53 protein-coding genes and 1 tRNA gene (2 of these 54 cut by a window edge) are annotated in these 57671 nt (G+C 62.2%); 36 read left to right on the top strand and 18 right to left on the bottom strand.

All coding sequences use genetic code 11. The features are described from left to right. From BW975_RS15050 to BW975_RS15085, 8 genes are all read left to right on the top strand, one after another. A protein-coding gene (locus BW975_RS15050; RefSeq protein ID WP_244512579.1) for an FkbM family methyltransferase crosses the window boundary here: on the top strand, positions 1–677 show its 3' portion. 106 nt of this gene lie to the left of the window's left edge; 677 of the gene's 783 nt are visible here — the last part of the coding sequence; its start codon lies beyond the left edge, outside the window; the stop codon is at positions 675–677. Beyond that, entirely contained in the window at positions 674–1273 is a 600-nt protein-coding gene (locus BW975_RS15055) for a hypothetical protein (protein WP_076535125.1), read from the top strand. Before BW975_RS15050 ends, BW975_RS15055 begins: the two co-directional genes overlap by 4 nt. 36 nt (positions 1274–1309) lie before the next feature. After that, positions 1310–2065 carry a Fe-S cluster assembly ATPase SufC gene (gene sufC / locus BW975_RS15060; protein WP_076535126.1) on the top strand — a complete coding sequence of 252 codons (756 nt, stop codon included), beginning with the start codon at positions 1310–1312 and terminating at the stop codon, positions 2063–2065. After that, a complete protein-coding gene (locus BW975_RS15065; RefSeq protein ID WP_076535127.1) occupies positions 2065–3351 on the top strand; it encodes a SufB/SufD family protein in 1287 nt (428 codons plus the stop codon). The genes sufC and BW975_RS15065 overlap by 1 nt, the downstream gene beginning before the upstream one ends. Continuing rightward, positions 3351–3836, top strand: coding sequence for a YIP1 family protein (locus BW975_RS15070; RefSeq protein ID WP_076535280.1), 486 nt, complete (start codon positions 3351–3353; stop codon positions 3834–3836). Before BW975_RS15065 ends, BW975_RS15070 begins: the two co-directional genes overlap by 1 nt. Further along, the gene (locus BW975_RS15075; RefSeq protein ID WP_170846587.1) at positions 3833–4429 is read left to right on the top strand and encodes a Yip1 family protein; all 597 of its coding nucleotides are present in this window, start codon (positions 3833–3835) and stop codon (positions 4427–4429) included. Before BW975_RS15070 ends, BW975_RS15075 begins: the two co-directional genes overlap by 4 nt. Beyond that, complete coding sequence (locus BW975_RS15080) at positions 4429–5649, top strand: cysteine desulfurase (RefSeq protein ID WP_076535129.1); 1221 nt, start codon at positions 4429–4431, stop codon at positions 5647–5649. The genes BW975_RS15075 and BW975_RS15080 overlap by 1 nt, the downstream gene beginning before the upstream one ends. 78 nt (positions 5650–5727) lie before the next feature. Beyond that, positions 5728–5804: transfer RNA gene (locus BW975_RS15085), tRNA-Arg, on the top strand. Positions 5805–5846: 42 nt separating this feature from the next. On the opposite strand, the gene BW975_RS15090 is transcribed toward BW975_RS15085, so the two are convergent. Then, positions 5847–7244, bottom strand: a complete 1398-nt coding sequence (locus BW975_RS15090; protein WP_076535130.1) for a M20/M25/M40 family metallo-hydrolase — start codon at positions 7242–7244, stop codon at positions 5847–5849. Between the two features lie 256 nt (positions 7245–7500). Between BW975_RS15090 and hemA the strand changes: the two genes are divergently transcribed. The 3 genes from hemA to ispG all read left to right on the top strand — a co-directional run bounded on the left by hemA (position 7501) and on the right by ispG (position 11334). Beyond that, entirely contained in the window at positions 7501–8724 is a 1224-nt protein-coding gene (hemA, locus tag BW975_RS15095) for a 5-aminolevulinate synthase (RefSeq protein ID WP_076535281.1), read from the top strand. Between the two features lie 112 nt (positions 8725–8836). Further along, on the top strand, positions 8837–10093 hold the full coding sequence (locus tag BW975_RS15100; RefSeq protein WP_170846586.1) for a helix-turn-helix domain-containing protein: 1257 nt from the start codon (positions 8837–8839) through the stop codon (positions 10091–10093). A 110-nt stretch (positions 10094–10203) separates the two neighbouring features. Next, positions 10204–11334 carry a flavodoxin-dependent (E)-4-hydroxy-3-methylbut-2-enyl-diphosphate synthase gene (ispG, locus tag BW975_RS15105; RefSeq protein ID WP_076535131.1) on the top strand — a complete coding sequence of 377 codons (1131 nt, stop codon included), beginning with the start codon at positions 10204–10206 and terminating at the stop codon, positions 11332–11334. 84 nt (positions 11335–11418) lie between these two features. Here ispG and BW975_RS15110 read toward each other — a convergent pair whose 3' ends face one another. After that, a complete protein-coding gene (locus BW975_RS15110) occupies positions 11419–12267 on the bottom strand; it encodes a DsbA family protein (protein ID WP_083687133.1) in 849 nt (282 codons plus the stop codon). 43 nt (positions 12268–12310) lie between these two features. Further along, on the bottom strand, positions 12311–13645 hold the full coding sequence (locus tag BW975_RS15115) for a M48 family metalloprotease (RefSeq protein WP_076535132.1): 1335 nt from the start codon (positions 13643–13645) through the stop codon (positions 12311–12313). Positions 13646–13837: 192 nt separating this feature from the next. On the opposite strand from BW975_RS15115, the gene BW975_RS15120 reads away from it, so the two are divergent. From BW975_RS15120 to prfB, 3 genes are all read left to right on the top strand, one after another. Beyond that, complete coding sequence (locus BW975_RS15120; protein WP_092746249.1) at positions 13838–15058, top strand: N-acetylmuramoyl-L-alanine amidase; 1221 nt, start codon at positions 13838–13840, stop codon at positions 15056–15058. A gap of 121 nt (positions 15059–15179) precedes the next feature. Beyond that, on the top strand, positions 15180–17696 hold the full coding sequence (locus BW975_RS15125) for a penicillin-binding protein 1A (RefSeq protein WP_076535133.1): 2517 nt from the start codon (positions 15180–15182) through the stop codon (positions 17694–17696). Positions 17697–17805: 109 nt separating this feature from the next. Continuing rightward, positions 17806–18930 carry a peptide chain release factor 2 gene (gene prfB / locus BW975_RS15130; protein ID WP_076535134.1) on the top strand — a complete coding sequence of 375 codons (1125 nt, stop codon included), beginning with the start codon at positions 17806–17808 and terminating at the stop codon, positions 18928–18930. Between the two features lie 67 nt (positions 18931–18997). Here the strand turns inward: prfB and BW975_RS15135 are convergent, their stop codons facing one another. The 4 genes from BW975_RS15135 to BW975_RS15150 all read right to left on the bottom strand — a co-directional run bounded on the left by BW975_RS15135 (position 18998) and on the right by BW975_RS15150 (position 21728). Beyond that, positions 18998–19333 (bottom strand): DUF3140 domain-containing protein, encoded by a 336-nt coding sequence (locus BW975_RS15135; protein ID WP_076535135.1) that lies wholly within the window; start codon positions 19331–19333, stop codon positions 18998–19000. A gap of 79 nt (positions 19334–19412) precedes the next feature. Then, complete coding sequence (locus BW975_RS15140) at positions 19413–19628, bottom strand: hypothetical protein (RefSeq protein WP_076535136.1); 216 nt, start codon at positions 19626–19628, stop codon at positions 19413–19415. Further along, positions 19625–20785, bottom strand: a complete 1161-nt coding sequence (locus tag BW975_RS15145) for an aromatic ring-hydroxylating oxygenase subunit alpha (protein ID WP_418314385.1) — start codon at positions 20783–20785, stop codon at positions 19625–19627. The genes BW975_RS15140 and BW975_RS15145 overlap by 4 nt, the downstream gene beginning before the upstream one ends. A gap of 121 nt (positions 20786–20906) precedes the next feature. Next, on the bottom strand, positions 20907–21728 hold the full coding sequence (locus BW975_RS15150; protein ID WP_076535138.1) for a helix-turn-helix domain-containing protein: 822 nt from the start codon (positions 21726–21728) through the stop codon (positions 20907–20909). Positions 21729–22096: 368 nt separating this feature from the next. Here BW975_RS15150 and BW975_RS15155 point away from each other — a divergent pair, with 368 nt between their 5' ends. Beyond that, positions 22097–22438 carry a hypothetical protein gene (locus BW975_RS15155; protein ID WP_076535139.1) on the top strand — a complete coding sequence of 114 codons (342 nt, stop codon included), beginning with the start codon at positions 22097–22099 and terminating at the stop codon, positions 22436–22438. 68 nt (positions 22439–22506) lie between these two features. Here the strand turns inward: BW975_RS15155 and ilvN are convergent, their stop codons facing one another. From ilvN to speB, 5 genes are all read right to left on the bottom strand, one after another. Continuing rightward, positions 22507–23067, bottom strand: a complete 561-nt coding sequence (ilvN, locus tag BW975_RS15160; RefSeq protein WP_076535140.1) for an acetolactate synthase small subunit — start codon at positions 23065–23067, stop codon at positions 22507–22509. 82 nt (positions 23068–23149) lie between these two features. After that, the gene (locus BW975_RS15165; RefSeq protein WP_076535141.1) at positions 23150–24904 is read right to left on the bottom strand and encodes an acetolactate synthase 3 large subunit; all 1755 of its coding nucleotides are present in this window, start codon (positions 24902–24904) and stop codon (positions 23150–23152) included. A 392-nt stretch (positions 24905–25296) separates the two neighbouring features. Continuing rightward, on the bottom strand, positions 25297–25911 hold the full coding sequence (locus BW975_RS15170) for an HD domain-containing protein (protein WP_244512578.1): 615 nt from the start codon (positions 25909–25911) through the stop codon (positions 25297–25299). 209 nt (positions 25912–26120) lie between these two features. Beyond that, a complete protein-coding gene (locus BW975_RS15175; RefSeq protein WP_076535143.1) occupies positions 26121–27077 on the bottom strand; it encodes an NAD(P)H-binding protein in 957 nt (318 codons plus the stop codon). 105 nt (positions 27078–27182) lie between these two features. Beyond that, complete coding sequence (gene speB, locus BW975_RS15180) at positions 27183–28145, bottom strand: agmatinase (RefSeq protein ID WP_076535144.1); 963 nt, start codon at positions 28143–28145, stop codon at positions 27183–27185. 153 nt (positions 28146–28298) lie between these two features. Here speB and guaB point away from each other — a divergent pair, with 153 nt between their 5' ends. The 3 genes from guaB (at position 28299) to BW975_RS15195 (ending at position 33363) form a co-directional block, all read left to right on the top strand. Beyond that, positions 28299–29747 (top strand): IMP dehydrogenase, encoded by a 1449-nt coding sequence (guaB, locus tag BW975_RS15185; RefSeq protein WP_076535145.1) that lies wholly within the window; start codon positions 28299–28301, stop codon positions 29745–29747. Between the two features lie 48 nt (positions 29748–29795). Continuing rightward, positions 29796–30959 carry an RsmB/NOP family class I SAM-dependent RNA methyltransferase gene (locus BW975_RS15190; protein ID WP_076535146.1) on the top strand — a complete coding sequence of 388 codons (1164 nt, stop codon included), beginning with the start codon at positions 29796–29798 and terminating at the stop codon, positions 30957–30959. Positions 30960–31176: 217 nt separating this feature from the next. After that, on the top strand, positions 31177–33363 hold the full coding sequence (locus tag BW975_RS15195; protein ID WP_083687151.1) for an ATP-binding protein: 2187 nt from the start codon (positions 31177–31179) through the stop codon (positions 33361–33363). A 268-nt stretch (positions 33364–33631) separates the two neighbouring features. On the opposite strand, the gene BW975_RS15200 is transcribed toward BW975_RS15195, so the two are convergent. Further along, the gene (locus BW975_RS15200) at positions 33632–34270 is read right to left on the bottom strand and encodes a sulfotransferase family protein (RefSeq protein WP_076535148.1); all 639 of its coding nucleotides are present in this window, start codon (positions 34268–34270) and stop codon (positions 33632–33634) included. 192 nt (positions 34271–34462) lie between these two features. Here BW975_RS15200 and recA point away from each other — a divergent pair, with 192 nt between their 5' ends. The 4 genes from recA (at position 34463) to BW975_RS15220 (ending at position 40146) form a co-directional block, all read left to right on the top strand. Further along, complete coding sequence (recA, locus tag BW975_RS15205; RefSeq protein ID WP_076535149.1) at positions 34463–35545, top strand: recombinase RecA; 1083 nt, start codon at positions 34463–34465, stop codon at positions 35543–35545. Positions 35546–35685: 140 nt separating this feature from the next. Then, positions 35686–38349, top strand: coding sequence for an alanine--tRNA ligase (gene alaS / locus BW975_RS15210; RefSeq protein ID WP_076535150.1), 2664 nt, complete (start codon positions 35686–35688; stop codon positions 38347–38349). 4 nt (positions 38350–38353) lie between these two features. Then, positions 38354–38641 (top strand): DUF1330 domain-containing protein, encoded by a 288-nt coding sequence (locus tag BW975_RS15215; RefSeq protein ID WP_076535285.1) that lies wholly within the window; start codon positions 38354–38356, stop codon positions 38639–38641. 953 nt (positions 38642–39594) lie between these two features. Beyond that, the gene (locus tag BW975_RS15220; RefSeq protein ID WP_076535151.1) at positions 39595–40146 is read left to right on the top strand and encodes a histidine phosphatase family protein; all 552 of its coding nucleotides are present in this window, start codon (positions 39595–39597) and stop codon (positions 40144–40146) included. A 12-nt stretch (positions 40147–40158) separates the two neighbouring features. Here BW975_RS15220 and typA read toward each other — a convergent pair whose 3' ends face one another. From typA to ssb, 3 genes are all read right to left on the bottom strand, one after another. Beyond that, complete coding sequence (typA, locus tag BW975_RS15225) at positions 40159–41979, bottom strand: translational GTPase TypA (RefSeq protein WP_076535152.1); 1821 nt, start codon at positions 41977–41979, stop codon at positions 40159–40161. A 111-nt stretch (positions 41980–42090) separates the two neighbouring features. Continuing rightward, positions 42091–42849: a GNAT family N-acetyltransferase gene (locus tag BW975_RS15230; RefSeq protein ID WP_170846585.1), complete on the bottom strand. Its 759-nt coding sequence runs from the start codon at positions 42847–42849 to the stop codon at positions 42091–42093. A 213-nt stretch (positions 42850–43062) separates the two neighbouring features. Further along, a complete protein-coding gene (gene ssb, locus BW975_RS15235) occupies positions 43063–43590 on the bottom strand; it encodes a single-stranded DNA-binding protein (protein ID WP_076535154.1) in 528 nt (175 codons plus the stop codon). A 182-nt stretch (positions 43591–43772) separates the two neighbouring features. On the opposite strand from ssb, the gene BW975_RS15240 reads away from it, so the two are divergent. Beyond that, a complete protein-coding gene (locus BW975_RS15240) occupies positions 43773–44369 on the top strand; it encodes a lytic transglycosylase domain-containing protein (RefSeq protein WP_083687136.1) in 597 nt (198 codons plus the stop codon). Positions 44370–44381: 12 nt separating this feature from the next. Here BW975_RS15240 and BW975_RS15245 read toward each other — a convergent pair whose 3' ends face one another. Together BW975_RS15245 and miaA are read right to left on the bottom strand one after the other, a co-directional pair. Next, complete coding sequence (locus BW975_RS15245; protein ID WP_076535155.1) at positions 44382–45170, bottom strand: AraC family transcriptional regulator; 789 nt, start codon at positions 45168–45170, stop codon at positions 44382–44384. Positions 45171–45266: 96 nt separating this feature from the next. Continuing rightward, entirely contained in the window at positions 45267–46163 is an 897-nt protein-coding gene (gene miaA, locus BW975_RS15250; protein WP_076535156.1) for a tRNA (adenosine(37)-N6)-dimethylallyltransferase MiaA, read from the bottom strand. Between the two features lie 169 nt (positions 46164–46332). Here miaA and pyrH point away from each other — a divergent pair, with 169 nt between their 5' ends. From pyrH to lpxB, 13 genes are all read left to right on the top strand, one after another. Next, positions 46333–47064: a UMP kinase gene (gene pyrH / locus BW975_RS15255; protein ID WP_092746239.1), complete on the top strand. Its 732-nt coding sequence runs from the start codon at positions 46333–46335 to the stop codon at positions 47062–47064. A 78-nt stretch (positions 47065–47142) separates the two neighbouring features. Continuing rightward, positions 47143–47706: a ribosome recycling factor gene (gene frr, locus BW975_RS15260; protein ID WP_076535157.1), complete on the top strand. Its 564-nt coding sequence runs from the start codon at positions 47143–47145 to the stop codon at positions 47704–47706. Further along, positions 47706–48479: a polyprenyl diphosphate synthase gene (gene uppS / locus BW975_RS15265; protein ID WP_076535158.1), complete on the top strand. Its 774-nt coding sequence runs from the start codon at positions 47706–47708 to the stop codon at positions 48477–48479. Before frr ends, uppS begins: the two co-directional genes overlap by 1 nt. Then, positions 48476–49270 carry a phosphatidate cytidylyltransferase gene (locus tag BW975_RS15270; protein WP_076535159.1) on the top strand — a complete coding sequence of 265 codons (795 nt, stop codon included), beginning with the start codon at positions 48476–48478 and terminating at the stop codon, positions 49268–49270. The genes uppS and BW975_RS15270 overlap by 4 nt, the downstream gene beginning before the upstream one ends. Further along, positions 49267–50430, top strand: coding sequence for a 1-deoxy-D-xylulose-5-phosphate reductoisomerase (gene dxr / locus BW975_RS15275; protein ID WP_076535160.1), 1164 nt, complete (start codon positions 49267–49269; stop codon positions 50428–50430). The genes BW975_RS15270 and dxr overlap by 4 nt, the downstream gene beginning before the upstream one ends. A 41-nt stretch (positions 50431–50471) precedes the next feature. Next, positions 50472–51818, top strand: a complete 1347-nt coding sequence (rseP, locus tag BW975_RS15280; RefSeq protein WP_076535161.1) for an RIP metalloprotease RseP — start codon at positions 50472–50474, stop codon at positions 51816–51818. 163 nt (positions 51819–51981) lie between these two features. Further along, positions 51982–52104 carry a hypothetical protein gene (locus tag BW975_RS18385; RefSeq protein WP_272482027.1) on the top strand — a complete coding sequence of 41 codons (123 nt, stop codon included), beginning with the start codon at positions 51982–51984 and terminating at the stop codon, positions 52102–52104. A gap of 298 nt (positions 52105–52402) precedes the next feature. Further along, on the top strand, positions 52403–54661 hold the full coding sequence (gene bamA / locus BW975_RS15285; protein ID WP_244512577.1) for an outer membrane protein assembly factor BamA: 2259 nt from the start codon (positions 52403–52405) through the stop codon (positions 54659–54661). A 98-nt stretch (positions 54662–54759) separates the two neighbouring features. After that, positions 54760–55356 carry an OmpH/Skp family outer membrane protein gene (locus BW975_RS15290; RefSeq protein ID WP_076535162.1) on the top strand — a complete coding sequence of 199 codons (597 nt, stop codon included), beginning with the start codon at positions 54760–54762 and terminating at the stop codon, positions 55354–55356. Positions 55357–55455: 99 nt separating this feature from the next. Beyond that, complete coding sequence (gene fabZ / locus BW975_RS15295) at positions 55456–55920, top strand: 3-hydroxyacyl-ACP dehydratase FabZ (RefSeq protein ID WP_076535163.1); 465 nt, start codon at positions 55456–55458, stop codon at positions 55918–55920. Next, the gene (gene lpxA, locus BW975_RS15300; protein ID WP_076535164.1) at positions 55917–56711 is read left to right on the top strand and encodes an acyl-ACP--UDP-N-acetylglucosamine O-acyltransferase; all 795 of its coding nucleotides are present in this window, start codon (positions 55917–55919) and stop codon (positions 56709–56711) included. The genes fabZ and lpxA overlap by 4 nt, the downstream gene beginning before the upstream one ends. A 5-nt stretch (positions 56712–56716) precedes the next feature. After that, entirely contained in the window at positions 56717–57526 is an 810-nt protein-coding gene (locus BW975_RS15305) for an LpxI family protein (RefSeq protein ID WP_076535165.1), read from the top strand. Continuing rightward, positions 57523–57671 carry the 5' portion of a lipid-A-disaccharide synthase gene (gene lpxB, locus BW975_RS15310; protein ID WP_076535166.1) on the top strand. The gene runs 1009 nt beyond the window's last position, so the window shows 149 of its 1158 coding nt (coding positions 1–149); it begins with the start codon at positions 57523–57525; the stop codon falls past the right edge of the window. Before BW975_RS15305 ends, lpxB begins: the two co-directional genes overlap by 4 nt.

Below are 57671 nucleotides of genomic sequence, written 5' to 3' on the forward strand. Positions count from 1 at the left end.
CGTTCGAGGTGCTGCATGTCCCGCGAATGGGGCTGAGCCTGTGCCTTAACATGGCGCGTGATCCAATCCAGAACGCGTGGCGGCGCGGAGAGTTCTTTGAGCTCGAAGAGTTGGATCTGCTTGCTCGCGACATCAAGAGTGGCGCGCATATCGTTGATATTGGTGCGAATGTTGGTAATCATGCGCTGTTTTTTGCGACGCGCATGAAGGCAGCGCGCGTGGTGGTGTTCGAGCCGAACCCGCTTGCGATCGCCCCGTTGATGGCGAATGTCCTGATCAATCAGCTTGAGGGTGTAATCGACATGGGCGGCCTCGGTGTAGGCCTGTCCGATAGGGCTGCGAGTGGGTTTGGCATGAAGCGCCATGATCGAAATCTGGGCGCGTCCAAGATGTTCGAGGGCAAGGGTGCTCTTGAGGTTCATGCGGGCGACGATTTGCTTGAGGGTGAGACGCCGGATCTGATCAAGATCGACGTGGAAGGCATGGAAATGAAAGTGCTTTCTGGATTGGCCAAGACGATTGGCACGCATCGACCCGCAATTTTGATCGAGGTGGATGAAGAAAACGCCGACGTGTTCGCCACGTGGTGTGATCACAATTCCTACGAGGTGGCCCATTCGGTCCGTCACAGCCGCAGGAACTGCAACCATCTGGTGATGCCCGGAGGTGCGGTATGAGCGAGACGCTGATCCAGCGCCCTGAGCTGACGCTGCCCGATGCGGAGGCTGCCCGTGTCGCGGAAGCCTACGCGGCGGCGGAGGTTATCCTTGAATACGGCAGCGGCGGCTCGACCGTTCTGGCTTCGGAACTGCCCGGAAAGCGGGTGTTTTCGGTCGAGAGCGACAAGGCTTGGGCCGAGATGATGCAGGCGTGGCTGGCGCAGACCCCACCGGCTTCGGGCACGACGGTGGATGTGATCTGGTCGGACGTCGGGCCGACCGGGGAGTGGGGCCGTCCGGTGGATGACACCGGTTGGCGGCACTACCCGGACTATCCCCTGGCCGTCTGGCAACGCGTGGATTTCGTGCAGCCAGATGTGGTGTTGGTGGACGGGCGTTTTAGGCCAGGCTGCGCCATGGCCACGGCCTTTTGCACGGCGCGTCCTGTGACGGTGCTGGTGGACGATTACCGTCGCCGCAAAGGGTATCACGCGATCGAGGAATTTTTGGGCGCGCCTCGTCTTATCGGCCGCATGGCCGAATTCGAGGTCGCGCCGATTGCAGTCCCGGCAGATCGCCTGCTGCCATTAATCAAGATGATGATGCGGCCCTGACCGGGCCGCGAGTGAACAGAGTTGAAAGGAAAAAAGATGCTTGAGATCAAGAACCTGCACGTCGATCTTGAAGAAGAGGATAAGACCATCCTCAAGGGTGTGGACCTGACGGTCGAGGCCGGCAAGGTGCATGCCATCATGGGACCGAACGGCTCGGGGAAATCGACGTTGAGCTATGTGCTGTCGGGCCGCGATGGTTACGAGGTCACCAAAGGATCCGCGACGCTTGAAGGTCAGGATATCTTGGCCATGGAGACCGAGGAGCGCGCGGCCGCGGGTCTCTTCCTTGCGTTCCAGTACCCGGTCGAGATTCCCGGTGTCGGCAACATGACGTTCATGCGCACCGCCCTCAACGCGCAGCGCAAGGCGCGTGGCGAGGAGGAGATGAGCGCAGCGGACTTCCTCAAGCTGATCCGCGAGAAGGCCAAGGAGCTGAAGATCGACGCGGATATGCTGAAGCGTCCGGTCAATGTCGGCTTCTCCGGCGGTGAGAAAAAGCGCAACGAAATCCTGCAGATGGCGCTTCTTGAGCCCAAGTTGTGCATCCTTGACGAGACCGACTCGGGTCTTGACGTGGACGCGATGAAACTGGTTGCCGACGGCGTCAACGCGCTGCGCAGCGAGGGCCGCGGATTTCTTGTGATCACACACTACCAGCGCCTCTTGGACCACATCAAACCGGATGTCGTGCACATCATGTCCGATGGACGCATCATTAAATCGGGTGGCCCCGAATTGGCCCTGGAGGTCGAAAAGAACGGGTACACGGATATTCTGGCGGAGGTGGCGTAATGGCCCTTTCGAAACCCAAGCAAACCGCAACCGAGGCGCGGCTGGAGGCACTGACCTTGCCCCAGCCCGGCGGATGGCTCGATGGCGCGCGGAATGATGCGCTGTCACGTGTCCGCGCGATGGGTTTGCCGCAGCGGCGCGATGAATACTGGAAATTCACCCGTCCTGACACGCTGACGCAGCCCGAGGCGGCGCCCGCTGCGCCATTCCATCCGGACGAGCACGAGATTTTTGGCCAGATCGATCGGGTCAAGATCGTGTTCGTCGATGGTGTTTTTGATGCGGAGGCCAGTAGTGATCTTGCCTTGGAAGGCGTCAAGATCGAGCGCCTCGCAGAGTCCGCCAAGGCCGATATCCATTGGGCCCGCGACCTCTACGGAACGCTCGAGGCGCGCGGCCAGACGCCGGTGGAGCGACCCTTGGCTGCACTCAACACAGCGGCGGCGCAGGACGGTGTGCTGATCCATGTCACAGGTGAGGCCGACAAGCCGATCAACCTGATTTATCGCCACGAATCAAAGGATTCCGACGCGATGCTTCACCATGTGATCAAGCTGGACGCCGGTGCGCGGATGACCCTGCTGGAAAACGGTCCGGCGGCGGCACGCTTCAACGACGTGCTTGAGGTTGAGGTGGGCGATGGCGCCACCTTCCACCATGTGCGTACCCAAGGGCGCGATCATGAGCGCCGGGCTGCGACGCATCTCTTTGCGCGGTTGGGTACCGAAAGCATCTTCAAATCCTTCACCATGACGGCCAATGGCGCGCTGACACGCAATGAGTGCATCATCGAGCTACTGGGCGATGACGCAACTGCGCATGTCGCGGGCGCCTCGATGGGGGATGGCGCGTTTCACGACGACGATACCGTTTTCGTGACCCACGATGCGCTGCGATGCGAAAGCCGGCAGGTCTTCAAGAAAGTATTGCGCAACGGCGCAACCGGGGTTTTTCAAGGCAAGATCCTGGTAAAAGCCGGCGCGCAGAAGACCGACGGCTATCAGATCAGCCAATCGCTTTTGCTCGACGAAGACAGCCAGTTCTTGGCCAAACCCGAACTCGAGATCTATGCCGATGACGTGATCTGCTCGCACGGCTCGACCTCCGGGGCGATTGACGAAGACGCGATGTATTACCTCCGGGCGCGCGGTGTGCCCAAGGCGATCGCAACCGACCTGCTGACACTGGCCTTTCTGGCCGAGGCGGTTGACGAGATCGAGGACGAGACCTTGCAGGAAGAGATCAAGTCGCTGCTCGAAGGATGGCTGGAGCGGCGGCGCGGCTGATGGCAGTCACACGCGACATCGCGGCTACGTATCGCGGCCCTCGGGCCGTGATGCGCCGCCTGCTCGCCATGGGCGAGAATGAGGGGCGGGCGCTCGCGATCCTCATGGCAGGCTGCGTCGTGATGTTTATCGCGCAGTGGCCGCGACTGGCGCGCGAGGCGTATCTGACCGAGCAGGAATTGAACCCGCTATTGGGGGGAGCGTTGCTGGCGTGGGCCTTCATCGCGCCGCTGATCCTTTATGCAATCGCGTTGCTCAGTCATTGGATCGCCAAGGCGTTTCGCGCTCGTGGCACCGGGTTTGGCGCGCGGCTCGCGCTTTTCTGGGCGCTTCTGGCCTCCAGCCCATTGGTGCTGCTGCATGGGTTGGTGGCTGGCTTTATCGGGCCCGGACCGGGCCTGACTGCGGTCGGGGCCATATGGCTTGCAGTGTTTGCCGCCTTTTGGGGGCTTGGATTGCGCGAGGCGGAATGGGGCAAGGCATGAATACGGCATTCGCGGTGGATCTTTTCCGCCAGACATTGAGCGCGCCGCGCGATGCGGCGGCGCGTATTCTGGCGCTAGATCTGCCTCGGGACTGGCTTTGGACCGCGCTCGTCCTTATGGGCGTGCTCAACGGGTTGGTCTATTCGGTCGTGCTGCAGATCGGCGGACCGGGCGAGGGCGGGGCGGCCCCCATGATGCCTGCCGCTCTGCAGTCGCCGCTTGCGTTCACGATGTTTCTGATCGGGGCGCTGGTCTTGACGATTGTCGTGCTGTCTTGGGTAGGGCAGTTGATGGGCGGCAAGGCTGCAGTAAAAGACATTCTGGCGTTGATTGCGTGGCTACAGCTTCTACGTCTCGTCGTGCAGCTGGCACTTATTGTGCTCATGCTGGCTTTGCCGCTTGCCGGGTTGATTCTGGTTCTGGTCGCGTCGGTTTGGGGGCTTGTCATCCTGGTCATCTTCGTGGACGAGGCGCATGAATTCGGCAATGTTTTCAAGGCTGCAGGCGCGGTCATCCTCGGATTTCTCGGGGTGCTGGTGGGCCTGTCGGCTATCTTTGGCGTGCTTGGCGCGCTTGTCGTAGGAGGGGCGTGATGCTCGATGTGAACGAAGTGCGCGCGGATTTCCCGATCCTCAAGCGCGAGGTGAACGGCAAGCCGCTGGTCTATCTGGACAACGGCGCCTCGGCGCAAAAGCCGCAAGTCGTCATCGACGCGATGAACACAGCCTACAGCCATGAATATGCCAATGTTCACAGGGGCTTGCATTACCTCAGTAACCTCGCCACCGAGAAGTACGAGGGCGTGCGCGGCATTATCGCGCGGTTTCTAAATGTGGCGGACGAAAGTCAGATCATCCTCAATTCCGGCACGACCGAGGGGATCAACATGGTCGCCTACGGCTGGGCCATGCCCCGGTTCGAGCCGGGTGACGAGGTGGTGCTGAGCGTGATGGAGCACCACGCCAATATCGTGCCGTGGCATTTCCTGCGCGAGCGGCAGGGCGCGGTGCTGAAATGGGTAGATACGGATATGAACGGCGCGCTGGACGCGCAGAAGGTCATCGACGCGATTGGACCCAAGACGAAGTTGGTTGCAATCTCGCATCTTTCCAATGTTTTGGGGACCAAAGTTGATGTAAAGGCGATCTGCGCCGCCGCCCGTGCCAAAGGTGTCGCGGTCCTGGTGGATGGCAGCCAGGCCGCCGTGCACATGCCCGTCAATGTCGACGATCTGGGCTGTGATTTCTACGCCATCACGGGTCACAAGCTCTATGGCCCCTCAGGCTCGGGCGCGATCTATGTGCGCCGTGAGCGGATGGAGGAAATGCGCCCCTTCATGGGTGGCGGCGACATGATCCGCGAGGTCACCAAGGAGAACGTGGTTTATAACGACGCGCCGATGAAGTTCGAGGCGGGCACGCCCGGCATCGTTCAGACCATCGGGCTTGGCGTTGCGCTGAACTACATGATGGATCTGGGGATGGAGAATATCGCCGCCCATGAAAACCGCATCCGCGATTACGCGGATCAGCGACTGGCCGGGCTGAACTGGCTTCAGGTTCAGGGCCATGCGCCTGACAAGGCGGCGATTTTCAGCTTTACCATGGATGGCGCAGGCCACGCGCACGACATTTCGACCATCTTGGACAAGAAGGGCGTGGCCGTTCGAGCGGGCCAGCATTGCGCGGCGCCGCTTATGGACCACCTTGGCCTCGCTGCGACATGCCGCGCGTCCTTTGGCGTCTATAACACAGAGGCTGAAGTCGACGCGTTGATCGACGCGCTGGAACTGTGCCACGATCTTTTTGCCTGACCAGCCGCGCCTGCAACGGAATTTCCGACGGATTTATCCGTTGCGGGCGCGCGGCGGCGCAGGTATATCCCGCCTCAGGCACCCATAGCTCAGCTGGATAGAGCGCTGCCCTCCGAAGGCAGAGGCCATAGGTTCGAATCCTATTGGGTGCGCCACTTCGCCTTCGTTTCGACGCGTAAGTATCTGGTTTCAGACCACTATTTCGATTTGGTATTCGAGAGCGCGTCGAGGATGCGCGCCCAACTGCGCGTGCCTTTGTGGAAGCTTTCCATGTCGTATTTCTCGTTCGGCGAGTGAATCGCGTCGTCATCCTTACCAAAGCCGATGAGCATCGCCGTCATGCCGAGGATCTCTCCGAAATGGCCGGCGATCGGGATTGACCCGCCGCAGCCGACATAGGCGGCCTCTTCCGGCCACTCATTGCTGAGCGCCGCGCGCGCTGCCTCGAATGCGGGGTCCGAGATGTCCATGATCCCGGCGCGGCTGTTGCCATGCGCGGTGAATTCGGCGCTGCAATCTTCGGGCAAGGCGGCATGCACATGGGCGCGGAAGGCATCGCGGATCTTGTCCGGATCCTGCCCCTCGACCAGGCGAAAGCTGATCTTGGCGCTGGCCTGACTGGGTAGCACGGTTTTGAAACCGTCGCCCGTGTAACCGCCCCAAATGCCATTCACCTCAGCGGTAGGGCGTGACCAGATCATCTCGAGCGGCATGCGTCCGTCTTCGCCCGCAGGGCGCGACAGGCCCACATCGCCAAGAAACTGCGCATGATCAAAGCCGAGCCCCTCCCATTGCGCGCGCACCTCGGGGGCGAGATCGGGAATTCCGTCATAGAAACCGGGCAGGGTGACCCGGCCCGTATCGTCGTGCAAACCGGCCAGCGCGCTGGCCAGAACCCGGATCGGGTTGGCCGCAATGCCGCCGAAAAAGCCGGAATGCAAATCCTTGTCGGGGCCGGTGATTGTGACCTCCTCGCTCACCATGCCGCGCAGCATGGTGACGATGGCCGGCGTTTTCGACTGGAAAAGTCCGGTGTCGCAGATCAGCGCGATATCGGCGCGCAGCTCGTCCGCGTTTTCCTGCATGAACGGCACCAGAGAGGGCGAGCCTGATTCCTCTTCGCCTTCGAAGAAAAACGTGATGCGGCAGGGCAGGGTGCCGTTGACCTCTTTCCAGGCGCGGCAGGCCTCGACGAATGTCATCAGCTGACCCTTGTCATCGGATGTGCCGCGTCCTCGGATCACCTCGCCCTTGGGCGTCTGCTCGATCGCAGGGTCAAAGGGGTCGCGCGTCCAGAGCGGCAAAGGATCGACCGGCTGGACATCATAATGCCCGTAAAACAGCAAATGCGGCGCGCCCTCGGGCGCGTCCTGGCCTGCGTGGCCCACGACCATTGGATGCTTGGGCGTCTTGCGCTTTTCCGCGTCTATTCCAATGCTTTGCAGATCGGAGACCAGCCAGTCGGCGGCATCTTGGCATGCGTCCGCATAGGCTGGATCGGTTGAAATGGAGGGGATGCGCAAAAATTCCAAAAGGCGCCCGGTCGCCTCGGGCATCGCGGCGTCAATACGGGTGAGAACGTCGTTCAGGGACATCTTTGGGGCGCCTCATTTAAGGAAATTTGCGGCGACCCTATCAGCGTGCGCCCGGCTGTCCAGCCGGAGAACGGAAAAGGTGCGTTCATTGATTTGGATCAACGGTGTGCGACGCGTCAATCTGTACCCTGTTGCAACGAAAACGTGGTGGCTATATCACCGTTATATCTCAGGTGCCGCCATGTTGTGCGGCCTGCCTCGGCCCAGGAAAGGTGCCGGGCAAGACCCAGGAAAGGATCCGCACTTGGATCAGCCGATCGACTATACCGCCAAACTGGACGAGGCCTTGGGCCGCCTACACGAGGAGGGGCGTTATCGCACCTTCATCGATATTGAACGGCGGCGCGGGCAGTTTCCGCATGCAGTGTGGACGGCGCCCGACGGGTCCGAGCGCGACATCACCGTCTGGTGCGGCAATGACTATCTGGGTATGGGCCAGCATCCCGAGGTGCTGAGCGCGATGCATGAGGCGATCGACGCGACCGGCGCCGGTTCTGGCGGCACGCGCAATATTTCGGGAACCACCGTCTATCACAAGCGGCTTGAGGCCGAGCTGGCCGACCTTCATGGCAAGGAGGCGGCGCTTCTCTTCACGTCCGCATACATCGCCAATGACGCAACGCTCAGCACGCTGCCCAAGCTGTTTCCCGGTCTCATCATCTACTCCGACGCGCTGAACCACGCCTCGATGATCGAGGGGGTGCGCCGCAATGGCGGGGCCAAGCGGGTGTTCCGTCACAACGACGTTGAGCATCTGCGCGAGCTGATGGCCGCCGATGACCCTGCCGCGCCCAAGCTGGTCGCGTTCGAGAGCGTCTATTCGATGGATGGCGATTTCGGCCCGATCGAGGCGCTGTGCGATGCGGCTGACGAGTTTGGCGCATTGACCTATATCGATGAGGTTCACGCGGTGGGCATGTACGGCCCGCGCGGCGGTGGCGTAAGCGAGCGTGACCGCCTCGCGCACCGGATCGATATCATCAACGGCACGCTGGCCAAGGCGTATGGCGTCATGGGCGGCTATATCGCCGCCTCGGCCAAGATGTGCGACGCGGTGCGCAGCTATGCGCCCGGGTTCATCTTTACCACGTCGCTGTCGCCTGCCGTGGCCGCCGGCGCCGCTGCCAGCGTCGCCTTTCTCAAGCGTGATCAGACCCTGCGCGAGCGGCATCAGACGCAGGCCAAGATCCTTAAACTGCGTCTGAAGGGCATGGGTTTGCCGCTGATCGATCATGGTAGCCATATCGTGCCCGTGATGGTGGGCGATCCCAAACATACCAAGAAACTCAGTGACATGCTGCTTGAGGGCTACGGCATTTACGTGCAGCCGATCAACTTCCCCACGGTGCCGCGCGGGACCGAGCGGTTGCGCTTTACCCCGTCACCGGTGCACGGACCCAAAGAGATCGACAAGCTCGTAACTGCGATGGATGCGCTCTGGAGTCACTGTGCGCTAAATCGTGCCGAGATGAGCGCCTGACCGCCAAAATGGTGCAAAAGGTATTGTGCTGTGCTAGCTTGCCTGAAAACAAAGGTCACGGTCGAATCGGGACATTCGATCCAAGACTTCAGAGCATTGAGGGGCAGTTTGCATGATTTTGCGCAGGTTTTCGCGAAAGAGCGCGATTGAAGAGACCGAGCCGCGTGGCTTCGACTCGTTTGACCTGCGGCTTGGCGACCTCATGCGAGGCGAACGTGCCACCATGGGCAAATCGCTGCTGGACGTCGAGCGCGAGCTGCGCATCAAAGCCAGTTATGTTGCCGCCATTGAAAACGCCAATCCCGACGCCTTTGACACACCCGGCTTCATTCCCGGTTACGTGCGCTCATACGCGCGTTATCTCGGAATGGACCCCGACCGTGCCTTTGCGACCTTCTGCACCGAAAGCGGGTTTTCCATCGCGCATGGCATGTCCGCAGCCGCATCCTCGGTGCGGCGCAGCGACACTCCAATTCCGCGCGCAACGGGCCGGGGTGACGCACGCCTGACAGCGCCGAGCACGCCTTTCATTCCCGCCAGCGAGAGCGTTCTTTCCCGGATCGAGCCGGGGGCCATCGGATCGGTCGCCGTTCTGGTCGCACTGATCGGTGCCATCGGCTACGGTGGGTGGAGTGTTCTGAACGAGGTGCAGCGCGTTCAGGTGACCCCGGTCGAAAACACGCCGGACGTTCTGGCCGATCTGGACCCGCTTGCAGGTGTCCAGACCCGCCGAGCCGAGACAGCCTCGCAGGACGATGTCGCCACCGTTGGGCTTGGCGCGCCCGAAGGTGACACGCTGGATCGCCTCTATCGCCCCGAGGCGCTGGACGTGCCGGTGCTCGTGGCACGCGACGGGCCGATCTCGACTCTTGACCCGATGCAAGGCGGCACGCTGCCTGGCGTCTCTGTAGCCTCCGCCGAGCCGAGCGCCACCGATGTCAGCGCCGAGCCGAATGCGATTGATGCCGCTATCGCGTCCATCATCAGCCCGCAGGTCGTGGCCGATGCCCCCACCGAAGTGCAGATGGTCGCTGTGCGTCCGGCGTGGGTGCGCGTGCGCTCTGCCGATGGCACCGTGATCTTTGAGGGCGTCATGAACGCAGGCGACACCTACGATGTGCCGCAAACCGAGGTGCCGCCAACGCTTCGCGTGGGCGAGTCGGGGGCGATCTATTTCAAGGTTGCAGGCGCACATTATGGGCCTGCCGGCCCGCGCGGCTCGGTCTCGTCGAACATCGCGCTTGCGCCCGGAGATCTGACCGGCACCCTGGACGTGGCCGACCTGGCGCGGGATTCCGATCTGGAGCGTTACGTCGCCGAGTTGGGTAGCGATCTTACCGCACCGGCAGTGCCGCCGGCATCCGAGTAACACCTGCACCCACGCGCTTCGCCAAGACGATTGAAGCTGGCGCCCCGCTGTCCTATCTGGTGAGATGAACGCAGGCCCGGCGGCACTTTCCGCCGGAGGAAGGACCGCACATGTCTCTCTATTCTATCCGTCCGTGGCGCCACATCGAACGGCGCCAGAGCCGTCAGATCCATGTTGGCAGCGTGCCGGTAGGTGGCGGTGCGCCCATTTCCGTGCAGACCATGACAAATACGGCGACCACCGATGTGGCCGGCACAGTGGCTCAGATCCAGGCGGCGGCGGATGCAGGTGCGGATATCGTCCGCGTTTCGGTCCCTGACGAGGCGTCTTCCAAGGCCTTGAAGGATATCGTCCTCGAGAGCCCGGTGCCCATCGTCGCCGACATTCATTTTCACTACAAGCGCGGGATCGAGGCAGCCGAGGCAGGCGCGGCCTGTCTGCGCATCAACCCGGGCAATATCGGCAGCCCCGATCGGGTGCGCGATGTGATTGCGGCGGCACGCGATCACAATTGTTCGATCCGCATTGGCGTCAACGCGGGCAGCCTCGAGCGGCATCTGCTGGAAAAATACGGCGAGCCATGCCCGGATGCGATGGTCGAATCCGGGCTGGAGCATATCCGCATTCTTCAGGACAACGATTTCCACGAATTCAAGATCAGCGTGAAGGCGTCCGATGTCTTCATGGCCGCTGCCGCCTATCAACAGCTGGCCGATGCGACGGACGCGCCCATCCATCTTGGGATCACCGAGGCGGGCGGGCTGATCAGCGGCACGGTCAAATCGGCCATCGGCATGGGCAACCTTCTATGGGCCGGTATCGGTGACACGATCCGAGTCAGCCTGAGCGCGGATCCGGTCGAAGAGGTCAAGATGGGCTTTGAGATCCTGAAATCGCTGGGTCTGCGGCACCGGGGCGTCAACATCATCAGCTGCCCCAGCTGCGCGCGGCAGGGTTTCGACGTGATCAAGACTGTCGAAGCATTGGAGCAGCGGCTGGAACATATCAAGACGCCCATGAGCCTCAGCATCATCGGCTGTGTCGTGAATGGGCCGGGCGAGGCGCTGATGACCGATGTCGGATTCACCGGAGGCGGCGCGGGGTCCGGAATGGTTTATCTGGCCGGCAAGCAGAGCCACAAGCTGAGCAATGAGCAGATGATCGAGCATATCGTCGAGCAGGTGGAAAAGCGCGCCGCCGAGATCGAGGCGGGCGAGGTCGAGGTGGCCGCTGCCGAGTGACGCCGCGCCAGTCCAGCGCCAAAACGCAAAAGCCCCACCCCGGTTGATCCGAGGCGGGGCTTTTGCTTTGTCGTCAAGCGGGCGTTACCCGCGCACGTCTTCGACGATTTCCTGCATGCCTTCCAGCGGGATGTAGCCGCGCAGAATCTGGTCTTGCATCACGAAGGAGGGCGTACCCGAGATCTGGAGGGCTTGGCCGAGAGCACGATTTTCGTCGATGACCTGCGTGACGCTGTCATCATCCATATGCGCGGTGATCGCTTCGGCATCGAGGCCCAGATCGTCGGCCAGACCGGCGAGGGCGGGGACCGCCATGTCGCCCTTGTAGGTCATCATCGCGTCGTGGACCGCCTTGTAAGCGTCACTTCCCAGCTGTTGCAGGGTCGCGATCGCAAAGCGAGAGGCGACCGTGGACTGCTCGCCCAGAATGGGGAATTCCTTGACGATCAAACGGATATTACCATCGGAGGCGATCAGCTCTTCGACCTCGGGAAAGGCGCGTCGGCAATAGCCGCAGCGGTAATCCATGAACTCGACGATGGTGACATCGCCCTCGGGATTGCCGCCGACCCAGGAATTCTCGTCGCTGAACAGTGCGTCTGCGTGCTGCTGGATGAGGTCGGTATCGTTGGCGCTTTGAAGCTCTTGCTGGCGCTGCTCCATCACGGCTGCGGCCTCGAATATGACCTCCGGGTTCTGCAAGAGGTAGGCGCGGACACGTTCGCCAAAGGCGTCATCGTCCATTTCCGTGCTCTGTGCTGCTGCCGGTGCCGTGATCGCGGCCTCCGCGGTCTCGGTCTCGGGTGCGGACGCTTGCGCGCTGCTGATCTCGTCCTCGGCGGGCGCGGGCGCGTCGTCGCCGGTGAACAAGGCGGTCAGGGCGGCACCGACGACGATGACGCCTACTCCGGTTACAATGGCTGTGCGGTTCATCGGATTGCTCTCCGTTGGGATAAGGGATGGGCCGGGCGCATTCCTAGCGCCCTGCGGTCTTGGCGGCAGAAAGCACATCCTGCGCCCGTTGCCAACCACCCGACCCGTTAGGCAGGAGGCCCGAGGCTCGCTGGGCATGTAGCTGCGCATCCTCCATTCGGCCTTGCATCGCATAGCGCTCGGCCGTGACCAGCGAGGCCATGCCGTTCTGTCCGCCGCGCGCGTAGGCGACCGCCAGATCGCGCATCACGCGCGCATCGCGCCCGTCACGTCCGCGTGCCTTTTCCAGCACTTGCAACGCCTTGCCGTATTGGCCTTGCGCGACCAGGGCGCGCCCGTATGAGCCAAGGATGAGCGCATTGTCGGGTGCGAGGTTCACGGCGCGCGCGTAGGCATTGATGGCTGCGTCGAACTGCCGACTTTCCATCAGGATCTGGCCGCGCAGCTCGTGGTAGAAGGGATCGTTGGGGCGCGCGGCTATGGCGCGGTCCATCGCGGCTATGGACTTGCGCAGGTTCGACTGGCGGTGCCATGCGACCGCCTGCTGCATAAGGCCGACATCGGCAAATCCTTCGCGGGCGGCGCGGTTGAGGGTCCATTTCGGGCTGCGTTGAAATGCCGACAGCTTGCCCTTGGCGCGGGCGAACCAATAAAGATCGGCGTTGCTGGCCGGGGTCTTGCCCGCGTAGGCGGCTGTCAAACGCTGGAGCACACGCACCCGGTCGGCCGACATGGGATGCGTGCGCGCATAGGGATCCTGCCGCGCGGCCGAGAGGGCCTCTTGCCCGCGAAAGATGTCCATGACCGCAACGGCGCCGGATGGGTCGCGGCCCGCACGTACCATATAGGCGACGGCGGCGTTATCGGCGCTGCTCTCCTCGGCGCGGGTATGCGAGAAAAGCAGGCGCTGCGCCGTTCCTTGTGCGCCCGCCGCGATTCCCAAAGCTGCGGCGCCGCTGCCCGATACGGCACCCGCCGCCGCGGCCAATGCCATGCCGAGGCCCGCGGCGGTGCGCGCGTTGCGGATGTTCTGCGGGCGGCGTACCAGATGACCATTTGCGATATGGGCCGCTTCATGCGCGATCACCGATTGCAGCATTTGGGGGGTCTCCATCTTGAGCAGAAGGCCCGAATTGATGAAGATCGTGTCGCGGTCCACGACAAAGGCGTTCAACTTGCGCTCGTCGATGATGAGAATATCGGTGCGTGTCGGGTTCAGACCCGCCGCTTGCAGGATGGGCGCGGCCAATTGCCCCAGCGCGTACTCGATGCCCGGATCGCGCAGCAGGGTTACGGCGCGGGCAGGCTGTGCCGCGCAGACGACCGTCACTGTCAGGGCAAACGCCATGAGGGCCGAAAACTGGCGAATTTGGCGCATGTTGTGGCCCTGCCGAATTGTGAAAACCGAGCGTCCTTGAGAGGTGCAGTCTAGAAAGAAACCTTGCCCCGCATCAAGACCTGCCAGCGCCGCTCCGCTGATCGTGATGGGCTGGGCGGCGCGCCGCGCTGGTGCTAGAGTGCCGCCAAACGGCGCGGGCAGAACGGCGCTTCAGGCATGGATCTTGCACAGATGAAAACTTGGATGGGTGCGGCTGCCTTGTGGGTGCTTGGCACCGCGGCGGCAGCACAACAAAGCGATTTCGGCGCATTGGCCCGCCTCGATCCAGAGGCGAGCGCCATTACCGAGCGGCGCGGCGATATCAGCGCTGTTCTGGCGCTGAGCCAGGGCGTGCCGTTCCGCATCTTCAGTCTGGATGCGCCGCCGCGGATCGTTGTCGATTTTCGCGAGGTGGACTGGGCCGGAACGCTCGGACCGGAATTGGTGCAGACGGATCTGGTCACCTCGGCGCGCGTCGGCGGCTTTCGCCCCGGCTGGTCGCGCATGGTGCTGGAGCTGGCCGGCCCATACGCGCTGGCACAGGCGGGGCTGACCAGCGATCCGAACGGCGCCGGGGCCGAGCTGCACCTTTTGCTGGAGGAGACTACGGCGGAGGTCTTCGCCGCAGGCGCGGGCGTGCCCGAGCAGCCGGGCTGGGACTTGCCCGAGCCGGCGGATACGGGCGCGCGGCCCGAGGCGAAGGGGGATGGCGATCTGGTGATCGTGCTCGATCCGGGTCATGGCGGCATCGATCCGGGCGCGGGCGAGGGCGAGACGCTGGAGAAGGACGTGATGCTGGCCTTCGCGCGCGTGCTGAAAGAGGCGCTGCTAAGGCGCGGCGACACCCAAGTGGTGATGACGCGCGAGGATGACAGTTTTGTCTCGCTCGAGCGGCGCGTGGCCATCGCCCATGCCGCCGAGGCCGATCTGTTCCTGTCGCTCCATGCGGATTCGCTGGGCGAGGGGCGCGCGCGCGGCGCCACGATCTACAAGCTGGGCAAGGACGCTAGCGATGCGGCAAGCGCCGCGCTGGCCGAGCGGCATGACCGCGCCGACATGCTGGCGGGGCTCGATCTCAGCGGGACGGATGATGTGGTGGCCGACGTGCTGATGGATCTGGCCCGGATGGAGACACAGCCGCGCGCCGACCTGTTGGCGCGTGCGCTGCTGATCGGGCTGGAGGAGGGCGCGCTGCCGGTCAACTCCAAGCCGATCCGCACGGCCAGCTTTTCCGTCCTGAAATCGCCGGATATTCCGTCTCTTTTGCTGGAGCTGGGCTTTTTGTCGAATGGCCGTGATCTGAATAATCTGACCGATCCTGAATGGCGCGGGCGCATGGCGCAGGCCATCGCGGACGGGATCGGCGCCTGGATGATCGCGGATGCGGCCAATGCCGATCTGGTGCGTCAGTAGGCGCCGCCAGTCATTGCCGGGCGCGATGCGCGGATCGGCGCGCGCACTGGCGCGCTTGTGTTTTGACGTGAGGCGCGGGCGCGCCTATACGGGCAGGAATTACGTCTGAGAAGGGACGCGCGTGCTTCGACATATCCTGACATTCTTCGGCTCGATCTTTAGCCTGATCACCATGGGTATCATGATGATCGCGCTCAGCATTGGCGCGATCTTCTATATCTACGGGCGCGATCTGCCATCGCATGAGAGCCTTGCGAATTACACGCCTCCGACGATCAGCCGCATTTTCTCGGGCGAGGGGCGGATCATCGACGAATTCAGCCGCGAGCGACGCCTTTACACGCCTGCCGAGGAAATCCCTGCGCTGGTGAAAGAGGCGTTCATCTCGGCCGAGGACAAGAATTTCTATACCCATGGTGGCTATGACGCGCGGGGCATCGCCGCCGCCGCCGTCGAGGCAGTTCAGACGCGCGGGCGCACTGTGCGCGGTGCGTCGACCATCCCGCAGCAGGTGGTCAAGAACTTCCTTCTTTCGGGCGACCGCAAGATCGAGCGCAAGATCAAGGAGATCATCCTCGCCACGCGGATCGAAGAGGCGCTCGACAAGGAAAAGATCCTCGAGCTCTATCTCAACGAGATTTTCCTGGGGCAGAACAGTTATGGCGTGGCCGCCGCTGCGCAGACCTATTTCAACAAGTCGCTGGGCGAGCTTGCCCCGCATGAGGCGGCGTTCCTGGCCTCCATGCCCAAGGCGCCTAGCGATTTCCACCCGGTGCGCAACGCGGACCGCCTGCTGGAGCGGCGCAACTTCGTGCTGCGCGAGATGCGCCAGAACGGTTATATCACGCGCGAAGTCTATGACAGCGAGGTCGCACAGCCGCTGCGCAGCGTGCAAAACGGCGATTACGAGCCGTTCTCGGCCAATCTGCCCCCGCGCGACTATTTCACCGACGAGATCCGCCGCCAGCTGAGCCGCGATTTCGGCGAGGGCGAATTTTTTTCCGGCGGCTTTTCGGTGCGTGCCACGATCGACCCCGAGATGCAGGTCGAGGCGGCGCTGGCGCTGCAGAACAAGCTGGAGGAATACGACCGCAATCTGGGCCGTTGGCGCGGGACCGGCAAATCCATCCCGCCCGAGGCGCTGGAGAGCGAAGAGGCGTGGCGCGCCGCTTTGGCCGAGGTTGATGTCGCCCGCGACGTGCAGCTGGACAGCCAATGGTATCCCGCCGTGATTCTCGGGATCGAAGATCAGCAGATGCGCATCGGTATCGAAGGTGTCGAGGCGTCCGAGGCCGAGCCGCAAGTTATCCCCCGCGACGATATCGGCTGGTTGCCCGGCAATTTCCAGGAGACCTTCAAAGTAGGCCAGGTGGTGCATGTGCGCCGCATGACCGACGAGGGGGCATTCGTGCGCTGGACGCTGCGGCAGGTACCGCAGGTTCAGGGCGGTTTTATGGCGATGGACGTCAACACAGGCCGTGTGATCGCCATGCAGGGCGGCTTTTCCTACCAGAATTCGGTATTCAACCGCGCCACGCAAGCCAAGCGTCAGCCCGGCTCCAGCTTCAAACCCTTTGTCTATGCCGCGGCGCTGGACAGTGGTTATAGCCCCGCGACAATCGTGGTCGACGCCCCGATCGAAGTGAACACGCCGCAAGGCCTTTGGCGGCCGCGAAATTCGTCCAACAAGTTCTACGGACCGACGCCCCTGCGCACCGGGATCGAGCAATCTCGGAACCTGATGACCGTTCGCCTCGCGCAGGAGGTGGGTATGGACACCGTCGCCGCTTATGCCGAGCGGTTCGGCGTCTATGACAATATGGGACCGTTCCTGGCCAACGCGCTGGGATCCGAAGAATCGACCGTCTTTCGTATGGTTGCAGCTTACGCGATGTTCGCCAATGGCGGCGAGCGGGTGGAGCCGACTTTGGTGGACCGCGTGCAGGACCGTTATGGTCGGACCGTCTATCGCCACGATCCGCGTGTCTGCGCGGATTGCGATGATCCTACACTCGCGCCGGGCCGCAGTCCGCGCATCGTATCGAACCGCAGCCGCGTGATCGACGCGATCACCGCCTATCAGCTTACCTCGATGATGAAGGGGGTCGTCGATCGGGGCACAGCGGCGGGCAATGTCAATCTGTCCGTGCCCGTGGCGGGCAAGACGGGCACCACCAATGATGCGCGCGACGTCTGGTTCGTGGGCTTTACCAGCAATATCGTCGCGGGCTGCTATATCGGTTATGACCAGCCGCGCAGCCTTGGCCGTGGCGCCTATGGTGCGGGCATGTGTGGGCCGGTCTTTACCCAGTTCATGCGCAAAGCGACCGCGAAATACGGCGGCGGCGAATTCGCAGTGCCGCCGGGCGGCCATTTCATCAAGATCGACCGTTTCACCGGTGCGCGCCTGCCTGACAGCGCCTCTGGACCCAGTGTCGTAGCCGAATATTTCCGCGATGGCGAAGATCCGATCTTCGGTCTGGCCTTCGATGGCGGCTTTGCGATGGGGACCGATCTGGATCTCTATGACGATGGCGAGAGTGAAACGGTGCGCGACGTGACCACCTCGGGCGGCGGCACGGGGCAGGTCGGGCAAAAGGCGACCTTCGGCTCGATGAGTTCGGGCGGCTTGTACTGACGCGCAGCGCTGGAATGCGACTGGCCCGCGCCACCGGCGCAGGTCAGCGCGCCTTGCCCGTGCGGGCGCGCTGCGGTATCAGGCGAAAGATCATGTTGGGAAGGCCCGAATGCGCGCTGAAATTCAGAATATCACTCAGGACATCAATACCTCGCTGGAGCTGCTGCGGCAGCGCCTTGGCTGGGAGACGGCCCAGCACCGGCTGGAGGAATTCAACGCGCGTGTCGAAGATCCTGGCCTGTGGGATGATCCTGCCAAGGCGCAGAAACTGATGCGCGACCGCCAGTCTCTGGTCGATGCGCTGGAAACTCATGACAGCATTCAAAGCGAGTTGTCGGACAATATCGAACTGATCGAGATGGGCGAGGCCGAGGGTGACGCCGATGTTGTCACCGAGGCCGAAACCGCCCTCAAGGCGCTGAAAAAGCGGGCCGCGGCGAAGGAGCTGGAAGCGCTGCTGAACGGCGAGGCGGATGCCAACGACACCTTCCTCGAGATCAACGCGGGTGCGGGCGGCACCGAAAGCTGTGATTGGGCCAACATGCTAGCGCGGATGTATGTCCGCTGGGCCGAAAAGCGCGGCTATACGGTGGAGTTGCAGTCCGAGCAGTCGGGCGACGAGGCGGGGATCAAATCGGCCGCCTACAAGATCAGCGGGCACAATGCCTATGGATGGCTCAAATCGGAATCGGGGGTGCACCGTCTTGTCCGCATCAGCCCCTTCGACAGCGCGGCCAAACGGCACACGTCCTTTTGTTCGGTCTGGGTCTATCCGGTGGTCGATGACGACATCGAGATCGAGGTGAACCCCGCTGATATCCGCATCGACACCTATCGCAGCTCGGGCGCGGGCGGCCAGCACGTCAACACCACTGACTCGGCGGTGCGGATCACGCACCATCCCACAGGGATCGTCGTGACCTCGTCCGAGAAATCTCAGCACCAGAACCGGGATATCGCCATGAAGGCGCTGAAATCGCGGCTTTATCAGCTGGAGCTGGACCGCCGCAATGCAGCCATCAACGAGGCGCATGATGCCAAGGGCGATGCGGGGTGGGGCAACCAGATACGTTCCTACGTTCTGCAGCCCTACCAGATGGTCAAGGATCTGCGGACGCAGGTCGAGACATCCGACACCAAGGGCGTTCTGGACGGCGATCTCGATCAGTTCATGGCCGCGACACTGGCGATGAACGTCAGCGGCAAGAGCCGGGCCGAGGCGCAAGGCGAGTGATGCCAGCGCCCCGGCATTCGTGCGGGAATGTGAGTATTTTTACCAAGATGAAAATAGGACGACGGTGCTATTTCAGCGGATCGTGGCCCCAGTTCATCAGTGAGTAGCGCCAGTCGGAATGCTTCACATCCTCGTCGGGGCCGCCCTGCGCGGTGTGGCGTTTGATGTAGCCCGTGACCTTCGCCATGTGGTCCCACTGATCCTCTGACAGATCGTCCTTGTTGGTGCGCAGTATCTTGACGATGCGCCGGCCCGAGGCGTGTCCAGTGGACTCGCCGCTTTCACTGTCACCGACGGATTTCGACTCTTCCGTCTCGAGGAATTCTTCGAGTTCCTTTGGCGCCATATTGACCAGATTGCGCCATTCGTCCCAGATCTGATCGCGGGATTTGGATGAGGACATGCCGGAGGCTCCTTTGCTGTGGCTTTGCAAAGCAACCCGCCCGGGGACAAATGGGTTTCATCCCATGCGCTGACCGCGCTTATTCTTCGCGCCCGTATCTGGCAAGGCGCCCGTGCAAGTGCCGCGCTTGCGGCGCGCCTGCCTCGAGCGCGAAGACATAGGCATGCGTCAGGAAAAAGCAGGATGCGTCGAGATCGTTGGCGCTATCTGCTGCCTCCGTATAAAGCGCGATCAGCGCGGCGTGATCCGGCCCCTCATGGGCGGCGAGCATCCGGCTGTGCAGATCGCCGCTCATTCCGCCGCCTTGGCCGCGCCGCGATGCGCCTCGACCTTGCCTGCGACCCAGGCGTGGAAGCAATGGGTCGGGCTGTCCATGACGGGTGAGAAGCGACCGCCATCGAAGCTGGTTACGTGTCGGCCCTTCTGCATGCCCTCGACAACGAAGATGTCCTCTTCGAAGACCGTCTTCCAGAGTTGGGAATTGCGCGCCTTTAGCCCCTCGTCGATGCCCGGCTCGGCGTAATAGAGATGGATATGCTCGGCCGTGCGTTCGAGGCTTTTTGGCTCGAGAATGATGGCGAAGGCATGGTCGCGGTGCACCCCAAGGAGCACATTGGGATAGGCCGCAATATATTCGGCCTGCTCGTTCCACTTGGCGCCGACATCGGCGAAATCTGGGAAAGTGTCGCCGTTTTCGTTGGTGAGCTGGCGATAGACCATCGTGCCCTGGCCGGAGAAGGCGCCCGGCTCCTCGATATGGTAGTGATCCTCGAGGCGTGAATAGCTGTTGAGGCCGGGATGAACCCAGGGCAGATGGTAGCTCTCGCAGTAATTTTCGACCGCGAGTTTCCAGTTTGTCTGAACCTCAAGGGTAAAGCGGCTGCCTGCGCCGCCGTGATGCACCGGCAGGTCAAACTCGCGCCAGCGATGGATGATGGGGGCCATCGCTTCTTCGAAATCGGGCGCGTCGCCCGAGACATTGATCCAGACGACGTCGCGCCAGATGTGGCTGCGAACCTCGATGAGGCCTAATTCACTACGCTTGATGGCCGGGTGGGTATTTTGCCCCGGTCCGCCCACATGAGGGGTCGAGACAAGCGCGCCCTTGGTCGAGTAGCACCAAGAGTGATAGGGGCAGCGGATCGCGCCCTCGATCTTGCGGGGCTCTTCGACCAGGATCATGCCGCGATGGCGGCAGATGTTCTGAAAGACGCGTACATCGCCGTCCTTGTCCCGCAGAAGCAAGAGCGGCATCCCGAGAAAGGTGATTGGTACGGCATCGCCCGGATCGGGAACGTCGGCGCCCACCGCGAGGCCGGCCCATTGGGAGTAGAGCAGGGCGTGCTTTTCCTCCTCGAAGACTGCGGGATCGACGTAATGCGCATTCGGCAGGCCATTGGCGGTCTCGACTGGCGCGCGCACGGAACTCAGGTCGGTCACGGTCATGGCAATGCTCTCCGATCTCGGTGGTGTCGTGGCACCAGTATGACGCGGCGCACACGGCGAGACCGCCAATTCGCGACAGCGATTGCCTCAAGGCGACAGCGCCGCCGCAAGGAAATCGGACGCGCCCTCAGCGAAATGGCTGATCGAGGCGCAGGAGACGGGCGTGAAAGGGAGGGAGGTCGTCGAGGCCAACGAGGGATTTCCCGCGCGCGGCGGCAAGGATCGCGGCGGTATTTCCGCCCAGATGCTCGTAGACCATGCGGGCCGCGCGGATGCCGGCGATCTTTTCGCGCACTGTGCGGGTGACATAGCCTTCCCAGAGGTTCGACTGGAACGAGGTTTCTGGCGCCAGGAAGTTGAACGAGCAGGCCAGCGAATTGCGATGCGTGACGAGGATCATGATGCCCTCTTCCTGTCGCAGGACAATGCCACGGAATTCGCGGTCGTGGCGCGCGGTCGAGAGGCCCTGTCGGCGCAGCGCGTCCAGCGGCTCGGACCCGCGCAGGAAGGTGTAGCCGTCTTGTCGGTGAATATAGATCAGGCCGCGCACAAAGAGCGTTTCATCGACAAAACTGCGCCGGACGAAGCGGTAGATACCGCTGGGAAAGAGATCCTCGGGCACCGTTACCGGCTCTTTGCCGAAAAAACCGGCGACTGCGGGGTGATCCAGCAAGTCGAATGAGGCATTGCGCAGGCTATCTGCGGGTTCCAGAAGGATACGCGCGTCGGTGCCAAAGAACTGACAGATCCGGTCGAGCACATCGGGCCGCGGAAAACTCTCGCCGGTCAGATACCTGTTGAATTGGGTGCGGTTGATTCCCAAATCGCGGCACAGTCCGGCGATGGAGGGATAATCAGCGCTGAGTTTGCGCAGGTTTTCTCCGAAAATGGCGCGGATACGGGCCGGGTCGGCGTCGCGATTGGCCTGTGGGCTGTGCAAATCTGCCATCTTGGCTGCCGTATCAGGGCCTACGGCGCGCTGCGCCGTGTACTGATTGGGTTTGGAGGTTTTCGGGTCGGCGAAGGCTCATGGTCGTACACCTTTCCGGTCAATTTCGCATCCGATCATGCCACCTCACCATGTTTGGTACATGTTGTCACGGTATGTGACGCTACTTGGCGTCATATTTTGCGACTCGTGACACAAATGGATCATCTCGTCCGGCGATTCCGCGATAGCCCCCATCGCGCAAAAACGACATTTTGGTTAATGGGACAAATCCCGGACAGAGAAGGCGGATAACGCGGACAGTCCGGGAACGCAAGAACAGCGGCGCCTGGTGCCGCGACTGGGCAGATTATTTGGGGGTGGCTTACATGTACGGTGTCGTTCTTTGGACTGATCAACGGCAAAATCGCGCGGTTATCTGGTGCGAGGATCATGGTGATCTGGCCTTCTATCGCGGCGCTGAAGGTGGTGATGCGGCGATGGCTGCGGGCGATCTGGTCGAGTTCGATCTGCGCGACACTGGCGAGATGCGTCTGGCCGACACGCCGCGCCTGATCACGCAGCGCAGCCATCCGACGCTGTGCACCGAGCTGAAAAAAGCAGGTGCAAAATTGGGCGTCCTGAAGGCCAGCCCACGGCGCGCGGCCAATAGCGATCATGCCGCCAACGTCATTCGGTTTCACGACGCGCGCGTTGCCGCCTACGCCTGAATGTACCCGCCGAAATTGGAAAGGGCGGGCCTGCCAGCCCGCCCTTTTTCTTGTAGGGCCGCGTTTTTCTAGCTGCCGCGGGGCAGGGCAGCGATGCCTGTTCTGGCAAGATCAGAAAGGCCCAACGGGCGCATCAGATCCGCAAAGGCATCGATCTTTTCCGACGTCCCGGTGATTTCAAAGGTAAAGCTGTCGAGGGTCGAATCCACGACGTTGGTCCGGAAAATATCCGCCAGGCGCAGCGCCTCGACACGCTTGTCACCGGTGCAGATCACCTTCATCAACGCCAGCTCCCGCTCGACCGCGCGGCCTTCGACCGTCAGGTCGTTGACGCCGTGGACCGGCACGATCCGGCCCAGCTGCGCCTTGATCTGCTCGATCACCTGGGGCGTTCCGGTGGTGACGATGGTGATGCGGCTCATATGGCCTTCGTGGTCGATTTCGGCCACGGTGAGGCTGTCGATATTATACCCCCGGCCCGAGAAAAGCCCGATGACCCGCGCCAGCACGCCGGCCTCGTTATCGACCAGAACGGCCAGGGTATGGCGCTCTTCCACATCCGAAAAGTTGGGACGCAGGTTGTAGGCCGAATGCTTGTTCGAGCCTTTCTTGATCTTGAGTGCGGACATTTACTGTCTCCTTCGTGCCGGGCCGGCGCCGAATACGTCCAGACCCGAAAATGTTTTGTATTGAAGAGCCTGCGGGCCGCCCTTAAACCATCACCGCGCCTTTGGAGCCAATGGCGTCCTTGGTGGACGCCTCACCCAGCAGCATCTTGTTATGCGGCTCGCCCGAGGGGATCATCGGGAAGCAGTTCTCATGCTTTTCCACGAGGCAATCGAAGATCACCGGGCCGTCATACTTGATCATCTCGTTGATCGCGTCATCGAGATCGGCCGGATCCTCGCAGCGGATGCCCTTGGCGCCGAAGGCCTCGGCCAGCTTGACGAAATCGGGCAGGGCCTCGGACCAGCTGTGCGAATAGCGCTCGCCATGCAGAAGCTCTTGCCACTGACGCACCATGCCGAGGCGTTCGTTGTTGAGGATGAACTGCTTGACCGGCAGGCGAAACTGGATGGCGGTCCCCATCTCCTGCATGTTCATCAGCCAGCTGGCCTCACCCGCGACGTTGATGACCAGCGCATCGCGGTGGGCCATCTGAACGCCGATCGACGCGGGAAAACCGTAGCCCATCGTGCCAAGGCCGCCCGATGTCATCCAACGGTTCGGATCCTCGAAGCCGAGATATTGCGCCGCCCACATCTGGTGCTGGCCCACCTCGGTGGTGATGTAGCGATCATGTCCCTTTGTCAGCGCTTCGAGGCGCGCGAGGGCGTGCTGCGGCTTGATCACTTTGCCCGCTTGCTTGAAGCTGAGGCAATCGACCTTGCGCCATTCATCAATGCGCGCGTTCCACTTGCCGATCGCTTCGGCATTGACCTTGCGGCCACGCGATTTCCAGACATTCAGCAGGTCCTCGAGCACATGGGCAATGTCGCCCACAATCGGAATATCGGTCTTGATCACCTTGTTGATCGACGAGGGATCGATGTCGATATGCGCCTTCTTCGAGCCAGGAGAGAACGCGTCGAGCCGTCCGGTGATCCGGTCGTCGAAGCGCGCGCCGATATTGATCATCAGATCGCAATCGTGCATCGCCATGTTCGCCTCGTAAAGGCCGTGCATGCCCAGCATCCCGAGCCATCCTTTGCCTGACGCCGGATAGGCGCCAAGGCCCATGAGCGTCGAGGTGATCGGAATGCCCGTCGCCTCCACCAGCTCGCGCAAGAGCTGGCTGGCCGCCGGGCCGGAATTGATCACGCCGCCGCCGGTGTAGAAGACCGGGCGCTTGGCCGTCTCCATCGCGGCCACCAGCTCGGTAATGGCATCGAGATCGCCTTTGACCTGCGGCTGGTAGTGCGACGTACGCACTTTTTGCGGGCCGACATAGTCGGCGCTGGCGAATTGCACATCCTTGGGAATGTCCACCAGCACCGGGCCGGGGCGGCCCTTGGTCGCCACGTGGAACGCCTCGTGGATCGTTGCCGACAGCTTGGCGGTGTCCTTGACCAGCCAGTTATGCTTGGTGCAGGGGCGGGTTATGCCCACGGTATCCGCTTCCTGGAAGGCGTCCGAGCCGATCATGAAGGTTGGCACCTGGCCCGTGAGGACGACGATGGGGATGCTGTCAAGCAGCGCATCGGTGAGGCCGGTCACGGCATTCGTGGCCCCCGGCCCGGAGGTCACAAGAACCACGCCGGGTTTGCCACTGGAGCGGGCATAGCCTTCGGCCGCGTGCACGGCGCCCTGTTCGTGGCGCACCAGAATATGCTGGATGCCTTCTTGCTGGAATACTTCGTCATAGATCGGCAGAACGGCGCCACCGGGATAGCCAAAGACGACTTCAACGCCCTGATCCTTGAGGGCTTGAACCACCATTTTCGCTCCGGTCATCTGACGTGTCATCGCTTTGCTCCGTTCATGACATCAATCCGCTTGCGCGCATAAAAAAGCCCCCGTTGATCGGGGGCGCATGGGGTCTGGTCTGGGTGTCCGTTTACCGGCCCATGCGCAATTTCCGTGTGATTACTACTAGAGGCGCCAATGGACCACTCCCTTTTGCGTGCCAGCGGACATTATGACCGGGTTCGAGGGGCGTCAAGCGCCATGGGCGGATAAAATGTCGCGGTAGTACACTTTTCTTTCCATTTGTTGCGCAAAACGGATCGAATTTGATTGGATGCAGGGCTGATGAGCCTGAAAGGCATAATGTCGCTCTGCCCATGACGCGACCAAAAGGCGTGGGATGCGCTGGATACCTGCCGCGAGCGGGCAGGCATTCGGCCAAAGCGCGCACCCTATTGGCGGCTTGGCAACCCCAAGACGACACCTGGGCGTATGACCGATGGATCATACGCCTTGCGTGCGAAGACGTCGCAAACATCTGCGGCGAAGCTGTCCAGCGGGTCCATTGGGTAGTCAGGATCGAAGCTGGATTGATCCCAACGCTCGCAGAAATCCGCACAGCTTTGATAGCAAGGATGATGCCGGAACTTCTGCCGCTCTTCGGGGTCCCATCCGTAATGATGGGCGTAATAGGCCATCTGAAAAATCCCATGATGCTCGACCACCCAAGCCACCTCTTCGCGCACGTAGGGGCGGAGGATTTCTGCGGCCATCCGGTCATGGTTCTGCGGGGCCAGCCGGTCGCCGATGTCATGCAAGAGCGCCGCAACCACCCAATCGCGATCCGCGCCGTCCTGCCGTGCGCGCGTGGCCGCTTGCAAGCCATGCTCGAGCCGGGTGATCTGGTACCCGGCCAGCGTTTCGTCCGCCTGCGCTGCAAGCTCCTTGAGAAGACGGCCGGCGGTGCCCGCGAGGAACGGTTGTTCCAGCTTTTCCAGCAATTCGTAGTCTTCGCGCGTGCCATCCTTCATCTGGGTGAAGGACACTGTCGGGCCACTTTTTGTCATGAATATGCCTCCGGTCCTGGGCGGTGTCTGGCGGGTGCGCAATGGTCCGATACGGGTAGTGCGCTGCGGTAGCTTGGCGCAAGACGCCGCAGAGCGCCAGATATGTCGAGAGGCAAATGCAGGCGCCGGGATCTACCGGGCGACATCAGATCAGGCGAGCGTCCAGTCCGGTCGGGCCGACGCCGCCGCGCCAAGGGCCGGGCACCGCGTCAGAACACGGCATGCGCGCCGCGGTCATCCGTGATCTTGTTGGCGGCCAGCTGAGCGTAATGATCTGCCAAGGTCTGCACGCCGAATTCGGGCGTTGCATCGGCGTCGTATCGCCCTCGCGCCGCATCCCAGACCAGCATGGATTCCGTGGCGTAATAGTGTCCGATACGGGCCAGCTCTGCCTTGCTGCGCAAGCGCCGCGAGGCGAGGCCGCCGAGGATCAGACCCGCCTTGATACACGACATCAACGCAAGCGGCACGTGCTGGAACCGGGGCCGCCGGCCCAAAGCGTCGAACAGCATTTCGCCTTGCGCGCGCGGCGTGATGGCGGGGCCGGGACCGCCGATGGGCAGAATGCGGTTCTGCAATTGGGCGTCGGACAAGCAACTCGCCAGATACCGGGCCAGATCCTCGTTGCCGATGGGTTTGCAGGCGGTCAGGGCGCCATCCCCGAAAAGCAAGAAGGGCTTGCCTGCCCGCACGCGCGCCATCTGTCCCGACAGGGATTTGAAATACGCGGTGGGGCGCACGATGGACCAAGTGATCGGGGCGGCCTGCAACTCGGCCTCGAAGGCCAGCTTGGCACGTTGAAACGCCAGCATAGGCTTTTGCACGCAAATCGCGGATAATAGGACGAAATGCGTCGCCCCGGCGCGGATGGCAGCGCCCAGAGCAAGACTGTTCAGCCCGTGGTCGATGGCGTGCGCGTCCTCCGGCGCGCCGCTGCGCGATGCCACGCAAGAGATTACGGCAACGCAATCATGCTCGGTCATCAACGCCAAAAGGGCGTCTTGGGTCATGTCGCAGAAAACGGCACCGGGAAGGTCACTGCTATCAGAGCCGTGCCGCACGGGCGCGCACACGGTGTAGTCTGCGGCTACTAGGGCACTGAATGTGGCGCGACCGATCGTTCCGGTCGCGCCCAGCAAGAGGACAGATTTGGGCGGCCTTGTCATGCCGCCAACGCTATATCAGGTCGCGCTGCATCGCTCCGCATGATTCCGGATTTGCTCAAGGAAGGTGGCCACCCGCTATGGATCCGATTCATGCGGTTGATCAAGTCACCCCTCGCCCTGGCGTGCATGCATGATGAAGCCCATCAGGTTCAGCAACACCTGCGCGGCCAAGACAGATGTGCTGTCGCCCGCGTCATAGGCGGGCGCGACCTCGACCAGATCGATTCCGACAATCTCGTTGCGCTGCGCCACTTGCTGCAAAAGCTCCAGCACATCGTAATAAAGAAAGCCGCCATGGCTGGGCGTGCCGGTGCCGGGCGCGATGGAGGGGCAGAAGCCGTCAATATCAAGCGTGATGTAGACGCGCGCGCCTTCGGGGATGCGCCCGGCCAACGCTTTGGGGCCGATAGCGCGGCACTGGCGAACCGAGAGGATATCCGAGCCCATGGCGCGGGCGGCGTCGTATCCTTCCTTGGCCGTCGAGCTGACGTTGCGGATTCCCAATTGTGTGAGGCCGGTGACATAGGGCTTCTCGGCGGCGCGGCGCATCGGGTTGCCGTGGCCATTGCGGACGCCGTGGCGCTCGTCCACGAAATCCAAATGGGCGTCGATCTGGAGGATATGGATATCGCCGTGACCTTCGAAGGCGTCGATGCAAGGAATATTGATCGAATGGTCGCCGCCAATTGTGACGGGCAGGGCACCTGCCTTGAGGATCGCGCGCACACCTGCCGCGATATTGGCATGGCTCTGCGCGGTGTCGGTATGAATGATATCGGCATCGCCGATATCGACGATGCGCACATCCGCGCCCAGATAGGTCAGGTCATCTTCGTGATCATAGGCGCCGCCATGGCCGAAACTGAACAGCGTCGATGCCTCGCGCACAGAGCGCGGACCAAAGCGCGCACCGGGGCGAAACTGTGTGCCGCCGTCAAAGGGTGCGCCGAGGATGGCTATATCGGCATCGATCGTGTCCCAATCCTCTATATAGGCCCGTTTGCCGAAGGTCGATATTCCGACGAAGGGCAGGTTGAGCCGTCCGCTCTCATAGCCATGTCCGCTCATGCACTCTCTCCTCCATTGATGCACCTTGCCAGATAGTCAGGACGCGCGCGCCCCGGCAAGCCACCTTTTGCCGCAAGTGTTCCTTTTGCCTTTCGCACCTGCCGCATTCGTGAAATAGGGACTTGCCAAACGATCCTATCATGGAGAAACGTGATGAAGATTCGTGAGGCCTTGACCTTCGATGATGTCCTTCTGCTTCCTGCTGCATCCAATGTGCTGCCCAGCACGGCCGATACCCGGACCCGTGTGACGCGCTCCATTTCGCTCAACATTCCGCTGCTCAGCTCTGCCATGGATACCGTGACCGAGAGCCGGATGGCGATCTGCATGGCGCAGTATGGCGGCATGGGCGTCATTCACCGCAATTTCAATGTCGAAGAACAGGCAAACGAGGTCCGGCGGGTCAAACGGTTTGTCAGCGGCATTGTCTATAGTCCGATCACCCTGACGCCAGACCAGACGCTGGCGGATGCCAATGCGCTGCAAGAGCAATATCGCGTCAGCGGCTTTCCGGTCGTGGACGAGTCGGGCCGCGTCCTTGGCATCGTCACCAATCGCGACATGCGCTTTGCCGAAGATCCGCGGACGCCGGTGCGTGCCATGATGACCGCGGACGATCTGGCGATCCTGCAGGAACCGGCCGATCTGGATGAGGCCAAGTCCCTGATGAAGGAGCGCCGCATCGAAAAGCTGCTGGTGACGGACGCGCAAGGCAAGCTGACCGGCCTTCTGACGCTGAAGGACAGCGAGCAGGCTGTGCTTAACCCCTCAGCCTGCAAGGACCATTTGGGCCGTCTGCGCGTAGCCGCTGCAACCACCGTGGGCGATGCGGGCTTCGAGCGGAGCGAGGCTTTGGTAGATGCGGGCGCCGACATGATCGTGATCGACACGGCACACGGGCATTCCGCCGGCGTCGCAGAGGCCGTGCGCCGCGCCAAGAAGATAGCTGGCGATGTTCAGATCGTTGCCGGCAATGTCGCGACGGGTGATGCAGTTCGCGCGCTGATCGACGCGGGCGCGGATGCGGTCAAGGTGGGCATCGGCCCCGGCAGCATCTGCACGACGCGCATGGTGGCCGGCGTAGGAGTGCCGCAACTGACGGCAATCATGGATTGTGTCGCCGCGGCGGGCGACACACCGATCATCGCCGATGGTGGCATCAAGATGTCGGGTGATTTCGCCAAGGCGATTGCCGCCGGCGCCTCTTGCGCCATGGTGGGCAGCATGATCGCCGGCACGGATGAAAGCCCTGGCGAAATGATCCTTTTCCAAGGCCGCTCGTACAAAGCCTATCGCGGCATGGGCAGCCTCGGCGCAATGGCGCGCGGCAGCGCCGATCGCTATTTCCAGAAGGACGCAGCAAGCGACAAGCTGGTGCCCGAGGGGATCGAGGGGCAGGTGCCCTACAAAGGATCCGCCGGGGCCGTGATTCATCAGCTGGTGGGCGGCTTGCGCGCTGCTATGGGGTACACGGGCTGCGCCACGGTCGAGGACATGCGCGCGAATTGTGAGTTCGTGCGCATCACCGGCGCAGGTCTTAGTGAGAGCCATGTGCACGATGTACAGATCACACGTGAATCTCCCAATTATCGGATTGGGTAATGGTATCAGTGTGATCTGCGCCATAGTTAAAGTAACGGGATTGGCTCTGTGACTCCCGGCGCGCGCATTCAGGCAGCAATCGACGTGCTGGACCGGATCGGCGCCGGTACGCCCGCCGAAAAGGCGCTGACGGGCTGGGCGCGCGGGGCGCGGTTCGCAGGGTCGGGCGACCGCGCGGCCGTGCGGGATCACGTCTATCAAGCCTTGCGTTGCTGGCGCTCCTACGCCTGCCTTGGCGGCGGAGATACGGGGCGCGCACGCATGATCGGCGCCTTGCGCGCGGCCGATCTGGACCCTGATACCCTCTTTACCGGAGAGGGCCACGCGCCCGCGCCTTTGTCCGAGGCCGAGCGCGGCGCAGGAAGCTTGCCGAGCGGCGCCGATGCGCATGACTTGCCTGACTGGCTATGGGCACAGTTTCAATCGGATCTGGGAGAGGGTGCCGCCAGAGCGGCGCTGGCCCTGCGCGAACGGGCGCCGGTGATGCTGAGGGTCAACCTTGCCCGCGCGGGTCTGCAGGATGTCATTTCTCTTCTTGCCGAAGACGGTATTCACTCCGAGCCGCACCCTATTGCAAAGTCTGCACTTTTGGTGATTGACGGCGCGCGCCGCGTCGCGCGTAGTCGCGCCTATCTTGATGGGTTGGCCGAGCTGCAGGATGGCTCGGGTCAGGCCGCAATGGAAGCGATCCCGCTACCGTCAAACGGCGGCATCCTGGACTACTGCGCGGGTGGCGGTGGCAAGGCGCTGGCGCTTGCGGCACAGGGCGCTCGCAAGGTCTACGCACATGACATCGATGCGGCGCGTATGGCGGATCTGCCAGCGCGCGCCGCCCGGTCCGGTGCCGATGTGGAGATATTGGATGGATCAAAGCTTGTCGATAAGGCGCCGTACTCACTCATTTTATGTGATGCGCCTTGCTCTGGCAGCGGCACGTGGCGCCGCACGCCAGATGCAAAATGGCGTTTGACACCCGAACGTCTGGACGAGCTTAAGCAGATGCAATCCGCGATCCTGCGTGAGGCCGCGCAGCTCGTCGGGTCCGGGGGACGCTTGATTTATGCGACGTGCTCGGTTCTGCACGCAGAGAACGAAGCGCGCATCGACGCCTTTTTGCAGGCGACACCGAACTGGCATCAGACATTTGCACAGCGTTTTGACGTGTCGGATGGTGGCGACGGATTTTTTGTGGCGCATTTGGCGCGCATCTAAAAAGATTGAGCGAGATGGGCGGCAGTTTTTTCTGATGCGTTAAGCTGCGCTTAAGACCTCACGGTCAATCCTTTTGCAAAACCTGGGTCATCGAGGATCAGAGCGCGTGACAATCTCCGACCATGCTATCGGCCCGATTCGGCGCGCGGCGACGCAGCTGCGACCTCATGCTGGCCTTGTCTTTTGCTCTGCCGTGCTCTTCGGTGTCACCGCCTTCATGGTCGCGCCGGGCGCGGAGCGCTATCTGATTGTTTTGGTTGCAGCAATACTTGGCGCGTCGTCCCTCTGGATCGGCGCTATCTCGCATTTTTCGGACCTTACCGAGGAACGTGCTGCATCGTCCGTCAGTGATCTGATCCGCCATGATGCGATTCCTTGTGTCGTGACGGGACCGGACGGCGCGCTGATCTATGCCAATGATGCCTCAGAACGCGCCTATGAGGCGCGGCGCCACCCGACCCTGTCCAGTGCGATGCAGCCTCTCATCGCCAATCCCGGCGCTTTGCTCTATCGGCTGCAGACGCGCGCTGCGGCACGTGGCTCGGCTTATGAGGATGTCGTGACGGGGGCCGGCCATGTTCGCCTGTCTGTCCACCGGGCTGGTGAAGGAATGCTGCTGTGGCGTGTTGAAAGGTCGGCCGAGGGCGCGGCGCGGCGCGGCGGCACCATTCCGTTGCCGATGCTGACAGTGGGCCGTAACAATGCCGTGCTTTTCATGAACGACGCCGCACGGCTGCTGATTGGAGAACGGGCGCGCACGCTTGATCGCATTTGCGCCAAGCTGCCGCTGCGTTCGGGCCAGATGAACAACATTAGCACCCAGACGGGTGTGCAATCATGCCTCGTTGTCGAGCTGGAAGGGATTGCGGGACGGCGCGAGATCTTCATCATGCCCGGTGTGGCCGCAACCGAACGCCCGTCCGATGGCTGGACCTTCTTCGACGAACTGCCAGTGCCTTTGCTCAAGCTCGCACGCGGCGGGGCTATTCAGCTGTGCAACAGGCCCGCGAGCGAGCTTTTGGGTTGCTCGGGTTGTGCCGGCAAGCAGATTACAGACGTTCTGGAAGGGCTTGGACGCTCAATCCCCGACTGGCTGGAAGATGCGGCGCAGGCGCGCGGCACGGTCCACTCGGAATTTCTGCGCGTACGCACGGCAGATGAAGAGGTCTTCATCCAGGTCACGCTGAATCGCGCCACCGAAGAGGGCGAGACGGTGCTGATCGCGGTCTTGAACGACGCGACCGAGCTGAAATCCCTCGAAGCGCAGTTCGTACAGTCGCAGAAGATGCAGGCAATCGGGCAGCTCGCGGGCGGTGTGGCGCATGATTTCAACAACTTGCTCACCGCAATTTCCGGTCATTGCGATTTGCTTTTGCTTCGGCACGATCAGGGGGATTCGGACTACGGTGATCTGTTGCAGATCGCACAAAACGCCAATCGTGCGGCATCGCTGGTAAACCAACTTCTCGCCTATTCGCGCAAGCAAACCCTGCGCCCGGAGGTCATGGATCTGCGAGATGCGATGTCTGACCTTACCCATCTTCTAAACCGCTTGGTCGGCGAGAAGATCGTGCTGTCACTCAACCACGATCCGACGCTTTGGTCGATCCGGGCAGACAAGCGCCAGTTCGAGCAGGTCATCATGAACCTTGTCGTCAACGCGCGTGACGCGATGATTTCGGGCGGCGAGATCAGGATCGAAACACGCAACGTCACCCTTGAGGCGCCATTGCACCGAGACCGGGCGGTCGTCTCGCCGGGCAGATGGGTGCGCATCAGTGTCACGGATGAGGGCATCGGGATCCCGCCCGATCGCCTGCAAAAGATCTTCGAGCCCTTCTTCACGACGAAAAAGACGGGTGAGGGCACCGGCCTGGGACTTTCGACGGCGTACGGGATCGTCAAACAGACAGGCGGGTTCATTTTTGTCGATAGTGAGCGGGATCAGGGCACGACATTTTTCCTCATGTTCCCGGCGCACGAAAGCGTGGCAGCGCTACCCGCGCCCAAGGCGCCATCCATGATCGATGTTACGCCTGCGGAGGGGATCATTCTTTTGGTCGAGGACGAGGCGCCTGTGCGTGCCTTTGCGTCGCGTGCGTTGCAGATGCGTGGCTTTACGGTGCTTGAGGCTGAATCGGCGGAAGATGCGCTCGACATCTTGTCGGACAAGAGCGTTGAGGTGGATGTGTTTGTGACAGACGTGGTGATGCCCGGCCTCGATGGGCCGACTTGGGTGCAAAAGGCGCTGGTCGATCGCCCCGAAGTGCGCGTCGTCTTTGTGTCTGGCTATGCGGAAGAGGATTTCGGCGACACACAATCGCGCATTCCGAACTCGGTTTTCCTTCCCAAGCCGTTTTCCTTGACCGATCTGACGGAGGTCGTTCAACGGCAGATGGGGTAAAGCGGCGTTTATACTTCCGCGGCTGAAATGATCGCGGTCGCGTTACATCTGACACCCTTAAAGCCTCGGTAAAGAAAGAAACTGTTTCGCAGTCGAAAGGATGATGTGTCGGCTATCCTGATGGAACCGCATTGAAACCAAGCGACAGGCACTGCCCCAAAGCATCCGCGTCACAGATGGCGCGCCGCCGAATTTGACAGGAGCGGCACAGATGATGCTCGGGCCTGGGCCTGCCTAAGATTTTGCCATCCGGCACGTCAGAAACGCTTTAGTTGACAGGGGAAGGCTCGGCGACGGGCGTGTAGCGTCCGTTTGCATCAATGCTGTCATACAGCTGAAAATCTGGAGCATATTTCCGGCGCAGCGCAGCCTCGATATCATCGGACAGAATGAGTTGATCGCGCGCGGAGGTATTGAGGCGGTCTGTGGAGATCGATGTTTCCAGCCGCGCCTCCAAATAGGCGCTCAAAGCAGCTTGGTCTTCATAGCGAAAGACATGGGTCGCCGCAGTGCCGTTGCGCTGCGGCTCGAGGAATTTGGACTGCGATCCAACATTGGCGAAGGCGGGCTGCTGGCCCTTAAGATAGGCCGCGACGAATGCGTCGAAGCTCATGCCTTGGGTGCTGGTCGGCTTGCCTGCCAGAAACGGCCGTTGCCGATAGCGATACCAGCTGCCCAGCCAATCGATGGGAGCGCGCATTACCGCGATGACATGCAGGTCATCCCCGATGAATTTCTCGAGCGCGGGCCGAAAGAAGCGGTTATAGCGAAAAATCGGCGCGTGTTTCAGCTCGGGCGGATCGCTGATGATCATAGACGCGTAAGGCGCCAGAGCGGCCTGCCACGCTGTCGTTCCCGTTTTCGGAACGGACAGAAATACCAGTTTATGCTTGGCAAAGACCAACATGCGCGCCGCATCCGTATCATCCGCGCCGAAACTGGCGCCATTAACTCTTCTTCAATACTTCCACCTGAATGTGAAGATCCGAACAATTTACTTGAAATGTTCGCGCTTTGTCTGCATGTAGGTGAGAACAAGAGGCGAACAAACGCAGCGATTGCCGGTAGAGGCATGGTGTGGAATAAGGATGCGAACGCAATGGCAACGGCAGATCTTTTGAGCATGGACAACAAGAAAAGCGCAGACAAGCAAAAGGCCCTCGACAGTGCCCTGGCGCAGATCGAGCGGCAATTCGGCAAGGGCTCGATCATGAAGCTGGGGGATAACCCCATCACGGATATCGAGTCGACCTCGACCGGATCGCTGGGCCTCGACATCGCCCTCGGTATCGGCGGCCTCCCCAAGGGCCGGATCGTCGAGATCTATGGCCCCGAAAGCTCGGGCAAGACCACTCTGACGCTACACTGCGTGGCCGAGGAACAGAAAAAGGGCGGCGTTTGCGCCTTTGTCGATGCCGAGCATGCGCTCGATCCGCAATATGCGCGCAAGCTGGGCGTGGATCTGGACGAGTTGCTGATTTCGCAGCCAGATACCGGCGAGCAGTCTCTGGAGATCGTGGACACGTTGGTGCGCTCGGGCGCGGTCAGCATGATCGTTGTCGACTCGGTTGCGGCGCTGACGCCGAAATCCGAGCTGGAAGGCGACATGGGTGACAGCAGCGTCGGCGTGCATGCACGCCTCATGAGCCAGGCGATGCGCAAATTGACCGGCTCGATCAGCCGCACCAAATGCACCGTGATCTTCATCAACCAGATCCGCATGAAGATCGGCGTCATGTTCGGCAGCCCCGAGACGACGACTGGCGGCAACGCGCTGAAATTCTACAGTTCGGTGCGTCTCGATATTCGCCGTATCGGCGCGCTGAAGGACCGCGATGAGGTGGTCGGCAACGCGACCCGCGTCAAGGTGGTCAAGAACAAGGTCGCGCCGCCGTTCAAGCAGGTCGAATTCGACATCATGTATGGCGAAGGCATCAGCAAGATGGGCGAGATCCTGGATATGGGCGTCAAGGCTGGCGTCGTCGAGAAATCGGGCAGCTGGTTCAGCTATGGCGACGAACGGATCGGTCAGGGCCGTGAGAATGCCAAGTCCTTCCTCAAGGAAAACAGCAAGATCGCGCTGGAGATCGAGGACAAGATCCGCGCTTCGCACGGGCTGGATTTCGACATGAGCGAGAGCGACAAGCCCGGCGACGACGGGGATGACCTGATGGAGGCGTAAGCCTTCGCGCCTGACATGCCACAAGGCCCAGCCGCTGATGCGCGCCGGGCCTTTTTCTTGCGGTGGACAGGGCGCGCGCGGGGGGATACCTAGAAAAGCGCCAGATCTGACTGAAACACTGCTGCGAAAAGAGACCTCTCATGCCGACGCTGAACGATATCCGCTCGACCTTTCTGAGCTATTTCGACCGCAACGATCACCGCGTCGTCGACAGCTCTCCGCTGGTGCCGCGCAATGACCCGACGCTGATGTTCACCAATTCCGGCATGGTTCAGTTCAAGAACCTGTTTACCGGCGTGGAAAAGCGCGACTACGTCCGCGCCACCACCAGTCAAAAATGCGTGCGTGCGGGCGGCAAGCACAACGATCTGGACAATGTGGGCTACACGGCGCGCCATCATACCTTCTTTGAAATGATGGGAAATTTCAGCTTTGGTGATTACTTCAAAGAGGATGCGATCCGGTTCGCCTGGGAGCTGTTGACCCGCGATTTCGGCATCGACAAGTCCAAGCTGCTGGTCACCGTTTACCATACCGACGACGAGGCTGCGAATATCTGGAAGAAGGTCGCCGGCCTTGGCGATGACCGCATCATCCGCATCGCGACCGACGACAATTTCTGGTCGATGGGTGCAACAGGCCCGTGCGGGCCTTGTTCCGAGATCTTCTACGACCACGGACCCGAGATCTGGGGTGGCCCTCCGGGCAGCCCCGAGGAGGATGGCGACCGATTTATCGAGATCTGGAACCTCGTCTTCATGCAGAACGAGCGCTTTGAAGATGGCACGCAGCGCGATCTGGACATGCAGTCGATCGACACCGGTATGGGGTTGGAGCGGATCGGCGCTCTCTTGCAAGGCAAGCACGACAATTACGATACGGACCTGATGCGCGCCCTGATCGAGGCGAGCGCCCATGCCACCTCGACCGATGCGGACGGTCCGGGCAATGTGCATCACCGTGTGATCGCGGATCACTTGCGTTCGACCTCGTTTCTTATGGCCGATGGCGTGATGCCGTCCAATGAGGGACGGGGCTATGTGCTGCGCCGCATCATGCGGCGCGCAATGCGCCACGCGCATCTGCTGGGCGCCAAGGATCCGGTCATGCACCGGCTGGTGCCGTCGCTGGTCGGGCAGATGGGCCAAGCGTTCCCCGAGCTGGGCCGCGCGCAGGGCATGATCGAGGAGATGTTGCGGCTGGAGGAGACGCGTTTCAAGCAAACGCTGGAACGCGGTTTGGGCCTACTGGACGAGGCACTTCAGGATCTGGGCGAGGCGGCTGACCTACCCGGCGAGACGGCCTTCAAGCTTTATGACACGTTCGGCTTCCCGCTGGATCTGACGCAGGATGCGCTGCGCGAAAAGGGGCGCGGCGTGGATGTGGCAGGTTTTGATGCGGCCATGGCCGAGCAGAAGGCCAAGGCGCGCGCGGCCTGGGCCGGTACGGGTGAGGCGGTCGATCAGGCCGTCTGGTTCGACATTGCCGAGGCAAAGGGCGTAACTGATTTTCTGGGCTACGACACGGAGACGGCCGAGGCGCAGATTGTTGCGCTGGTCAAGGATGGCGCGCAAGCCAAAAGCGCGGGCGAAGGGGATCGTGTGCAGATCGTGCTGAACCAGACGCCATTTTACGCCGAAGCGGGCGGACAGGTGGGCGATAGTGGCACGCTGCGCTGCGAGGATGGCGAGGCGCGCATCACCGATACCAAGAAGGTAGCGGGCGTCTTTATCCATTTCGCCGAAGTGACGCGCGGCACGCTCAAGGACGGCGCCGCTGCACAGCTCGAGGTGGATCACGGTCGCCGCTCGGCGATTCGCGCAAACCACTCGGCGACGCATCTGCTGCATGAGGCACTTCGCGAGACTTTGGGCGATCATGTGGCGCAGCGCGGTAGCCTCAATGCCGAAGATCGGCTGCGCTTTGACTTTAGCCATACAAAGGCGCTGACGCCGGATGAATTGGCCCGCGTCGAGGCGGACGTGAATGCCTATATCCGCCAGAACGCGCCCGTCCAGACCCGGATCATGACGCCAGATGAGGCGCGCGAGCTGGGCGCGCAGGCGCTCTTCGGTGAGAAATACGGCGACGAGGTGCGCGTCGTGTCCATGGGCCGCCAAGAGGGGTCGGGCCGCGGCGCGGATGGCGCGACCTATTCCATCGAGCTTTGCGGCGGCACGCATGTCAGCGGTACGGGCGATATCGGCCTTTTCGTCCTTCTGGGCGATGCAGCCTCCAGCGCGGGGGTACGCCGGATCGAGGCCCTTACAAGCGAGGCGGCGCTGCGCCATCTGGGCGGGCATTCCAAGGCACTGACCGAGATCGCAGGCGCGCTTAAAGTGCGCCCTGACGATGCGCAGGCACGGGTGCAGGCCCTTATGGACGAACGCCGAGCGCTGGTGCAGGAGGTTGCCCAACTGCGCCGCGATTTGGCCATGGCCGGCGGTGCGGGCAAGGGCGGTGAAGCCGAGATCGAGGAGATCGGCGGCACGCGCCTGATTGCGCAAGTGCTCAGCGGAGTCGAAGGCAAGGATCTGCCGGGATTGATCGACCAGATGAAGGCCAAGCTCGAAAGCGGTGCGATCCTTCTGATCGCTGATACGGGTGGCAAGGCGGCAGTGGCAGCGGGCGTGACCGCCGACAAGGCGGGCGATCTGTCGGCCATCGAGATGGTGCGCGCCGCAGTGGTCGAGTTGGGCGGGAAGGGCGGCGGTGGCCGCGCGGATCTGGCCCAAGGCGGTGCCGCCAGCGCCGAGAATTCGGGCGCCGCGATCGACGCCGTGCGCAACCTGTTGAAAGGATAAGATGATGCCCGCACTCTGGATTGCCCATGTGACCGTCACAGATGAGGAAGCCTATGGCCGTTATGCCGCGCTGGCCGGGCCCGCCATAGCCAAGCACGGTGGTAAGTTCATCGCACGTGGTGGCCGATTTGTTCAGTTGGAAGGCAGGGAGCGCCCGCGCAACGTGGTTGCGCGTTTCGATAGCGTCGAGGCCGCCGAGGCGTGCTATCACTCGCCGGAGTACCAAGAGGCGCTCAGCCATGCGCGAGATGCCTCCGAGCGTGAATTGCTGATTGTCGAAACCTCCGAATAGACACAGGTCGCTGCGCTCATAAGGCGCGCAAGGATGAGTGGGATCGAAAGGCGCGAGACGTCTCTCGATGCGAGCTTTTTGCTAATCAGGTTTTGCCCGGCGAAATCTGATTAAAGTTGGTGAGTGAAACATCAGCTCGTCAACACCTGAGCCGCAGCACTGTTTGAGTTTGGCGCCAACGACAGCGGTTTATGCAAAGCCGTAAAAGTTACTGATCAACGCATTGAATCCTCCGCTGGCTACAGGAGGTCTCAAAAGCGCGCACCGGCAATGTTCGTGCGTAGGCGAAAGAAACTCCTCGCGTGTCCTGCCAAGGTGCAATTGAGCGTCACAATGGCCAGTTGATCGAGGAGCAACCGCGGCCCGTCCATCTCAAGCGCAAGACGCGGGCCGAATATGCTGACTATGTTCGGTGCTAGGCTGCCCGCCGTTTGGCGGCGATTTGCGAGATGCTTCATTCAAGTGCGTGCGGCGTCGTAAAACGCGTCCAAGTTTCTTATTGAGGACGGCGACGTTGGCGGAGGCACCCCCGCGCTGTTGGTCCACTATCGCGTCGTTCTGATTTCACACTGACCCTGCATCACACGTCCTCGTTAAGGCTGGGTCAGCTCTGCGTCGAGGGGCGCAGAATGCATATGCTCAGGCCGTAAGCCCAATCCGCAACGCTCTGATGACTTGCGCGTGCCGATACCGCGCGCACACTGTCGTGCTGTTGGCAACTCGCTGTGCCCGCGCAATGGAGCGTCGAGAAGGTTCGAGCCGACTCCCCAAGTATGTGCGGCGGGGCTGTCTGGTGCTGCTGATCAAGTAACTGGCGGACCACCGCCCGGACACGTTCCTGGTTCAGCCAGAACATATCCATACGGGTTAGCTGGCATGTAAGAAGTTCATACCGCTCTGGATCTGAAGGGGCCGCCCGCTATCTGATGTCCCGCATTAACAGGGGAGGCGATATGCGTGTCTGGATACTCGGGCTTATAATGATTTGTCTGCCAGCCGGTCTGGCTGCGCAGGATGCGCGTGCACTGGATCGGCCGAATACGGTCCTGCTGATGCGTCACGCGCTGGCGCCCGGGACGGGCGATCCGGAAAACTTCGTTCTTGGCGATTGCAGCACACAGCGCAATTTGAGCGACGCGGGGCGCGCGCAGGCCCAGAGGATCGGCCAAGCACTGCGCAGTGCCGGCATCATACCCACCCATGTCTTTACCAGCGAGTGGTGCCGCGCCCGGGAAACCGCCGAGTTGCTGAACCTAGGAGAAGTTTCGCCACTGCCTGCACTCAACTCGCATTTCGCGGGGCGAGGGGATCGCGCGGCACAGACGCGCGCCGTTCTGGCCAGGCTGGCCGATCTGCCCGAGGGCGCGCGGCCGATACTCGTCACGCATCAGGTGAATATCAGCGCACTTACGGGCACTTTCGCGCGGTCTGGTGAGATCGTCATGACCGTGCAAAACGAAAACGGCCAGCTCGTGGAAGCTGGCCGTTTCCTGATTGACCCATAAGCGCGGGCGAGATCAGGCCGTCTTCGAGGCCCGCTTGCGCTCGTGTGGGTCAAGATGGCGCTTGCGCAGGCGGATGGCATTGGGCGTGACCTCGACCAATTCGTCATCGTCGATATAGGCGATGGCCTGCTCGAGGCTCATCTCGACGGGAGTTGTCAGGCGCACGGCCTCGTCGGTGCCGGAGGCGCGCACGTTGGTCAGTTTCTTGCCCTTGAGCGGGTTCACCTCGAGATCGTTGTCGCGGCTATGCTCGCCGATGATCATGCCGGTATAGATTTTGGCCTGCGGTCCGATAAACATCTTGCCGCGATCCTCGAGATTCCACAGCGCGTAGGCCACCGACTCGCCATTTTCCATCGAGATCAGCACGCCCGCGCGGCGGCCCGGAATAGGTCCGCGATGGGGCGACCAGCTGTGAAAGACGCGGTTGAGCACACCGGTGCCGCGCGTGTCGGTCAGAAACTCGCCGTGATAGCCGATCAGGCCGCGCGACGGGACATGCGCGATGATGCGCGTCTTGCCGGCGCCCGCGGGCTTCATCTCGGTCAGATCGCCCTTGCGGGGGCCGGTGATCTTTTCGATCACGGCGCCGGAATATTCGTCATCGACGTCGATCGTGACTTCCTCGATCGGCTCCAGACGCTCGCCATTCTCGCCTTCGCGCATGACGACTTTGGGGCGCGAAATGCTCAGCTCAAAGCCTTCGCGGCGCATGTTCTCGATCAGGACGCCCATCTGCAATTCACCGCGGCCCGCCACTTCGAAAGCCTCGCCGCCGGGGGTGTCGGTGACCTTGATGGCAACGTTCGATTCGGCCTCTTTCATCAGGCGGTCGCGAATGACGCGAGACTGCACCTTCTTGCCGTCGCGGCCCGCGAGGGGGCTGTCGTTGATGCCGAAAGTGACGGTGATCGTGGGCGGATCGATGGGCTGCGCGTCCAGCGGCTCGTCCACGGCAAGCGCGCAGATCGTGTCGGCGACGGTTGCCTTTGACATGCCTGCAAGGCTGACGATATCGCCCGCCTGCGCCTCTTCGATGTCTTGGGAAGCCAGACCGCGGAAGGCCTGGATGCGCGTCACGCGAAACTGCTCGATCTTCTGGCCGATGCGGCTGAGGGCCTGCACGGTCGCGCCGACCTTGAGCTTGCCGCTCTCGACGCGGCCCGTCAGGAGGCGGCCCACGAAGGGGTCAGCGCCAAGCGTGGTGGCCAGCATGCGAAAGTCGTCATCCTGCTGCTTGACCTGCTTGGGCGCTGGTACGTGGTCGACGATCAGCTTGAAAAGTGCGCTCAGGTCTTTGCGCGGGCCATCAAGCTCGTGATCGGCCCAGCCGTTGCGGCCCGAAGCGTACATATGCGGGAAATCCAGCTGATCGTCGTCCGCACCAAGGCTGGCGAAGAGGTCAAAGCACTCATCCAGCGCGCGGTCCGGCTCGGCGTCGGGCTTGTCGACCTTGTTCAGCACGACGATGGGGCGCAGGCCGAGCGCGAGCGCCTTGGACGTCACGAATTTGGTCTGGGGCATCGGGCCTTCGGCCGCATCGACCAGCAGGACGACACCGTCGACCATGCTGAGAATACGCTCGACCTCGCCACCGAAATCGGCGTGGCCGGGCGTGTCGACGATATTGATGCGCTTGCCCTTCCACTCGACCGAGGTCGGCTTGGCAAAGATGGTGATGCCGCGCTCGCGCTCCAGATCGTTGCTGTCCATCGCGCGTTCGTCCACGGCCTGGTTGGCCCGGAACGCGCCGGACTGCTTGAGCAATTCGTCGACGAGCGTCGTTTTGCCGTGGTCAACGTGGGCGATGATCGCGATATTGCGAAGGTCCATTTCGTCTCATTCCTTGGGGTTTTTTCAGCGCCCTATAGCCTGCCGGGCCATTTGACCAGAAGAAACGGGCGCGACGGCGGATATCGGCGGGTCTTTGTGGCATGCCGCGCGCTAGAGCCGCAGCATCGTGGGCCCCAGAGATCGACGCGCGGCGCCCGTTCCCAGTTTGAACCGATCCAGACCGGGCGTGCGTGTTGGATTGAGTTTTCCGAGGTCCAGTCGCGCCACGCCAGCCCTGGCCAATGCGCATGATGCGCGCCAAAGCAGCAGGTTATGGGCGCTCAGGTACCGCCCGCGTGCGCCCGTCCAGCCGATATGATACGTCGCGACATCGCCATGCGTCAGCATCAGCATGAAGGCGACCGGCACGCCCGCGTGGTATGCTATGCTCAAAAGGCTGTCATCCGGTGCGATGTCGGCCCACGCTTCGGTAAACTTTGGCGGCAAGCCGGTATAACCCCTTGCGTGCCTTTGTGCGGCCTCGCGGTGCAAAAGGGGGGCATCACAAGAGAGATCCAGAGGGCGCTGCGTGAGAATCAAGTCTTCGGTTTCGGCCCGCGCCAGCCGGTTGCGCCATTTGCCGTGAAGCGCAGCGCGGCGTGCACTCTCGGGGGCGCGCAGATCCAGCTCGGCCATGTCGGCGCCTCGGGCGACACGCAGGCCTGGGGGGGGCGGGCCCGTATCGTGGCTAAGCGCCCAGATTGCGCGAAATGGCGCGTCACGGGGCAAGCCGCGTGTGGCCTTGACGCGCAAATCGGCTGTCAGGCCAGGCAACCAGACCGGGCCGCGCGGCATCCAGGCAATCCTAAGCGGGCCGACGCGGCGCAGATGGATGCGTGCCTGCCCGATCAGCAGATCACCGCTGCGCATTTGGGCTAACGCGGCCTTGCATCCAAGCCGGGCGAGAACGGCAGCATAGGTGCCGCTTTGCTGCAGGGCGGTGCCGGGCAAATCAGGCGCGCACATGCCCTTCAGAGCGAAGGTGGTGCGTATAGCGGGTAAGGGCAAAGGCGAGACGAACATGGGCGCCAGTAAAGGGCGCCCATGGCTAATGTCAGGTTAACGAGTTAGCGCGCGCGCTGATCAGAACGGGATTTCGTCGTCGAAATCGCGCGAAGGGGCGCTACCACCGCCACCGCCGCCGCCAGAGGAGCCGCCGCGGTCGTCGGGGCCGCCGTAGCCGCCATCGTTGCCGCCGCCATATCCGCCGCCGCCCGCGCCGGAATAGCCTCCACCGCCGCTGCCGCCACCACCTTCGCCGCGGCCATCCAGCATGGTCAGCGTCGAGGTATAGGGGCGTAGCACCACTTCGGTCGAATAGCGATCCTGGCCGGATTGGTCCTGCCATTTGCGCGTCTCGAGCTGGCCTTCGATATAGACCTTCGAGCCTTTCTTCAGGTACTGCTCGGCCACGCGGGCCAGCGGCTCGGAAAAGATCGCGACGGAATGCCACTCGGTCCGCTCGCGCCGCTCGCCGGTGCTTTTGTCTTTCCAGGTCTCGGAGGTGGCGATGCGCAGGTTGCACACCTTGCCGCCATTCTGGAACGTGCGCACCTCGGGGTCGCGGCCCAGATTGCCGATGATGATGACTTTGTTAACCGACCCGGCCATGCGCGTCCTCCTGAAGTGAGCTTGGAATTTGACTATGTGTTACATCACCAGATGCCGCGTAACGCCAGCCAAAAATCGAGGCCTTCAGCCCGACCTCCGACAGGCAGCCTGGCCACGAGACTGGAATCCTGAGGCGGAATCGGTTAACTGCGTCCTAATGGGGACAGAAAAGAGATTTCAGCATGAAGACTTTTCTTGGGGCGGCTCTTGCGATCAGCGCATTGGGTATAGCCGGTGCATCGGCCGTGTCGGCGCAGACCATTTCGACAAAAAGCCGCGGTAACCTCTTTAAATCCCAGGTCAGCGTGCTGGATACGCGCGCGGCGTCGCAATACAAGAATTCGGTCCGCCTGCAGCCGACCAAGATCAATACGCCCACGAAATGGGGCGCGGCAAAATCCTATACGGGCAAATATCGCGGCGAATTCCTGAGCATGGCCAAGGAGGCAGCGCGCAAGCACGCCGTCCCCGAGGATCTGTTCCTGCGCCTCGTGCAGCAGGAAAGCGGCTGGAAGCCGACGGCGCTCAGCCACAAGGGGGCGATCGGCCTCGCGCAGTTGATGCCCGGAACGGCCGCCGTGCTGCGGGTCGACCCGCACGATCCGCGCCAGAACCTTGAGGGCGGGGCGCGCTACCTGGCGATGCAGTACCGCGAATTCGGCTCGTGGCGGCTGGCCTTGGCTGCCTATAATGCCGGGCCCGGCGCCGTGAAGAAGTACGGGGATGTGCCGCCTTACAAGGAAACCACCAATTACGTTCGGGTCATCTGGGGCAGCTGACGCGCGCGCTTTTCACTTCGCCCGTGCACGGCGGCGCAGCTCGGACGGGCTGACCCCCGTATGCTGCGCGATGAAGCGCGAGAAATAGGCCGCGCTGCCGAAACCCAATTGCGCCGCGACATGGCGCACTGCGTCATCGCCATCCTCCAGCATTTCACGTGCTGCGTGCAGGGTGCGCTGCACCAGCAGGTCGGCGGCGGTCATGCCGCAACACGCCTTGCAACTGCGCGTAAGATGCGTGGGCGTCACGCCCAGATCACGCGCGTAGGCGGCCATCGGCTGACCCGTTGCGTAATCCTGCTCGACCAGCGCGGCATACGCGGCGGTGAGGCGCTGTGCGGCGGTGGGACGCGGCGGCGCATCCTGGCCGATCAATGCGCGGCGCAGCCAGACGGTGATCATGATGGCCAGCGCCTGCGCGGCCTCGTCCGCGAATGGCCGGCGCTGGTTCTCCTCGCGGGTCATGGCGTCGAGCAGGCCGGTCAGCTCGTTCTGGCTCTGAACCTCGCGGATGCGCAGATGCTCGGGCATATCGGGCATGAGGGCGGGACCGCCCGGAGGGATGAGGCAGACCTGTCCATAACAGGCTGGCGCAACCTCGATGGAAAAGAGTGTGCCCGCCGGGACCGCCAGCGCATTATGTGCGCCGACGCCGCGCCGGATGCCGCCGACCGTGGCGCGCGTTTGCCCGCGCGTAACCCAGATCAAGGCATGATGCGGTTGGCTATGTGGAAGATGCAGCCGCCACGGCGTGCCGCGGGACCATTGTGCAAGCGTCATGAGCTGCGGGACGGCGGTCATCAATCAAGCCTCCCTCGCGGCGTCTGTCAGAATTGTCCAAGTACTGGAGCAAACACCACAGTATTTTTCATGCAATCATCGGCTATTGTAAAGTCTTTACGACAATGCGATGCGCCGCCATCCGCCCATGCGGGCGCGAAACCAAGTGCGCTGCCGCTTGGCGAATTGACGCGTGGCGATCTCCGCCGCCTCGGTCGCGGCAGCCAGTGACGTCTCGCCGCGGACATATGCCGCAAACTCGGGCGCCCCGATGACCTTGGCAGCCTGCCGGTCTGGGGAGTGATGCATGTTCGCGCGCACCTCGTCCAGCGCCCCATCCTCGATCATGGCGTTCAGCCGCCGGGCGATGCGCGCGTTCAGCCAGTCGCGATCCGCATCGAGCAAGAGAGCGTGGGCGTCCTGCAACGGCAGTAGCGGCGGCGGCGTCGCATCTTGCCACGCAGCCAAACCGCGCCCCGTGGCGCGCTGAACCTCCCACGCGCGCTGGACGCGCATCGGGTTTTGCAGATCGATCCGCGCTGTCGTCGCCGGATCGAGTGCGGCGATCATCTGCCCGATCTCTCCGCCCAGCCGCAGCGTGTCCGCCTCTGAGCGGATTTCGGCAGGGGTTTCGGGGATCTCGGCCAGCCCTTCGGTGAGGGCTGTAAAGTATAGGCCGGTGCCGCCAGTGATGATGGGCCGCGAGGCGTCATTCAGCAGCGGTGCGACCTCACGCAACCAATGGCCAACTGAATAGGTGTCGTTCTGCGCGACATGGCCGTAAAGGGCATGGGGCGCGCGGTCCTCCTCCTCGGGCGAAGGGCGCGCGCTGAGAATGCGCCAGCCATCGTAGACCTGCATCGAGTCCGCATTGATCACGGTACCGCCGAGGCGCTCGGCGATAGCGAGGGCCAAAGCACTCTTGCCCGATGCGGTCGGCCCCGCAATCAGCACGGGCCGGTCCGGCGTGATACCGCTCAGGATATCGTCAAGATTGTCGTCATCACCTTGCATGGGCGCCTTCTATCGCGGGCGGGGCGCCCTGGCGAGGGCTCGCCGCCCGTATTTGTGGGGCGGCGCGCTTGCCCCGCGCTTTAAGCGATTGAACATTGCCCTCATTTGCGACATTTTGCGCGCCAGACAACGCCGCACCTTGCCCAGCATTCAAAGACGGAGCCACGCCATGCCCGATAGCGACACCCCCAAGACGACCTTTCGGCGCGTGATGCTGAAAATCTCGGGGGAGGCGCTGATGGGGGACACGGCCTATGGCCTGCACCCCCCAACGGTCGAGCGGATCGCCCGCGAGGTCAAGGTGGTCCACGACATGGGCGTCGAGATCTGCATGGTGATCGGCGGCGGCAACATCTTTCGCGGGTTGCAAGGCTCCGCGCAGGGGATGGAACGTACAACCGCCGACTACATGGGTATGCTGGCGACGGTCATGAACGCGCTGGCCATGCAAAGCGCGCTCGAGACGATCGGCGTCTATTGCCGCGTGATCTCGGCCATCCGCATGGACGAGGTGGCCGAGCCCTATATCCGCCGCCGCGCCGTGCGCCATCTGGAGAAGAAGCGCGTCTGCATTTTCGCCGCGGGCACTGGCAACCCCTATTTCACGACCGATACAGCGGCGACGCTGCGCGCCAATGAGATGGCCTGCGAGGCGATCCTCAAGGGCACCAAGGTGGACGGCGTCTATGACAAGGATCCCGAAAAGCACGACGACGCCGTGCGTTATGACCGCATCACCTATGATGACGTTTTGCAAAAGCACCTGAAGGTCATGGATGCCAGCGCGATTGCGCTCGCGCGGGACAACAACTTGCCGATCATCGTCTTTTCGCTGGACGAGCCGGGGGGCTTCAAGGGCATCCTTGCGGGTGAGGGCACATACACCAAGGTTCACGCCTGAGAAGGCGCGGGGCGCGCGCAGGCATCACCGCATGCCGGGCAGGGCGCCCGAATACTCAAGCCAAGAGGATAGAGCACAATGGCCGAAGACTTTGAAATCGACACCGCCGATCTGGAGCGGCGCATGGAAGGGGCGATCGCCTCGCTGCGTGTGGAGTTCTCATCGCTGCGCACCGGCCGCGCCAGCGCATCCCTGCTCGAGCCCGTAATGGTCGATGCCTATGGGCAGATGACACCGATCAATCAAGTTGGCACCGTCAACGTGCCCGAGCCGCGCATGGTGACGATCAACGTCTGGGACAAGGGCCTGGTCAACAAGGTCGAGAAAGCCATCCGTAACAGTGGCCTCGGTATCAATCCGCAGATGAATGGCACGATCATCATGCTGCCCATCCCCGAACTGAACGAAGAGCGCCGCCGCGATCTGACCAAAGTGGCTTCGACCTACGCCGAAAACGCGCGCGTTGCGATCCGCAACGTGCGCCGCGATGGCATGGATCAGATCAAGAAGGCCAAGAACGACGGCATGTCCGAGGATGACCAGAAATTCTGGGAAACCGAGGTTCAGGACCTGACAAACAAGTTCATCGGCCGCGTGGATGAAACGCTCGAGACGAAGCAGGCGGAGATCATGCAGGTCTGATGTTCAAGGGCAGGGGCAGCAAGGACGCCGGGACTTCTGTCCCGGACGCCGCGGCCCAGGAGGCCCAAGGACCAGGTCCGCGCCATGTGGCCGTGATCATGGACGGCAATGGCCGCTGGGCGCAGGCGCGCGGGCGCCCCCGTCTTTTCGGCCATCATGCCGGCGCCAAGCGCGTGCGTGAGATCGTGAATTCCTGCCCCGATCTTGGCGTCAAATATCTGACGATTTTTGCGTTCTCCACGGAAAATTGGAAACGGACCCAAACCGAGGTTTCGGGCCTGATGAGTCTGTTTCGGCGCTACATCTCCAAAGAAGCGCGCGCGCTGCGGGATGAAAACGTACGCGTGCGTTTCATTGGAGATCGTCTGCGCCTCGATGCCAAGCTGGTTGCGCTGATGGACGAGCTGGAAGAGATGACCTGCGAGAATGATCTGGTGCATCTGACCATCGCGATCAACTACGGCAGCCGCGACGAGGTAAGCCGCGCGATAAAGGAACTGGCAGGCGACGTGGCCGAAGGCCGTTTGGCGCCTTCGGAAGTTGATGAAGAAACCCTGACAAAATACTTGGACACACGGGTTCTGCCGGATCCTGACCTTGTCATCCGCACCTCTGGCGAGGCGCGAATTTCAAACTTTTTGCTGTGGCAATCGGCTTATGCCGAATATGAATTCGTGGACACGCTCTGGCCTGATTTCACCCGCGATATCTTTGGCCGCATCGTGGGCGCTTATGGCGGGCGCGAGCGGCGCTATGGAGGAACGCGGGCATGAGCCGCACGGAACGCTGGGGCGACTTGAACGTCCGTTTGATCTCGGCCGCTGTGATGATCGCGATCGGCCTGGTCGAAGTCTGGCTGGGCGGCGCGCCCTTCATGGTGGCCGTCTGGGTTTTGGGCGGCGCCATGATATGGGAGCTGTCGCGCATGCTGGGGGGGCGTGCCTGGGCGCCGGGCATGGGCGTGATCGCCGCTGTGGCGCTGGGTCTGGCCTGGATCCTGCCGGTCTGGCTTGCGCTGCCAGGCCTCATCGCGGTTGCCTGTTTTGGCGCGTGGCAGATCGCGTCGCGCCGCATCCTCTTTGGCTTTTTCGCGGGTGCGACATTGCTGGCTTGCCATGCGGCGGTCCTTTTGCGGATCGAAGCGGGCATGGGTTGGCTTTTGTGGGTGGTCTGCGTCGTGGTGGCAACGGATGTGGCTGGCTACATGGCCGGTCGCGCCCTTGGCGGCCCGAAATTCTGGCCTGCCATCAGCCCGAAGAAGACGTGGAGCGGAACGGTTGCAGGATGGATGGCCGCCGCGGTGACGGGCCTCATCTTTGGCTACGCGCTTGGCGTTGGCGCGCAGCTCATGGTGCTGTCGATCCCGCTATCGCTCGCCGGCCAGGCGGGCGACGTCTGGGAAAGCTGGATCAAGCGGCGTGTTGGCGTCAAGGACAGCTCGAACCTGATCCCCGGCCACGGCGGCGTTCTGGACCGGTTCGACGCCATGCTGGGGGCCACGTTGCTGACCGGAGTCCTTTGGCTTTTCGGGCTGCTGCCGGGGCTGTCCTTGGGGCTTTCATGAGGCGCGTCACGATCCTTGGGGCCACGGGCTCCATCGGGCAGAACACGCTCGATCTGATCCGGCGCACGCCGGAGGCCTATCAGGTAGTGGCTCTGACAGGCGGGCAGAATATAGCGCAACTGGCGCAGGACGCATGTGAGTTCGGGGCCGAGCTTGCCGTAACCGCCGATCGGGCCCGGCTGAGTGATCTGCGCGCCGCGCTTGACGGCAGCGGCATTGCCGCCGCCGCCGGCCCGGAGGCGCTGATCGAGGCGGCGGCACGTCCCGCCGATTGGGTCATGTCGGCAATCGTCGGCGTCGCCGGATTGGCACCGGGTCTGGCCGCGCTGGGGCAGGGGGCCACGCTTGCACTGGCCAACAAGGAATCGCTGGTGACGGCGGGGCCGCTGATGCTTGCGACCGCGGCCAAGCATGATGCCACGATCCTGCCGGTCGACAGCGAGCATTCGGCGATCTTTCAGGCGCTTGTCGGCGAGGATCGCGGCGCGGTCGAGCGCGTGGTGATCACGGCCTCGGGTGGCGCGTTTCGCGATCGGCCCCTCAGCGATTTGGCCCATGTCACGGTGGCCGAGGCATCGACCCATCCCAATTGGGACATGGGCCAACGCATCACCATAGACTCGGCGTCGATGTTCAACAAAGCACTGGAGGTCATTGAGGCCAAAGAGTTTTTTTGCCTCACGCCCGATCAGATCGAGGTGCTGGTGCATCCGCAATCCACCATTCACGCGCTGGTCGGCTTTGTCGACGGCGCGCTGATGGCGCATGTCGGCCCGCCGGATATGCGCCACGCCATCGGTTATGCGCTGAATTGGCCCGCGCGCCGCGCGCTGCCGGTTGAACGGTTGGACCTTGCCGCGCTTGGCCGGCTTGATTTTCATCACCCCGATCCCGCGCGCTATCCGGCGCTGGCGCTGGCACGGCAGGTCATGGAGGCGGGCGGGCATAGCGGCGCCGTCTTCAACGCCGCCAAAGAGCGTGCGCTGGATCACTTCATCGCGGGCCGTATCGGTTTTGCCGCGATGAGCGATCTGGTCGCGCGGTGCCTCGAAGAGGTCGGAGGCGTGAGCGGTCAGGGATGCGACACGATCACGCTTGAAAGCGTCGGGCGCTGGGACCACCTTACACGCCACCATATCGACCGCATCGTTTCCGCCTGAGGGCGCGCGGGCGGATCCGCACTGACAGAATAGGATATTCTTTGGATTTTTCGGCAGTTCTTCCGCAATTCGGCAGTTTCATCGGCGTGATGGCCGCTTTCGTCGTGGCCTTGTCGGTCATCGTTGCGATCCATGAATACGGCCACTACATCGTCGGGCGCTGGTCCGGGATCAAGGCCGAGGTTTTCTCGCTCGGTTTCGGTCCCGTTCTTTTCTCGCGGGTCGACAAACACGGCACGCGGTGGCAATTGGCGGCGCTGCCCTTCGGCGGATACGTCAAATTTCTGGGTGATGCGGATGCGGCCAGTGGCAAGGACACGGATGCCATGGCCGCCACTCCGCCCGAGCGGCTGCGCCAAACCATGCATGGCGCGCCTCTTTGGGCGCGGACGGCGACGGTGGCAGCGGGCCCGATCTTCAACTTTGCCCTCTCTATCCTGATTTTTGCGGGCGTGATGATGTTCCAGGGCAAGATGGCAGAACCGCTGGAAATTGGCGCACTCAAGCCTTTGCCTGCGCAGGGAATCGAGTTGCAGCCGGGCGATACGGTGCTGGACGTCGCGGGTGCGGATGTGCCCGGTTACGACGATCGTGGTGCATTCGATGCCTTCTCAAACGCGCTGCCGGACCGGGATGTGATGGAGTACCGCGTCGAGCGGGACGGGATCGAGACGACAGCCCTCGGACCCCATCCCTTGCCGCCCATCGTCACCCAGTTGGCGCCGCAATCCGCGGCCTTCCGCGCGGGCATGCAGGCGGGCGATGTCATCACTGCCGTCAATGGGGATGCGATCTCGTCTTTCACGCAGCTCAAGAATATCGTCGAGGCATCGAACGGGGCGCCGCTCGCCCTGGATGTGTGGCGCGAGGGCGAGACGCTTGAGCTGGAGTTGACGCCGCGCCGCACGGACGAGCCGCGGGCGGATGGCGGCTTTGCCACAGTCTGGCGTATCGGTATTGCGGGCGGATGGTCCTTCGAGCCGGGGACCGAGCGGATGGGGGCGGTCGATGCCACGCTGGCGGGCGTGCAGCAGACATACGCGGTCGCCGCCAATTCGCTTTCGGGTCTATATCACATGGTCACGGGCGCGATCAGCAGTTGCAATATGTCGGGGCCCATCGGCATCGCGCAGGCCTCGGGCGCGATGGCAAGCCAAGGGCCCGAGAACTTCATCTGGTTTATTGCCGTGCTGTCGACTGCTGTGGGTCTTCTCAATCTGTTTCCCGTGCCGGTCCTAGATGGCGGTCACCTGGTCTTTTATGCCTACGAAGCCGTTGCGGGCAAACCGCCAAGTGACGGTGCGCTCAGAGTGATGATGACCATCGGTTTGACGCTGATCCTTGGCCTTATGGTGTTCGCGCTCTTTAATGATATCTGGTGTCCGTAATTCCCAAGGACTGAACCCTGGAGGCGCGCCAAATGTGGCGTGCCTCGCGAAATGCCTCAATTTCGCCCTATTGCTGCGCCGAATCGTGCCGCAATGCTCTGCCATACCTCTGCCAATACACCCCGTCGGACGGGGGTTGCTTGCATGCCGGAGGAGCAGACAGATGCAGAACATCAGCGGTTACAAAGGCATCGGCCTTTTCATCGACCTCAATCTCGATCGCTTCTTGATGCCAGCTGCAATCGCGACGGCGCTTTTCGTGTCGGCTTTTTTCGCATCCTTCTGAACCCGGCGATACAGATTGCGTGTCCGCTGTCCCGTGACACCGGCGGTCTGCGATCCTTTTCATGCCATACGCACCGGCAAGCGGCTCGCTTGCGCGATGGGCTGAATGGCATTTTGACAAGCCCTGCCTGACCCGTTACTGACTTTGTCACTGGGGTATTGGACTGGGTGCTTAGATGACATTGCTGACCTTTTCGCGCGCGGTGCGCCGCCTGATGACCTCCATCGCAGGAGGCGCGCGCGGATTGTTGAAGAGAAGCCGGTTGCATCCCTCGAAGGACCGTGCGTCTGCGTCAATAATGGCTTGCACAGCCCTGGTTTGCGTTGGTTTTCTGACGATCCCGTCAGCGGTCGAGGCGCAGAACTATCGGTTCAATAATGTCGCCATCGAAGGCAATCAGCGGATCGAGGCTGGGACCATCCTGACCTACGCGGGAATCGGCCGCGGCGAGACGGTATCGGCGGGCGAGTTGAACGAGGCGTATCAGCGCATTCTGAATAGCGGTCTTTTCGAGGATGTGTCGATCAACCCGCGGGGCAGCACGCTGGAAATCCGCGTCATCGAATTTCCCACGATCAGCAAGATCGCCTTTGAGGGCAATACGCGCATCGACGATGATGACCTCTTCGGCCAGATCGAGAGCGCCCCTCGCCAAGTGTACAACCCCGCGAAGGCCGAGCGTGATGTCGCCGTGATCGTGGACGCCTATGCGCAATCGGGCCGCAGCGCCGCGCGGGTGAGCCCCAAGGTTATCCGCCGCAGCGACAACCGCGTCGATCTGGTCTTCGAAATTTTCGAGGGCAAGAAGATCGAGGTGCAACGCCTCAGCTTTGTCGGCAACCGGGCCTACTCGGATCGTCGTCTGCGCCGTGTCGTGGACAGCAAACAGGCTGGCCTTTTCCGCGCGCTGGTCAATCGCGATACGTTTGTTCAGGACCGTATCGAGTTCGACAAACAGCTTTTGGCGGATTTCTATGCCGCGCGCGGCTATGTCGACTTCCGCGTGACCGGCACCAATGCCGAGCTTGCGCGCGAGCGTGACACCTATTTCGTGACCTTCAACATCGAGGAAGGTCAGCAGTTTTCCTTTGGGCGCATCACCACGGTCAGCGAGCTGCCGAATGCGGAGGCCGCCGAGTATCAAGATGCGCTGCGCATCAAACCAGGCGAGATCTATACCCCCACCAAGGTCGAGAATTCGATCGCCAGGATGGAGCGCCTTGGCGTGCGCAACGGAGTCGATTTCCTCCGCGTCGAGCCGCGCATTACACGCAATGATCGGGATCTGACGCTGGACGTTGAATTCGCACTGGTGCGCGGCCCGCGTGTCTTTGTCGAACGTATCGATATCGAGGGCAACACAACCACGCTCGACCGTGTGATCCGCCGCCAGTTTGATACTGTCGAGGGTGACCCGTTCAACCCGCGCGAAATCCGCGAGGCCGCCGAGCGGATCCGTGCGCTCGATTTCTTCGAGACGGCCGAAGTGGACGCGCGCGAAGGCTCCACCCCCGATCAGGTTGTCGTCGATGTGGATGTTGAGGAAAAAAGCACCGGATCGCTCTCTTTTGGTGCGTCTTATTCCACAAGCAGCGGCGTCGGTTTCTCCATCGGCTTTACCGAGCGCAACTTCCTTGGACGCGGTCAGCGTCTTGCCGCGCAGATTGCGGCCAGCGCCGATCAGGCCAACTATAATCTTAGCTTTGTCGAGCCAGCCTTTCTTGGCCGCGACGTGGCATTCGGCCTCGATTTCTCGTTGATCGATACGGATGCGGATTTCTCGTTCTATGATACGACCATCGGTGCGTTCCGCCCCAGCCTGACCTTCCCAGTCAGCGAAAATGGCCGTCTTTCGCTGCTGTATAGTGCTGCCTACAAGGACATGAGCAACTACACCGGCACATCGGGCATCCTTGCAACCGAGGTGGCGCGCGGTGACGAATGGGCCAGCGGTTTGGGCTATGAATATACTTATGATACCCGTCGCACCGGCCTGAACCCGAATGCGGGCGTCCTATTGGCCTTTGGTCAGGAATTCTACGGGCTGGGCGGCGATCAGGAATATATCAAAACTTCAGCCCGCGCCATTGCCCAAACCCGCGTTCTGAACGAAGAGCTGACCTTGCGCGCGACATTGGAAGGCGGCGCGCTTAATTTCCTCGGCAGTGACGACAGCCGTGCGGTTGACCGGTATTCCGGCCAGATCATTCGTGGCTTCGAGCCGAACGGGATCGGCCCGACCGAGTCGCTTGAGCAGTTGGGCGGTAACTATTTTGCCGCGCTCAAGTTCGACGCCGAGTTCCCGCTGGGCCTGCCCGAAGAATACGGCATCACCGGCGGCGCCTTTTACGATATTGGCGCACTCTGGGACGTGGATACGACCGGCGCAACGGGCCCTCTGGCCTCGACAAGCTTCAACACACGTCAGGCCATTGGCCTGTCGGTGATCTGGCAATCCCCGTTTGGCCCGTTGCGCTTCAACTTCTCGCATGCGTTGCAAAAAGAGCCGGGCGACAAGACCCAGGCCTTCGACTTGTCCATCGCTTCGACATTCTGATGCGGCCGCGCGGCCTGACGATTGTGCGGAAAAAGGGGCGTTGGTCCGCTACAAGAACTGCCCGGATCAGCGCCGCGTTGTCCGTCTGTGCCGCATTGATGCAAGCTGTGCCGAACGCGGCGCAGGGCCAGGATGTGGGCGCGGTCCAAAGCGAGATCCTCGTGCTTGATCCTGACCGGCTTTTTGCGGACTCGCTGGTGGGTCAGCGCCTGACCAGTCAGTATCAGGCAGAGCGCGACGCACTGATCGCCAACAATCGCGAGATCGAAGCCGAACTGCGCGCCGAAGAGCAGGCGCTGACAGATGCGCGCAAGACCATGACCGCCGCCGAGTTTCGCGCCGAGGCAGACGCGTTCGACGCCAAGGTGCGCTCTATCCGGGCTGAAAATGATCGCAAGGCCCGCGATCTGGAGCGCGGGCGCGAGATTGCGCCCTTGTCACTGATGCGCGTGGCCGAGCCGATCCTGGTGCAGGTCATGCGCGACACGGGCGGCAAGATCATCCTCGACAATCGTCAGGTGCTCTTGCGCGCGGATGTGATCGACATCACGGATCTTGCCATCGCGCGTATCGATGCGCAGATCGGCGATGGGTCGGGCGTCATGCCCGATAGCACAGCGCCTGAAACGCCTGAACCAGAGGCCGAGCCATCCACCGGGGAGGGCGCCGCGCCGCCCGCCGCCGATGCCGAGTGAGGCGCTGGCGCGCTGCTTGCTCCGTCCGGAGCGACTTGCTAAAGCATGCCTTCGAAACGCCCGGGACGCCGCGTATCTGCGGCGCGTGAAAGGACATCAATGACCCAGCCGCTTGCCTCTGCCGACATCCACATGATCCAGCGGCTGATCCCGCATCGCTATCCGTTTCTGCTGATCGACAAGGTGCGCGACATCGACGGGTATCAATCGGCGGTCGGCATCAAGAACGTCACCATGAACGAGCCGCATTTTCAGGGTCATTTTCCGTCCAAGCCGATCATGCCGGGCGTGACCATCGTAGAGGCGATGGCGCAGACGGCAGCGGTGATGGTGGGCACTGCGCTCGAGATGCAGGACAAGAACATGCTGGTCTATTTCATGGCCATCGACAAATGCAAGTTCCGCCGCATGGTCGTGCCCGGCGATGTTCTGGAGATGCACCTCACCACGCAGCGCGGGAAGCCGGGTGGCAAAGTCTGGAAATTCGCGGGCGTGGCCAGCGTGGACGGCGAAATGGCCTGTGAGGCAGAATTCACCGCCATGATGGATTTGGGCGCCGCATGAGCCAGAGCGACATCCATCCCAGTGCGGTGATCGAGCCGGGCGCGAAGATCGGCGCTGGCTGCTCCATTGGTCCGTTTTGCCATATCGGTCCCGAGGTGGTGCTGGGCGATGGCTGCGTTTTGCACAGCCATGTGGTGATCAAGGGCGATACGGTGATCGGTCCTGGCGGTACGATCTTTTCCTTCGCCTGCGTCGGCGAGATCCCTCAGGATCTGAAATTTCAGGGGGAAAAGACGCGCCTCGAGATTGGCGCGCGCGCGCGTATTCGCGAGCATGTGACGATCAACACCGGCACTTCGGGCGGCGGCGCGCTGACGAAGGTGGGCGACGACTGCCTGCTCATGGCTGGCTGCCATGTGGCGCATGACGTCATGATCGGCGACCGCGTGATCATCGTGAACAACGCGGCACTGGCGGGCCATGCGATCATCGAGGATGACGTGATCATCGGCGGTCTGTCGGGCGTGCATCAATTCGTGCGCATCGGCCGCGGCGCGATCATTGGCGCCGTAACGATGGTGACGAATGACGTCATTCCCTACGGCCTGGTTCAGGCGCCGCGCGGTGTGCTTGACGGGCTGAACCTCGTCGGGCTCAAGCGGCGCGGTGTGGGCCGTTCGGACATCACCGCCCTGCGCGCCGCGTTCCAGATGCTGGCCCAAGGCGAGGGCACCTTTCAGGAGCGCGCCCGCCGGATGGGTGCGGAGAGCGACAGCGAATACGTCGCGCGCATCGTTGAATTCGTGACTGCTGCCAGCGACCGGTCCTTCCTCACGCCGGGCCAGGGCTAAGCCGCGTGGCCGGGCGGCTTGCCATTCTCGCCTGTGGTGGTGCGCTGCCCGTACTGCTTGCGCGCGCGCATCCCGAGGCGTTGCACTTTACCCTGCGCGGCGTACCAAGCGAATTGGCGCATTCGGCGCAGGAATTTCCGCTGGAGCAGATTGGCGCGCTGTTTGATGCAATGAAGGCCGCGGGCGTGGATCGCATGGTCTTTGCAGGATCGCTGGTGCGGCCCGCGCTGAACCCGGCAGAATTCGACACCGAGATGATACGTCTTGCGCCGGGCTTGATGGCGGCAATCCCGCAAGGCGACGATGCGCTTTTGCGATTTGTCATCGGAATGTTCGAAGAGCAAGGCTTTGACGTGCTGGGCGCGCATGAGCTGCTGCCCGGGCTGACCGTGGAGCCGGGGTTGGCTGTCGGACCTGCGCCCAGTAAAGCAGAGCTGGCGGACGCAGCGCGCGCTGCGCATATTCTATCTGAGATTTCGCCGCTCGACATTGGGCAGGGCTGCGCAGTGGCGGGTGGTCAGTGCCTCGGAATTGAAACGGTACAGGGCACAGACGCAATCTTGGCCTATGTCGCGCAGACGCCAATCGCGCTCCGGCGTGGCCAGCGGGGTGTCTACGTCAAGGGGCCCAAACGCGGTCAGGATTTGCGCATCGATATGCCGACGGTCGGCCCCTCGACTGTGGATGCCGTGGCGGATGCGGGCCTTGCCGGTTTGGTGCTGGCGGCGGGCGCAGTGGTGATCCTTGAGCGGGAGACAGCCCTGAGACGTGCGCAGGAACGTGGCATTTTCGTTATATCGCAGGCGCTTGCATGAAGGTTTTCATCCTCGCTGGCGAGGCGTCAGGCGACAGGCTTGGGGCGGCGTTGATGGCGGGGTTGCGCCACCTTACAAATGTGGAATTCATCGGCGTCGGTGGGCCTCTCATGGAGACGGAAGGTTTGCAAAGCCTTTTTCCCAT

Origin of the sequence: Roseovarius nanhaiticus (genome assembly GCF_900156535.1) — a bacterium.
Classification (GTDB): Bacteria; Pseudomonadota; Alphaproteobacteria; order Rhodobacterales; family Rhodobacteraceae; genus Roseovarius; species Roseovarius nanhaiticus.

Coding starts and splice junctions, on each gene's coding strand:
- BW975_RS15055 (WP_076535125.1), top strand. CDS start 674: ATGAGCGAGACGCTGATCCAGCGCCCTGAGCTGACGCTGCCCGATGCG.
- sufC (WP_076535126.1), top strand. CDS start 1,310: ATGCTTGAGATCAAGAACCTGCACGTCGATCTTGAAGAAGAGGATAAG.
- BW975_RS15065 (WP_076535127.1), top strand. CDS start 2,065: ATGGCCCTTTCGAAACCCAAGCAAACCGCAACCGAGGCGCGGCTGGAG.
- BW975_RS15070 (WP_076535280.1), top strand. CDS start 3,351: ATGGCAGTCACACGCGACATCGCGGCTACGTATCGCGGCCCTCGGGCC.
- BW975_RS15075 (WP_170846587.1), top strand. CDS start 3,833: ATGAATACGGCATTCGCGGTGGATCTTTTCCGCCAGACATTGAGCGCG.
- BW975_RS15080 (WP_076535129.1), top strand. CDS start 4,429: ATGCTCGATGTGAACGAAGTGCGCGCGGATTTCCCGATCCTCAAGCGC.
- BW975_RS15090 (WP_076535130.1), bottom strand. CDS start 7,244: ATGTCCCTGAACGACGTTCTCACCCGTATTGACGCCGCGATGCCCGAG.
- BW975_RS15100 (WP_170846586.1), top strand. CDS start 8,837: ATGATTTTGCGCAGGTTTTCGCGAAAGAGCGCGATTGAAGAGACCGAG.
- ispG (WP_076535131.1), top strand. CDS start 10,204: ATGTCTCTCTATTCTATCCGTCCGTGGCGCCACATCGAACGGCGCCAG.
- BW975_RS15110 (WP_083687133.1), bottom strand. CDS start 12,267: ATGAACCGCACAGCCATTGTAACCGGAGTAGGCGTCATCGTCGTCGGT.
- BW975_RS15115 (WP_076535132.1), bottom strand. CDS start 13,645: ATGCGCCAAATTCGCCAGTTTTCGGCCCTCATGGCGTTTGCCCTGACA.
- BW975_RS15120 (WP_092746249.1), top strand. CDS start 13,838: ATGAAAACTTGGATGGGTGCGGCTGCCTTGTGGGTGCTTGGCACCGCG.
- prfB (WP_076535134.1), top strand. CDS start 17,806: ATGCGCGCTGAAATTCAGAATATCACTCAGGACATCAATACCTCGCTG.
- BW975_RS15135 (WP_076535135.1), bottom strand. CDS start 19,333: ATGTCCTCATCCAAATCCCGCGATCAGATCTGGGACGAATGGCGCAAT.
- BW975_RS15140 (WP_076535136.1), bottom strand. CDS start 19,628: ATGAGCGGCGATCTGCACAGCCGGATGCTCGCCGCCCATGAGGGGCCG.
- BW975_RS15150 (WP_076535138.1), bottom strand. CDS start 21,728: ATGGCAGATTTGCACAGCCCACAGGCCAATCGCGACGCCGACCCGGCC.
- BW975_RS15155 (WP_076535139.1), top strand. CDS start 22,097: ATGTACGGTGTCGTTCTTTGGACTGATCAACGGCAAAATCGCGCGGTT.
- ilvN (WP_076535140.1), bottom strand. CDS start 23,067: ATGTCCGCACTCAAGATCAAGAAAGGCTCGAACAAGCATTCGGCCTAC.
- BW975_RS15165 (WP_076535141.1), bottom strand. CDS start 24,904: ATGACACGTCAGATGACCGGAGCGAAAATGGTGGTTCAAGCCCTCAAG.
- BW975_RS15170 (WP_244512578.1), bottom strand. CDS start 25,911: ATGACAAAAAGTGGCCCGACAGTGTCCTTCACCCAGATGAAGGATGGC.
- BW975_RS15175 (WP_076535143.1), bottom strand. CDS start 27,077: ATGACAAGGCCGCCCAAATCTGTCCTCTTGCTGGGCGCGACCGGAACG.
- speB (WP_076535144.1), bottom strand. CDS start 28,145: ATGAGCGGACATGGCTATGAGAGCGGACGGCTCAACCTGCCCTTCGTC.
- guaB (WP_076535145.1), top strand. CDS start 28,299: ATGAAGATTCGTGAGGCCTTGACCTTCGATGATGTCCTTCTGCTTCCT.
- BW975_RS15195 (WP_083687151.1), top strand. CDS start 31,177: ATGGTCGCGCCGGGCGCGGAGCGCTATCTGATTGTTTTGGTTGCAGCA.
- BW975_RS15200 (WP_076535148.1), bottom strand. CDS start 34,270: ATGTTGGTCTTTGCCAAGCATAAACTGGTATTTCTGTCCGTTCCGAAA.
- recA (WP_076535149.1), top strand. CDS start 34,463: ATGGCAACGGCAGATCTTTTGAGCATGGACAACAAGAAAAGCGCAGAC.
- alaS (WP_076535150.1), top strand. CDS start 35,686: ATGCCGACGCTGAACGATATCCGCTCGACCTTTCTGAGCTATTTCGAC.
- BW975_RS15215 (WP_076535285.1), top strand. CDS start 38,354: ATGCCCGCACTCTGGATTGCCCATGTGACCGTCACAGATGAGGAAGCC.
- BW975_RS15220 (WP_076535151.1), top strand. CDS start 39,595: ATGCGTGTCTGGATACTCGGGCTTATAATGATTTGTCTGCCAGCCGGT.
- typA (WP_076535152.1), bottom strand. CDS start 41,979: ATGGACCTTCGCAATATCGCGATCATCGCCCACGTTGACCACGGCAAA.
- BW975_RS15230 (WP_170846585.1), bottom strand. CDS start 42,849: ATGCGCAGCGGTGATCTGCTGATCGGGCAGGCACGCATCCATCTGCGC.
- ssb (WP_076535154.1), bottom strand. CDS start 43,590: ATGGCCGGGTCGGTTAACAAAGTCATCATCATCGGCAATCTGGGCCGC.
- BW975_RS15240 (WP_083687136.1), top strand. CDS start 43,773: ATGAAGACTTTTCTTGGGGCGGCTCTTGCGATCAGCGCATTGGGTATA.
- BW975_RS15245 (WP_076535155.1), bottom strand. CDS start 45,170: ATGACCGCCGTCCCGCAGCTCATGACGCTTGCACAATGGTCCCGCGGC.
- miaA (WP_076535156.1), bottom strand. CDS start 46,163: ATGCAAGGTGATGACGACAATCTTGACGATATCCTGAGCGGTATCACG.
- pyrH (WP_092746239.1), top strand. CDS start 46,333: ATGCCCGATAGCGACACCCCCAAGACGACCTTTCGGCGCGTGATGCTG.
- frr (WP_076535157.1), top strand. CDS start 47,143: ATGGCCGAAGACTTTGAAATCGACACCGCCGATCTGGAGCGGCGCATG.
- uppS (WP_076535158.1), top strand. CDS start 47,706: ATGTTCAAGGGCAGGGGCAGCAAGGACGCCGGGACTTCTGTCCCGGAC.
- BW975_RS15270 (WP_076535159.1), top strand. CDS start 48,476: ATGAGCCGCACGGAACGCTGGGGCGACTTGAACGTCCGTTTGATCTCG.
- dxr (WP_076535160.1), top strand. CDS start 49,267: ATGAGGCGCGTCACGATCCTTGGGGCCACGGGCTCCATCGGGCAGAAC.
- BW975_RS18385 (WP_272482027.1), top strand. CDS start 51,982: ATGCAGAACATCAGCGGTTACAAAGGCATCGGCCTTTTCATCGACCTC.
- bamA (WP_244512577.1), top strand. CDS start 52,403: ATGGCTTGCACAGCCCTGGTTTGCGTTGGTTTTCTGACGATCCCGTCA.
- BW975_RS15290 (WP_076535162.1), top strand. CDS start 54,760: ATGCAAGCTGTGCCGAACGCGGCGCAGGGCCAGGATGTGGGCGCGGTC.
- fabZ (WP_076535163.1), top strand. CDS start 55,456: ATGACCCAGCCGCTTGCCTCTGCCGACATCCACATGATCCAGCGGCTG.
- lpxA (WP_076535164.1), top strand. CDS start 55,917: ATGAGCCAGAGCGACATCCATCCCAGTGCGGTGATCGAGCCGGGCGCG.